The organism is Streptomyces asoensis, from assembly GCF_013085465.1.
GTDB classification, from domain to species: Bacteria; Actinomycetota; Actinomycetes; order Streptomycetales; family Streptomycetaceae; genus Streptomyces; species Streptomyces cacaoi_A.
Genome location: NZ_CP049838.1, coordinates 7,720,198 through 7,777,868 on the forward strand (window position 1 = coordinate 7,720,198; position 57,671 = coordinate 7,777,868).

Annotated in this window: 50 protein-coding genes (2 of these 50 only partly in view); 20 read left to right on the plus strand and 30 right to left on the minus strand. The window is 68.9% G+C overall.

What is annotated here, in order from left to right:
* The 9 genes from cysC to G9272_RS34680 form a co-directional block, all read right to left on the minus strand.
* On the minus strand, nucleotides 1-401 hold the 5' portion of the coding sequence (gene cysC / locus G9272_RS34645; protein ID WP_171400168.1) for an adenylyl-sulfate kinase. 199 nt of this gene lie to the left of the window's left edge; only the first 401 of its 600 coding nucleotides appear in the window; it begins with the start codon at nucleotides 399-401; its stop codon lies off the left edge, out of view.
* Between the two features lie 5 nt (nucleotides 402-406).
* Nucleotides 407-1,117: a phosphoadenylyl-sulfate reductase gene (locus G9272_RS34650; protein WP_171400169.1), complete on the minus strand. Its 711-nt coding sequence runs from the start codon at nucleotides 1,115-1,117 to the stop codon at nucleotides 407-409.
* Complete coding sequence (locus G9272_RS34655; protein ID WP_171400170.1) at nucleotides 1,114-1,293, minus strand: hypothetical protein; 180 nt, start codon at nucleotides 1,291-1,293, stop codon at nucleotides 1,114-1,116. The genes G9272_RS34650 and G9272_RS34655 overlap by 4 nt, the downstream gene beginning before the upstream one ends.
* Complete coding sequence (locus tag G9272_RS34660) at nucleotides 1,290-2,987, minus strand: nitrite/sulfite reductase (RefSeq protein ID WP_171400171.1); 1,698 nt, start codon at nucleotides 2,985-2,987, stop codon at nucleotides 1,290-1,292. Before G9272_RS34660 ends, G9272_RS34655 begins: the two co-directional genes overlap by 4 nt.
* Nucleotides 2,988-3,165: 178 nt before the next feature.
* On the minus strand, nucleotides 3,166-3,249 hold the full coding sequence (locus G9272_RS46250; protein ID WP_309486338.1) for a putative leader peptide: 84 nt from the start codon (nucleotides 3,247-3,249) through the stop codon (nucleotides 3,166-3,168).
* Nucleotides 3,250-3,399: 150 nt separating this feature from the next.
* Complete coding sequence (locus tag G9272_RS34665; protein WP_171400172.1) at nucleotides 3,400-3,972, minus strand: GNAT family N-acetyltransferase; 573 nt, start codon at nucleotides 3,970-3,972, stop codon at nucleotides 3,400-3,402.
* 17 nt (nucleotides 3,973-3,989) lie between these two features.
* On the minus strand, nucleotides 3,990-5,306 hold the full coding sequence (locus tag G9272_RS34670) for a hypothetical protein (RefSeq protein WP_171400173.1): 1,317 nt from the start codon (nucleotides 5,304-5,306) through the stop codon (nucleotides 3,990-3,992).
* 166 nt (nucleotides 5,307-5,472) lie between these two features.
* Nucleotides 5,473-6,750, minus strand: coding sequence for a GAF domain-containing protein (locus G9272_RS34675; protein WP_171400174.1), 1,278 nt, complete (start codon nucleotides 6,748-6,750; stop codon nucleotides 5,473-5,475).
* Nucleotides 6,751-7,062: 312 nt separating this feature from the next.
* Entirely contained in the window at nucleotides 7,063-8,712 is a 1,650-nt protein-coding gene (locus tag G9272_RS34680) for an acyl-CoA dehydrogenase family protein (protein WP_171400175.1), read from the minus strand.
* Nucleotides 8,713-8,836: 124 nt separating this feature from the next.
* Between G9272_RS34680 and G9272_RS34685 the strand changes: the two genes are divergently transcribed.
* Nucleotides 8,837-10,027, plus strand: a complete 1,191-nt coding sequence (locus G9272_RS34685; RefSeq protein WP_171400176.1) for a YihY/virulence factor BrkB family protein — start codon at nucleotides 8,837-8,839, stop codon at nucleotides 10,025-10,027.
* A 60-nt stretch (nucleotides 10,028-10,087) separates the two neighbouring features.
* Here G9272_RS34685 and G9272_RS34690 read toward each other — a convergent pair whose 3' ends face one another.
* Nucleotides 10,088-10,927, minus strand: coding sequence for an NmrA family NAD(P)-binding protein (locus tag G9272_RS34690; RefSeq protein WP_171400177.1), 840 nt, complete (start codon nucleotides 10,925-10,927; stop codon nucleotides 10,088-10,090).
* Nucleotides 10,928-11,031: 104 nt separating this feature from the next.
* On the opposite strand from G9272_RS34690, the gene G9272_RS34695 reads away from it, so the two are divergent.
* Both G9272_RS34695 and G9272_RS34700 read left to right on the plus strand, forming a co-directional pair.
* On the plus strand, nucleotides 11,032-11,979 hold the full coding sequence (locus tag G9272_RS34695; protein WP_171402295.1) for an AraC family transcriptional regulator: 948 nt from the start codon (nucleotides 11,032-11,034) through the stop codon (nucleotides 11,977-11,979).
* A 395-nt stretch (nucleotides 11,980-12,374) separates the two neighbouring features.
* Nucleotides 12,375-13,049 (plus strand): helix-turn-helix domain-containing protein, encoded by a 675-nt coding sequence (locus tag G9272_RS34700; RefSeq protein ID WP_171400178.1) that lies wholly within the window; start codon nucleotides 12,375-12,377, stop codon nucleotides 13,047-13,049.
* A 10-nt stretch (nucleotides 13,050-13,059) separates the two neighbouring features.
* Here G9272_RS34700 and G9272_RS34705 read toward each other — a convergent pair whose 3' ends face one another.
* Together G9272_RS34705 and G9272_RS34710 are read right to left on the minus strand one after the other, a co-directional pair.
* On the minus strand, nucleotides 13,060-13,455 hold the full coding sequence (locus tag G9272_RS34705; RefSeq protein WP_171400179.1) for a VOC family protein: 396 nt from the start codon (nucleotides 13,453-13,455) through the stop codon (nucleotides 13,060-13,062).
* Nucleotides 13,456-13,839: 384 nt separating this feature from the next.
* Entirely contained in the window at nucleotides 13,840-14,472 is a 633-nt protein-coding gene (locus tag G9272_RS34710) for a VOC family protein (RefSeq protein ID WP_171400180.1), read from the minus strand.
* A gap of 434 nt (nucleotides 14,473-14,906) precedes the next feature.
* On the opposite strand from G9272_RS34710, the gene G9272_RS34715 reads away from it, so the two are divergent.
* From G9272_RS34715 to G9272_RS34725, 3 genes are all read left to right on the plus strand, one after another.
* The gene (locus G9272_RS34715) at nucleotides 14,907-15,560 is read left to right on the plus strand and encodes a ThuA domain-containing protein (protein WP_171400181.1); all 654 of its coding nucleotides are present in this window, start codon (nucleotides 14,907-14,909) and stop codon (nucleotides 15,558-15,560) included.
* A 168-nt stretch (nucleotides 15,561-15,728) separates the two neighbouring features.
* Nucleotides 15,729-16,592, plus strand: coding sequence for an isocitrate lyase/PEP mutase family protein (locus G9272_RS34720; protein ID WP_171400182.1), 864 nt, complete (start codon nucleotides 15,729-15,731; stop codon nucleotides 16,590-16,592).
* Nucleotides 16,589-16,846 carry a hypothetical protein gene (locus tag G9272_RS34725; protein ID WP_171400183.1) on the plus strand — a complete coding sequence of 86 codons (258 nt, stop codon included), beginning with the start codon at nucleotides 16,589-16,591 and terminating at the stop codon, nucleotides 16,844-16,846. Before G9272_RS34720 ends, G9272_RS34725 begins: the two co-directional genes overlap by 4 nt.
* 244 nt (nucleotides 16,847-17,090) lie before the next feature.
* Here the strand turns inward: G9272_RS34725 and G9272_RS34730 are convergent, their stop codons facing one another.
* The 8 genes from G9272_RS34730 to G9272_RS34765 form a co-directional block, all read right to left on the minus strand.
* Entirely contained in the window at nucleotides 17,091-17,291 is a 201-nt protein-coding gene (locus G9272_RS34730; RefSeq protein WP_171400184.1) for a hypothetical protein, read from the minus strand.
* Between the two features lie 38 nt (nucleotides 17,292-17,329).
* A complete protein-coding gene (locus G9272_RS34735; protein WP_171400185.1) occupies nucleotides 17,330-18,391 on the minus strand; it encodes a LacI family DNA-binding transcriptional regulator in 1,062 nt (353 codons plus the stop codon).
* 324 nt (nucleotides 18,392-18,715) lie between these two features.
* Nucleotides 18,716-20,308, minus strand: a complete 1,593-nt coding sequence (locus G9272_RS34740; protein WP_171400186.1) for a family 43 glycosylhydrolase — start codon at nucleotides 20,306-20,308, stop codon at nucleotides 18,716-18,718.
* Nucleotides 20,305-21,219, minus strand: a complete 915-nt coding sequence (locus tag G9272_RS34745; RefSeq protein WP_171400187.1) for a carbohydrate ABC transporter permease — start codon at nucleotides 21,217-21,219, stop codon at nucleotides 20,305-20,307. The genes G9272_RS34740 and G9272_RS34745 overlap by 4 nt, the downstream gene beginning before the upstream one ends.
* Nucleotides 21,219-22,103, minus strand: a complete 885-nt coding sequence (locus G9272_RS34750; RefSeq protein WP_171400188.1) for a carbohydrate ABC transporter permease — start codon at nucleotides 22,101-22,103, stop codon at nucleotides 21,219-21,221. The genes G9272_RS34745 and G9272_RS34750 overlap by 1 nt, the downstream gene beginning before the upstream one ends.
* A 10-nt stretch (nucleotides 22,104-22,113) precedes the next feature.
* The gene (locus tag G9272_RS34755) at nucleotides 22,114-23,445 is read right to left on the minus strand and encodes an ABC transporter substrate-binding protein (RefSeq protein ID WP_171400189.1); all 1,332 of its coding nucleotides are present in this window, start codon (nucleotides 23,443-23,445) and stop codon (nucleotides 22,114-22,116) included.
* A 378-nt stretch (nucleotides 23,446-23,823) separates the two neighbouring features.
* A complete protein-coding gene (locus G9272_RS34760; protein WP_171400190.1) occupies nucleotides 23,824-24,918 on the minus strand; it encodes a LacI family DNA-binding transcriptional regulator in 1,095 nt (364 codons plus the stop codon).
* A gap of 210 nt (nucleotides 24,919-25,128) precedes the next feature.
* Nucleotides 25,129-26,142, minus strand: a complete 1,014-nt coding sequence (locus G9272_RS34765) for a hydroxyacid dehydrogenase (protein ID WP_171400191.1) — start codon at nucleotides 26,140-26,142, stop codon at nucleotides 25,129-25,131.
* 637 nt (nucleotides 26,143-26,779) lie between these two features.
* Here G9272_RS34765 and G9272_RS34770 point away from each other — a divergent pair.
* From G9272_RS34770 to G9272_RS34800, 7 genes are all read left to right on the plus strand, one after another.
* Nucleotides 26,780-28,129, plus strand: a complete 1,350-nt coding sequence (locus G9272_RS34770; RefSeq protein ID WP_171400192.1) for an extracellular solute-binding protein — start codon at nucleotides 26,780-26,782, stop codon at nucleotides 28,127-28,129.
* A complete protein-coding gene (locus G9272_RS34775) occupies nucleotides 28,126-29,124 on the plus strand; it encodes a carbohydrate ABC transporter permease (protein ID WP_171400193.1) in 999 nt (332 codons plus the stop codon). Before G9272_RS34770 ends, G9272_RS34775 begins: the two co-directional genes overlap by 4 nt.
* Nucleotides 29,121-30,008, plus strand: a complete 888-nt coding sequence (locus G9272_RS34780) for a carbohydrate ABC transporter permease (protein WP_171400194.1) — start codon at nucleotides 29,121-29,123, stop codon at nucleotides 30,006-30,008. The genes G9272_RS34775 and G9272_RS34780 overlap by 4 nt, the downstream gene beginning before the upstream one ends.
* Before the next feature lie 55 nt (nucleotides 30,009-30,063).
* Nucleotides 30,064-31,587 (plus strand): glycosyl hydrolase family 28 protein, encoded by a 1,524-nt coding sequence (locus G9272_RS34785; RefSeq protein WP_171400195.1) that lies wholly within the window; start codon nucleotides 30,064-30,066, stop codon nucleotides 31,585-31,587.
* Nucleotides 31,584-34,712: an alginate lyase family protein gene (locus tag G9272_RS34790; protein ID WP_171400196.1), complete on the plus strand. Its 3,129-nt coding sequence runs from the start codon at nucleotides 31,584-31,586 to the stop codon at nucleotides 34,710-34,712. The genes G9272_RS34785 and G9272_RS34790 overlap by 4 nt, the downstream gene beginning before the upstream one ends.
* Nucleotides 34,713-34,759: 47 nt before the next feature.
* The gene (locus G9272_RS34795) at nucleotides 34,760-36,007 is read left to right on the plus strand and encodes an alginate lyase family protein (protein ID WP_171400197.1); all 1,248 of its coding nucleotides are present in this window, start codon (nucleotides 34,760-34,762) and stop codon (nucleotides 36,005-36,007) included.
* A 92-nt stretch (nucleotides 36,008-36,099) separates the two neighbouring features.
* Nucleotides 36,100-37,782, plus strand: a complete 1,683-nt coding sequence (locus tag G9272_RS34800; RefSeq protein WP_171400198.1) for a carboxylesterase/lipase family protein — start codon at nucleotides 36,100-36,102, stop codon at nucleotides 37,780-37,782.
* A gap of 138 nt (nucleotides 37,783-37,920) precedes the next feature.
* On the opposite strand, the gene G9272_RS34805 is transcribed toward G9272_RS34800, so the two are convergent.
* The 3 genes from G9272_RS34805 to G9272_RS34815 all read right to left on the minus strand — a co-directional run bounded on the left by G9272_RS34805 (nucleotide 37,921) and on the right by G9272_RS34815 (nucleotide 42,356).
* A complete protein-coding gene (locus G9272_RS34805; protein WP_171400199.1) occupies nucleotides 37,921-38,994 on the minus strand; it encodes a LacI family DNA-binding transcriptional regulator in 1,074 nt (357 codons plus the stop codon).
* Between the two features lie 80 nt (nucleotides 38,995-39,074).
* On the minus strand, nucleotides 39,075-40,016 hold the full coding sequence (gene mmuM / locus G9272_RS34810) for a homocysteine S-methyltransferase (protein WP_171400200.1): 942 nt from the start codon (nucleotides 40,014-40,016) through the stop codon (nucleotides 39,075-39,077).
* A gap of 135 nt (nucleotides 40,017-40,151) precedes the next feature.
* The gene (locus G9272_RS34815; protein ID WP_171400201.1) at nucleotides 40,152-42,356 is read right to left on the minus strand and encodes an autotransporter; all 2,205 of its coding nucleotides are present in this window, start codon (nucleotides 42,354-42,356) and stop codon (nucleotides 40,152-40,154) included.
* Nucleotides 42,357-42,590: 234 nt separating this feature from the next.
* Here G9272_RS34815 and G9272_RS34820 point away from each other — a divergent pair, with 234 nt between their 5' ends.
* Both G9272_RS34820 and G9272_RS34825 read left to right on the plus strand, forming a co-directional pair.
* Nucleotides 42,591-42,743, plus strand: a complete 153-nt coding sequence (locus tag G9272_RS34820) for a hypothetical protein (protein WP_367398567.1) — start codon at nucleotides 42,591-42,593, stop codon at nucleotides 42,741-42,743.
* Between the two features lies 1 nt (nucleotide 42,744).
* Nucleotides 42,745-44,157, plus strand: coding sequence for an RICIN domain-containing protein (locus G9272_RS34825; protein ID WP_171400202.1), 1,413 nt, complete (start codon nucleotides 42,745-42,747; stop codon nucleotides 44,155-44,157).
* 6 nt (nucleotides 44,158-44,163) lie between these two features.
* Here the strand turns inward: G9272_RS34825 and G9272_RS34830 are convergent, their stop codons facing one another.
* Nucleotides 44,164-45,846, minus strand: coding sequence for a rhamnogalacturonan lyase B N-terminal domain-containing protein (locus G9272_RS34830; RefSeq protein WP_171400203.1), 1,683 nt, complete (start codon nucleotides 45,844-45,846; stop codon nucleotides 44,164-44,166).
* A 191-nt stretch (nucleotides 45,847-46,037) separates the two neighbouring features.
* Here G9272_RS34830 and G9272_RS34835 point away from each other — a divergent pair, with 191 nt between their 5' ends.
* A complete protein-coding gene (locus G9272_RS34835) occupies nucleotides 46,038-47,084 on the plus strand; it encodes a GDSL-type esterase/lipase family protein (protein ID WP_171400204.1) in 1,047 nt (348 codons plus the stop codon).
* 90 nt (nucleotides 47,085-47,174) lie between these two features.
* Complete coding sequence (locus tag G9272_RS34840) at nucleotides 47,175-48,926, plus strand: DUF2264 domain-containing protein (protein ID WP_171400205.1); 1,752 nt, start codon at nucleotides 47,175-47,177, stop codon at nucleotides 48,924-48,926.
* Here G9272_RS34840 and G9272_RS34845 read toward each other — a convergent pair.
* Nucleotides 48,871-50,256 (minus strand): hypothetical protein, encoded by a 1,386-nt coding sequence (locus tag G9272_RS34845; RefSeq protein WP_171400206.1) that lies wholly within the window; start codon nucleotides 50,254-50,256, stop codon nucleotides 48,871-48,873. The two genes, G9272_RS34840 and G9272_RS34845, sit on opposite strands and share 56 nt — an antisense overlap.
* Before the next feature lie 214 nt (nucleotides 50,257-50,470).
* Here G9272_RS34845 and G9272_RS34850 point away from each other — a divergent pair, with 214 nt between their 5' ends.
* Nucleotides 50,471-50,842, plus strand: a complete 372-nt coding sequence (locus tag G9272_RS34850; RefSeq protein ID WP_171400207.1) for a VOC family protein — start codon at nucleotides 50,471-50,473, stop codon at nucleotides 50,840-50,842.
* Between the two features lie 180 nt (nucleotides 50,843-51,022).
* A complete protein-coding gene (locus G9272_RS34855; protein ID WP_171400208.1) occupies nucleotides 51,023-51,844 on the plus strand; it encodes an isocitrate lyase/PEP mutase family protein in 822 nt (273 codons plus the stop codon).
* Between the two features lie 5 nt (nucleotides 51,845-51,849).
* Here G9272_RS34855 and G9272_RS34860 read toward each other — a convergent pair whose 3' ends face one another.
* A complete protein-coding gene (locus tag G9272_RS34860; RefSeq protein WP_171400209.1) occupies nucleotides 51,850-52,455 on the minus strand; it encodes a TetR/AcrR family transcriptional regulator in 606 nt (201 codons plus the stop codon).
* Nucleotides 52,456-52,821: 366 nt separating this feature from the next.
* Here G9272_RS34860 and G9272_RS34865 point away from each other — a divergent pair, with 366 nt between their 5' ends.
* Nucleotides 52,822-53,541: a CatB-related O-acetyltransferase gene (locus G9272_RS34865; protein WP_171400210.1), complete on the plus strand. Its 720-nt coding sequence runs from the start codon at nucleotides 52,822-52,824 to the stop codon at nucleotides 53,539-53,541.
* Between the two features lie 79 nt (nucleotides 53,542-53,620).
* Here the strand turns inward: G9272_RS34865 and G9272_RS34870 are convergent, their stop codons facing one another.
* The 4 genes from G9272_RS34870 to G9272_RS34885 all read right to left on the minus strand — a co-directional run.
* Entirely contained in the window at nucleotides 53,621-54,946 is a 1,326-nt protein-coding gene (locus G9272_RS34870) for a jacalin-like lectin (RefSeq protein WP_171400211.1), read from the minus strand.
* Nucleotides 54,947-55,065: 119 nt separating this feature from the next.
* Nucleotides 55,066-55,860, minus strand: coding sequence for a hypothetical protein (locus G9272_RS34875; protein ID WP_253268040.1), 795 nt, complete (start codon nucleotides 55,858-55,860; stop codon nucleotides 55,066-55,068).
* A 208-nt stretch (nucleotides 55,861-56,068) separates the two neighbouring features.
* On the minus strand, nucleotides 56,069-56,875 hold the full coding sequence (locus tag G9272_RS34880; protein WP_171400212.1) for an ABC transporter permease: 807 nt from the start codon (nucleotides 56,873-56,875) through the stop codon (nucleotides 56,069-56,071).
* On the minus strand, nucleotides 56,875-57,671 hold the 3' portion of the coding sequence (locus G9272_RS34885) for an ABC transporter permease (RefSeq protein WP_171400213.1). The gene runs 7 nt beyond the window's last position; only the last 797 of its 804 coding nucleotides appear in the window; its start codon lies beyond the right edge, outside the window; it ends in the stop codon at nucleotides 56,875-56,877. The genes G9272_RS34880 and G9272_RS34885 overlap by 1 nt, the downstream gene beginning before the upstream one ends.

Genomic DNA, 57,671 nt, shown 5'->3' on the forward strand with positions numbered 1-57,671 from the left:
GGAGTCGCCACGTGCACCTCCAGGTAACCGGTTCCGCTCTCCTGATGGCGCTTGCGCACCGCGTCCCGGCTGTCGGCGTAGGGCGCGATCACCGGGACCAGGGCCTTGACGCCGTTACGGGCGAGCAGCTCGGCCAGGAAACCGATGCGCTGCACGTTGATGTGCCGGTCCTCGCGGCTGAAGCCGAGGCCCGCGGAGATGAACTCGCGGATCTCGTCGCCGTCGAGCACCTCGACGCGGTGGCCCTCCTCGCGCAGCCGGCCGGCCAGCTCGTACGCGATGGTGGTCTTGCCGGCGCTCGGCAGACCCGTGAGCCAGACGGTGGCTCCGGTCGTCACGTGGTTCTCCCGGTTCGTAGAAATGGGGGTGGGGGTGGGGGCGTTCGTGGAGGTCGAGGTCATCGCGGTCAGCCGTGCAGCCCGCACTCGGTCTTCGAGCGTCCCGCCCAGCGGCCGGCGCGCGCGTCCTCGCCCGCCAGGACCCGGCGGGTGCACGGGGCGCAGCCGACGGAGGCGTAACCGTCCATCAGCAGGGGGTTGGACAGTACGCCGTGCTCGGTGATGTACGCATCGACGTCGTCCTGGGTCCAGCGGGCGATGGGCGAGATCTTGACCTTCTGCCGCTTCTCGTCCCAGCCGACGACCGGAGTACCCGCCCGGGTCGCGGACTCGTCGCGCCGCAGGCCGGTGGCCCAGGCCCGGTAACCCTTGAGCCCCTCTTCCAACGGCTGCACCTTGCGCAACTTGCAGCACAGGTCCGGGTCGCGGTCGTGCAACTTTGGCCCGTACTCGGCGTCCTGCTCGGCGATCGTCTGGCGCGGGGTGAGCGTGATGACGTTGACGTCCATCACCGCCTCGACCGCGTCCCGGGTGCCGATGGTCTCGGGGAAGTGGTAACCGGTGTCGAGGAACACCACGTCCACGCCCTTCTGGACCCGGGACGCCAGGTGCGCGACCACGGCGTCCTCCATCGAGGACGTCACGCAGAACTGCTTGCCGAAGGTGTCCACCGCCCACTGGAGGATCTCCAGTGCGGAGGCCTCCTCCAGGTCGCGGCCCGCCTCTTCGGCGAGCGCCTTCAACTCGTCGGTCGTACGGCCTTCCTGAAGCGTCGTCATATCCGGTCCCCTCCCGGTTCGGTGCGCTGAACGCCCCGGGCGAGCAGCCCGAGGAACTTCAGCTGGAATGCGCGGTTGCATGCCGCGCATTCCCAGGCGCCGTGGCCCTGCTCGCTCGGACGCAGGTCCTCGTCGCCGCAGTAGGGGCAGTAGAAGGGTGCGGCCCGCTCGCTCATGAGAGGGCCTCCTCGCTGGCACGCGTGGCCCAGACGGCGAACCGCTCGCCGTCCTCGCGCTCGTCCTGGAACCGCTTCAGTACGCGTTCCACGTAGTCCGGCAGCTCCTCCGAGGTGACCTTCAGACCACGGACCTTGCGACCGAAAGCGGCTTCCAGCCCGAGCGCACCGCCGAGGTGCACCTGGAAGCCCTCGACCTGCTCGCCCTGGTCGTTGAGGACCAGCTGGCCCTTGAGACCGATGTCCGCGACCTGGATGCGGGCGCAGGCGTTCGGGCAGCCGTTGATGTTGATGGTGATCGGCTCGTCGAACTCCGGGATGCGGCGCTCGAGTTCGTCGATCAGTGCGGAGCCGCGCTGCTTGGTCTCGACGATGGCGAGCTTGCAGTACTCGATGCCGGTGCAGGCCATGGTGCCGCGCCGGAACGGGGAGGGCTTGGCGGTCAGGTCCAGCGCCTCCAGCGCCTCGACCAGCGACTCGACCTGGTCCTCCTCGACGTCGAGGACGATCATCTTCTGCTCGACGGTGGTACGCACCCGGCCAGATCCGTGCGCCTCGGCGAGCTTCGCGATCTTCGTCAGGGTGGCGCCGTCCACGCGGCCGACACGCGGGGCGAAACCGACGTAGTAACGGCCGTCCTGCTGGCGGTGCACGCCGACGTGGTCGCGCCAGCGCTCGACGGGGGCGGCGGGCGCCGGGCCGTCGACGAGCGTGCGCTTGAGGTACTCGTCCTCCAGGACCTGGCGGAACTTCTCCGGGCCCCAGTCGGAGACCAGGAACTTCAGGCGCGCCCGGGTGCGCAGGCGCCGGTAGCCGTAGTCGCGGAAGATGCCGATCACGCCCGCCCAGACGTCCGGGACCTCGTCCAGCGGGACCCAGGCGCCGAGCCGGACACCGATCTTCGGGTTGGTGGAGAGCCCACCGCCGACCCACAGGTCGAAGCCGGGGCCGTGCTCGGGGTGTTCGACGCCGACGAACGCGATGTCGTTGATCTCGTGGGCGACGTCCAGGAGCGGGGAGCCGGAGATCGCCGTCTTGAACTTGCGCGGCAGGTTGGAGAACTCCTTGCTGCCGATGAACCGCCGGTGGATCTCCTCGACGGCCGGGCTGCCGTCGATGATCTCGTCCTCGGCGATGCCGGCCACCGGCGAGCCGAGGATCGTCCGGGGCGTGTCGCCGCAGGCCTCGGTGGTCGACAGGCCGACCGCCTCGAGACGGTTCCAGATCTCGGGCACGTCCTCGATGCGGATCCAGTGGTACTGCACGTTCTGCCGGTCGGTGAGGTCGGCGGTGCCGCGGGCGAACTCCTGCGAGATCTCGCCGATCACCCTCAGCTGCTCGGTGGTGAGCCGGCCGCCGTCGATGCGGACCCGCAGCATGAAGTACTTGTCGTCCAGCTCCTCCGGCTCGAGGATCGCCGTCTTGCCGCCGTCGATCCCCGGCTTGCGCTGGGTGTACAGCCCCCACCAGCGCATCCGGCCGCGCAGATCGTTGGGGTCGATCGAGTCGAAACCCCGCTTGGAGTAGATCGTCTCAATGCGTGTCCGCACATTGAGACCGTCGTCGTCCTTCTTGAACTGCTCGTTGCCGTTGAGCGGGGTGAAGTGTCCCGCGGCCCACTGGCCCTCACCGCGGTGACGGCTCACCTTGCGGCGGGGAGTCGCGGCGGCAGGGTTCTGCGGGGTGGCGGCCATGGTTGATACGTCCTTCGGGACAGCGGAGGAAGGTGTCGGCGCGTAGCGCCGTCCGGGAGGGGTGCTGGTCGGGTGACGGGCGGGCGGCTCTGACCTGCGCGTACGGGCGCATGAGAGTACATGCGCGTCATTGCGCGAGCGGGAGGCTGTACGGAGATGTCGGCGGTGCTGCGGCTCGTCAGCTCGCCGGACAGATGGCGCTGGACATGCGGCCGAGGTCGACGTGCCGCCGACTCACCAAGGCAATTCCAGTTCCGGACATGACGAAAGCGTGTCACGGCGATCTGGACACAGTCCAGCTTCGTCCGCGATGCGGACACCCTTGTCCCGAAATGTGAGACAGAGGTGTCGTCGATCACATGATCCGCGAGGCCTCTTGTCGGCGCAGGTCACAGCCGGTATGAGCGCAGGGTCAGGCCGGGAGGGCGCCCGGCCAGGGACCCGGCGCGGACACCTCGGGCTGCTCCTCGACCTTGGTGTCGAACAGCTTGAAACCGCGCCGTTGATAGTTGTCCATGGCGTGCTCGCCGTCCAGGCTGCACGTGTGCAGCCACACCCGCTTGGTCTGCGGCAGCCCGGGCCAGCGGTCCGTGAGGTCCCACGCCCGGGCGGCGCCGTACGCCAGCAGGTGCCCGCCGATGCGCCGTCCCCGGAAGGCCGGGATCAGACCGAAGTAAACGATCTCTACGACACCGTCGTCCTGCGGCTCCAGCTCCACGTACCCGGCCGGCGTGCCCCGGTCGTAGGCGACCCAGGTCTCGACACCCGGGCGCGCCAGATGCTCCTGCCACTGCGCGTACGTCCAGCGCAGCCGGTCGATCCAGCGGATGTCCCCGCCGACGGACGCGTACAGGAAACGACTGAACTCGGGAGAGGGGACCTCGGAGCGGACGATCCGGACGTCGCCCTCGGGCGCGGCGGCGGGGAGGACGTCGTTCGGGTCGGTCTGCTCCAGGGACCAGGTGGTCACGGGGATGTTGGTCATGCCCGTCAGGGAATCATCTACCCGGTTGTTCTGTCGATCGAGGCCAGCGGCAGCGCGAAGAGCGCTCGTCCCGACTGGGTCCAGACCTCACCGGTCGCCTCCCAGTAGGAAAGGGATTCGGTCTGGGGGCTCCAGCAGCTGTGCGTTTCCTTGGCGCCGCACACGGCCGCCTCGGACGTGTCCGCCTTGTCGTCGCTCTGGCCGGCGTCCTGCCGCCACAGCGTCCCTTGCTTGTCCCGCGGACCGGCGGCGCGGGTCACGTACCACTCCGCCCCGTACGACAGCACGCCCCGTACGCCCGTCACCTTCGTCTCGTACGCCTCCGAGGCCCGTACCCGGCCGGTGGCGCTCGTGGCGAGCAGCCCCTCGTGGCCGGGAGCGGTGCTGAAGGGGTAGCGCCACAGGCGGGCGTTCCGGTCGCCGTCGTCGAGGGTCCACTCCCCGGCGACCAGACTGTCCGGCGCAGTGCTGCGGTCGAGGGAAACGGTTGCGGGGTGCGGGGCGTCGGAGCCGCCACTCAGCTGGTAGGAGCCGATGGCCGGCAGTACGAAGCGGTAACCGTTTGCGGACCAGCCGCCCGGCACCCGCCCGACCGCGTCCCCGGCGACGGTGGCCCGCTGGACCCGGTTCATGTCGTACACATAGAGCGCGGCCCGGTCCCCGTCGTCGGCGGTGACCAGCAGCTTGTCCTGGTACCAGACCATCCCGGAGACATGCGAGACCAGCCCCCGGTAGTCCCGCCCCTCGTCCACCGGGACGGCGAGCAGTGCCCAGGTGTAGGTGAGGTGGTTCAGGTCGCCCGCGTTCACGAAGCCGACCCGGGCCAGACCGCGGTCGGCGACCGTGCCGCCGCTGCGCGACCAGCCGGAGAGGATCACCCGGTTCGAGCCCCAGACGCCGTCGTCGTCCGCGTCCCCCGAGGTGGTGACCGCGCCCGGCTGCCAGCCCTCGGTGTCGTCGGTGTTCCAGCAGTAGGCGCGCGAGGCCGCGGGGGAGACCGGCAGGGCCCTGCGCTCGGTGGCCGAGCAGTCGATCGCGTCCCGCAGGGTGCGGTCGGCCCCGTCCAGTACCGCGCCGACGCCGACCGGTCGGCCCATTCCCGCGGCGAGTCGGTCCAGGGAGGCCTGCGGTACCCGGTTCTCCGTGAGGCGCAGTTTTCCGGTCTCGGCCGAGGCCGTAAGCGGTTTCAGGTCCCCGGGCCCGTCGTCCGTGACCGTTGCCTGGGAGGCGCTGATCATGGTGGCGGCAGCGGTGAGCGCGAGGGCGGTTCCGGACAGGAATGCGCGCAGTGCCCTGCCTCGTCTGCGCCGGCGGTGTCGGCCGCGTTGCTTCATTTGTCCTCCCGAGGCGGGCCAACTGCGCCTGATGATCCGTACGTTGACCGAGGAGCAGGTGGGGTGACCCGTAGAGGGATGCTACGGCAGTCGGGCGCCGTCGGGGACGAAGACCCCGCAAATATGCGGAAGATGCCACCGGAAGGACCCGGGTGAACCATTGTTGCTACGGTGCCGCCGCCCGGTTTCTCACCACCGCGGGCGCGGTCGAATGCGGTAGCAGACCCTTCGGATCCGCCGGAAGGAGCACCTCGACCTCGGCGTCCTCGCAGAAACGATACGGCCGATGTTCCAGGAAACCTCCGAGATACCGCCGTACCCGGGACATCTCGGCCCGCACCGTCACCGTACGGCCCGAGTCGCCGAACACGTCCTCGGCCAGGCCCGCCGCGCTGCGGCCGCCGCGGTCGGCCGCCAGCAGGTAGAGCAACTCGGCGTGCCGGGGACTGAGTTCGTGGGACCACGACCCCGCGCCCCCCGACACCGTCACCGACCAGCGCCGGGACCGGGTCAGGTCCAGCACGATCCGTGTCGCGCCGCGCGGCGCCGGCTCGGCGCCCTCGTCCACCGACCGCACCAGCCAGCCCCCGGCCAGCGGCTCGATCGAGCACAGCCCGAGCGTCGGGAGCCAGCGGCGTCCCGGGGACGGCGACTTGGGCAGCGCGATACGGCTCGCGTACGGCATCCCGGTCACCGCGGCCGTCCACCCGTCCCCGTCCACCGCCGCCGCCCGGCCGCCCAGCCGGGCCAGCACCGGTGCCGCCACCGCGCGCAACCGCTCCAGCGACCCCAGGTGCCTCTCCCGCAACCTGGACTCGGCGAGCTTGGCCACCGAGTCGACCCAGGCGAGCGTGGCCGGATGCATCGTCTCCAGCGGCCCGCTGACATCGACCACACCGAGCAGCCGGCCGTTGCGCGGGTCGGTGATCGGAGCGCCCGCGCAGGTCCAGGCCGCGTGCGAGCGCACGAAGTGCTCGGCGGCGAACACCTGCACGGGACGGCGCACCACCGCCGGCGTGCCCACGCCGTTGGTGCCGACCACGGCCTCGCCCCAGTCCGCGCCCAGCTCGAAGCCGAGCCCGTCGGCCTTGCGCAGCACGGGTCCGCAGCCCTCACGCCACAGCACCCGGCCCTCCCCGTCGGCGACGACCATGATGTGGTGGGCCACGTCCGCGACCGACAGCAGCCCCTCGCGCAGCACCGGGAGCACCTCCCGCAACGGCGACTCCTCCCGTCTGCGCCGCACCTCGTCGGCGCTGAGCAGCCCCGCTCTGAAATCGTGTTCCGGGTCGACACCGCTGCGCAGCATCCGATCCCAGGACTGCTCGATCACCGGGCGCGGGGCCACGCGCGCCTGCTGACCGGCCAGCCGGGCGTCGCGCACCTCGTTGAGCACCCGCGCCGCCCGCGCGGCGTCGACGGCCGCGAGCTGCGGCACGTTCATCGGTGGCATCACCACTGGGCCTCCCGGGAACACACAGTCGGACAACCGGATGTCAAGTTTCTGCGCCGACTGTTTCCGGTCTTGCTGAAGGCCCCCATCTTGCCGTCCACGGGTGACGGAGGGGCATAGTCCGGTCACAACCACCGACAAGTTGCAACCCCCTGCAACCCTGGTGAACATCCACAGGGTGTTTGAAACTTGAGCCACGCCGTCCCGAGCGGCGATTCTGGCCTCGCAGGGCCATTGCGGCGGGGGTGGTGCCGTGTCGGCGCAGCACCACCCCCGCTTCCTGTTCGCGCAGGCCGGGCGCGGTCAGGAGCGGGGTTCGGCCCGCTCGACGATCGACGCCAGATCCAGGCTGTGGGGCAGTGTCCCGAAGGCCGCGCCCCCGTCCCCGCCCAGCCGCGACGCGCAGAACGCGTCGGCGACCTCCGGCGGCGCGAATCGTACGAGCAGTGCCCCCTGAAGCACCAGAGCGAACCGCTCCGCCAGCCGACGCGCCCGTCCCTCGACGCCGTCCAGATCGGCCAGTTCCGTCAGCAGGCTCTTGATCGCCCTGTCCAGCCGGTGATCGGCCCCGCGCGCCTGCCCCACCTCCTGGAGATAGGCGTTCAGCGCCTGCGGCTCCCGCTGGAGTGCGCGCAGCACGTCCAGCGCCTGGACGTTGCCCGCGCCCTCCCACACCGAGTTCAACGGCGACTCGCGCACCAGCCGGGGCATCCCCGACTCCTCGACGTAACCGTTTCCACCCAGGCATTCCGACGCCTCCACCGCCACCGGCGCACAGCGCTTGGTCACCCAGTACTTGGCCGCCGGAACCGCGATCCTCAGCAGCGCCCGCTCCTGCTCGCCACCGTCGTCGTAGGCCGCCGCGAGCCGGAGCGCGAGCACGGTCGCCGCCTCCGACTCCAGCGCGAGGTCGGCCAGAACGTTGCGCATCAGCGGCTTGTCGACGAGCTTCCCGCCGAACGCCTCACGGTAGGTGCAGTGATGGATCGCCTGCGCCACCGCCTGCCGCATCAGCCCCGCCGAGCCCAGCACACAGTCGAGCCGGGTCGCCGTCACCATGTCGATGATGGTGCGCACCCCGCGCCCCTCCTCACCGACCCGACGGGCCCACGTCCCGTCGAACTCGACCTCGGCGGACGCGTTGGACCTGTTTCCCAGCTTGTCCTTGAGCCGCTGGAGGCGGAAAACGTTACGGGTACCGTCTTCCAGCACGCGCGGCACGAGGAAACAGGTGAGCCCGCCTTCGCCCAGGAAAGGGGCCGCCTGCGCGAGCACCAGGAAACCGTCCGACATGGGCGCCGAACAGAACCACTTGTGACCGGTCAGTTCGTACGTCCCGTCCTCGGCCAGAGCAGTGGCGACCGTCGCGTTCGCCCGAACGTCGCTGCCACCCTGTTTCTCCGTCATTCCCATGCCGAACAGCGCCCCGGCCTTCAGCCGGGCCGGCCGCAGCTCACGGTCGTAGATCGTGGACGTCAGCCGGGGCTCCCACTCGGCGGCCAGCTCCGGATCGGCGCGCAGCGCGGGCACCGCCGCGTGGGTCATCGACAGCGGGCAGCCGTTGCCCGCCTCCACCTGCGTCCACACCAGGAAACCCGCCGCCCGACGCACATGCCCGCCCGGCCGCACCCAGGCATCCGTCAGATGGGCCCCGACCCCCTTGCCGAGCAGCCGGTGCCACGCCGGATGGAAGTCGACCTCGTCGATGCGATGCCCGAAACGGTCGTGCGTACGCAGTTTCGGCGGGTACTCGTTGGCCTGCACCGCCCACTCGTGCAGCTGCTCCGATCCGGCCGCCCGGCCGAGCGCCGACAACTCGCCGTGCGCCTCGTCGAGCAGTTCCGGATCAAGATGCCGTTCCACGGCCGCCACCAGCGCTTGATCGGCGCCGTACACGTCGTACCCGGTCAGGGGCGGGGGCTGGTTGGTCACGGTGTGCGTGGTGCCTGCCATAGCCCGAACCTACCCCCGGGTACGACGGTCATGGCCCCCCGGGAGCCCGCGCGCCGCTCCCCGACCCGGTGAAGTGGCCTTGCCGGAGGTGAGTGCAGCCCCGAACGGCGGATACCTTTAGGGCGTGCAGCCAGGAAGTCAGTCACCCGAGCAACCCGGGAGCCCCACCGGGCGTCTCCACCGGGCGCGTGCCCTTTACCGCAACGTTTCCAAGCGACGGACAGCCTGGCTGCTGTTGAAGGACACCACCAACACCTGCATCGAGTACCGCATCCTCGGTCTCGCCGCCGAAGCCGCTTTCTTCACGTTGCTGTCCGTGCCGCCGCTGCTGCTCAGCCTCATCGGACTGCTCGGCTACGTCGACGACTGGACCGGTACCGACACGATCACCAGCCTGGAGGCCAACCTCCTGGACGCCTCGCGCACGGTCCTCTCGGACAAGGGCGTCAGGCAGATCGCCCAGCCGATCCTCGACGATGTGATGAAGGGCGGCCGCCCCGACGTCATCTCCATCGGCTTCCTGTTCGCGCTCTGGTCGGGCTCGCGTGCGGTGAACGTCTTCATCGACACCATCACCGTGATGTACGGCCTCGACGGCGTGCGCGGGATCGTCAAGACGCGACTGGTGGCCTTCCTGCTGTTCGTCGGGGCCCTGCTGATCGGCTCGATCGCGCTGCCGCTGATGGTCGCCGGGCCGGACGCGGTGGTGCGGATCGTCCCCTGGTCGACCACCGTGGTGCAGGTCCTGTACTGGCCGGTCGTGATCGTCCTGTCCGTCGCGTTTCTGACAACGCTGTACCACGTCTCCGTACCCGTGCGCTCGCCGTGGATCGAGGACGTCCCCGGCGCGCTCGTCGCCCTCGCCATGTGGGTGCTCGGCAGTTTCCTGCTGCGCATCTACCTGACGAACACGATCGAGGGCGCCACCATCTACGGTTCCCTCGCCGCCGCCGTCGCCGTACTGCTGTGGATCGGCGTGTCCGCCTTCGCCGTGCTGGTCGGCGCCGCCGTCAACGCCGCGATCGACCGGGTCTGGCCGGCCGCCGCGACGGCCGCGGCCCGCGCCGCCAACGAACGGCTTCGGGAGGAGGAGGCCGCGGAGTACGTAGCCCGCATGGCGGCGATCCGCTCCCACGAGGACGACGACCCCGACGATCCCGACATGCCGTCCGAGTTTCCCGAGCGGTGGTCCCGGTTTCTACCGCCGGAGGACGTGACGGGACGTTTCCGGACGCATGCGAAGAGTTCTCCGAAAGGCCCCGGGGGAAACGGCGGGAACGGCGGGAACGGGGAAGAACAGCCCCCGGAGAAGTGAGCCCCCGCGGAGCGAACCGAGGAGGAACGAGTCCCCGGAGCGCCCCCGGAAACGCGGAAGCTACGCCTTCCAGACGCCCGCCCCCGCCGACTCGTTCGCGAACTCCGCGAAGTCACGCGGCTCGCGGCCGAGCACCTCTCGGACGCCGTCCGAGAGGTAGGCGTTACGACCGTCCAGCAACGACTCGAACAGCTCCACCAGGAACGCGACTTCCTCCGGCGGTACCCCGAATCCGGCCAACTGCTCGCCGTACTGATGCGCCGGCACGGGCGTGTACGTCAGCTCGCGCCCGGCTGCCCGCCCGATCTCCGCAACCGCTTCCCGGAACGTCAGCAGCCGCGGCCCGGACACCTCGAGTGCCTTGCCCACGTACCGATCGCCCTCGGTAAGCGTTTTCACCACCACGTCGGCGACATCCCGCAGGTCGACGAACGGCTCCTGTACCTCTCCACCCGCGAACACCAGCTCCCCGCTCTGCCGCAGCCCCTCCACGAGCGGCCCCTCACTGAAGTTCTGCGCGAACCACGCTGCTCGTACAACCGTCCAGTCCGCGCCCGACGCCCGCAGCGCCTCCTCGGTCGGCAGCGCCCGCTCCTCACCCCGTGACGACAGCAGCACCAGCCGCCGCACCCCGAGTGCGACCGCCTCACGGGCCAGCCGTCCCACCGCCTCGGCCGCGTCCGGCGCCCCCACGTCCGAGGGATACACCAGGTACGCCGCGTCCGCGCCGCGCAGCACGTCCGCCCACGTCGAGCCGTCGTGCCAGTCGAACCCCTGGGCCCGCGAGGCCGCCCGCACCGTCAGCCCGGCCGCCTCGGCCGCCTGCGCCACCCGGCTGCCCGTACGACCGGACGCGCCGGTCACCACCACCGTCATCCGCTGTGCCGTGTTCTGTGTCATGTGTTCAGTCAACTGCCGTACGCCGCACGGTCCCATCGCTGAACGGCTCATTCCCATAAGCACGCGTCTACGCTGACCGCATGGACGCTCCTCCACGCTCGAACATGCTCACGCGCGGGGACCCCCTTGCAGGCCTGCTGGAGGGGCCACGCGCGCGTGGCGCGCTCATGATCCGCGCGTGCTTCGACCCGCCGTGGGCGGTACGGGTCGAGGACCGCGCCCCGCTGACGGTGATGCTCATGGTGCGCGGCGAGGGCTGGGTCGTACCGGACGAGGGGGAGAACGTCCGCCTGCGGGCCGGCGACCTCGCCATCGCCCGTGGCCCCGCCCCGTACACCTGCGCCGATGCCCCCGGCACGCCTCCGCAGGCGCTGATCCTCCCCGGCGGACAGTGCGCGTACCCCGACGGCCGCCTCCTGAACGGCTCCATGGACCTGGGGGTGCGCACCTGGGGTGACCGCCTCGACGGCTCCACGGTCGTCCTGATCGGCACGTACCTCATGCAGGGCGAGATCAGCGGCCGGCTGCTGGACGCGCTGCCCCCACTGCTGTCCCTCGGCTCCGACGTCTGGCAGTGCCCGCTCACCCCACTGCTCATGGAGGAGATCATCCGCGACGAACCCGGTCAGGAGGTCGTCCTGGACCGCATGCTCGACCTCCTGGTCATCGCCGCGCTGCGGGCCTGGTTCTCCCGCCCGGAAGCGGCGGCCCCGGCCTGGTACCAGGCGCTGGCCGACCCGGTCGTGGGCCGCGTTCTGCGACTGGTCCAGGACGACCCGGCACACCCCTGGACCGTCGCGTCCCTCGCCGCGAAGGCAGGCGTCTCCCGAGCGGCCATGGCCCGCCGCTTCAGCGACCTCGTGGGCGAACCCCCGATGACCTACCTCACCGGTTGGCGCCTCGCTCTCGCCGCCGACCGACTGCGCGACACCCAGGACACGATCGGCGCGATCGCCCGCCAGGTCGGTTACGGAAGCGCTTTCGCCCTTTCCAGTGCCTTCAAGCGGGTGTACGGCGTCAGCCCACAGGAACACCGGACGCGGGCGGCTTAGAGAGAGTCCGGGGGAGTGGGCATCTGGGCGGTTGGGGCAGCCGGGGCGACGATGCGGGCGGTGCCGGCGGTGCGGTGCCCTGCGTGGGTGGGCGCATCGGGGAGGAAGAGGGCCGAGGGCGAGGGCAACGTGTTTCCGGTCGGCGTTTCGGATTCCGGCTGTAGCAACCCTGACGCTGTTAGCTACGACGGTGGCCGGATCGAGGCCGCGGAAACACGTGGTGACCGGTCGTACGCGGTTTCCTCGCCGCGGCGGCGAGCTCCGGTCGCAGAACGGACGCTGCGACACCACGCGTATGGCGGCTCCATCCGCGCAGGAGTCGGTGGTGGAAGCGGGTCAGAAAGCGGTACGGCTCCGTACCGGCGCCCCGGATCCCGGCGGCGTAGCCTGACTACATGTACGAGGAGCGACCCTCCCGGCTGGTCGGGGCGGTGGTATGGACGAACACGCCGTCCGCGGCACCCGGCGCGCTCCCCGTACTCCCCGACGGCTGTATGGACCTGCTGTGGCGCGAGGGCAGACTGCTGGTCGCCGGACCGGACACCCACGCTCATGTACCCGACGGCCCGCCCGTGTCCTGGGTGGGCATTCGCCTGTTCCCCGGCACCGCGCCCGCGCTGCTCGGCGTACCGGCTCATGAACTACGCGATCGTCGGGTCGAGTTGGCCGATCTGTGGTCGGCATCGGAAGTACGTCGCATGACCGACCGGGTTGCCGCGGCCGTGCACCCGGCGGTGGCACTGGAGGAGCTGGCGCTGGAGCGGGCGGCGCCGCCGGACCGGGCCTTGCGCCGACTGGTCGCCGCCCTGGCCGCAGGACGGGCGGTGGCCGAGACGGCCGACGAACTCGGGCTCGGAGCACGGCAGTTGCACCGCCGGTCGCTGTCGGCCTTCGGCTACGGCCCCAAGACGCTGGCCCGGATCCTGCGCCTGCAACGGGCTCTCGTGCTGGCCCGGCAGGGCGTGCCGTACGCGGACACGGCGAACCGGGCCGGTTACGCCGACCAGGCCCATCTCTCCCGGGACGTCAGGGAGTTCACGGGCCTCACCCTGGGCGCCCTGCTGCGTTGAGCGGGCTGCCCTACTGGGGGAGCGGTGCGAACAGGTCGACGCCGTTGCCGTCGGGGTCGAGCACGACGGCGTAGCGCTGGCCCCAGAAGGCGTCCCACGGCTTCAGGTCGCCTTGGTGACCGGCGCCCAGCAGCTCCTCGTACACCGTGTCGACCTCGCCCGGTGTGTCACAGCGCAGCGCGAGTGAGGTCCGTCCACCACCGGACGGCGGCTGCCACCCCGGGTTGAACGAGCGGACGGTGTCCTCGGTGTCCAGCAACAGCCGCAGTCCACCGGGCAGTTCGGCCTCGGTGTGCGGTTCGTGCTCGGCGCCCTCGGGAAAGGCGAAGCCGAGCCGACGGTAGAAGGAGACGGACGCGGCCATGTCGGAGACGACCAGGCCGATGGCATCGAATCGTGGACTCATACGGCAACGGTAGGCAGCGCTGCCGCAGCCGGTCTTGAAAGAAACGGACACGCCCTCGGAAAACCTTTCCGTACACCCGGACGGCACTGGTGGACGGACGCCCGACCGGGCGGACACGGAACCCAGCCCCGGTCCCGACGCCGGGCTGAACGTTGTTACCGATCATCGTCTCGGCCGCTCGCCACGAGAGCGCGCCGACATTCGTCGGCCAGGGACGGGAGGAGCCTGCCGGCGGCTGGAAACCGGTCTCCACGGGGAGTGGACGGCCGCAGTCGCGAGGTTCACCGATGCCGAACCCTCGACCAGACCGCTCCGTTCCCTGGGGTGGCCGAGGGCGAACGGCTGTGCCCGCTGAGGGCGGGCGACGCGAAAAGGCTCCCCAGGTCAGCTGAAGGTCACCGGCCCGTTGGGTGTGTCCACCGTGAACGAGAATCCCGCCAGGCCCTCGGCGAGGGCGAGGTCGGTGCCGAGGGTGGTCAGCAGGGGGCGGATCTCCTCGGGGTCGGGAGCGGTGCCGGTCAGTTCCAGCAGGGGGCTGACCGGCAGGCCTGAGGCGGAGGGGTGGGTGGTGCTGCCCCAGTCGATGAGGAAGGGCACCAGGCCGGACGGATGTGGGGAGCCGCCGTCGGTCAGCCGCCATCGAAGCAGGGTGCCGTCGGGGCGACGCCGGCTCATCTCCCGTACGTCACCGGTGTCGTAGCCCCGCGAGCGGGCGGCCGCGACCGTCGCGTCCAGATCGGGCGGGCTGATGGCCCAGGTGATCGTCCGCGCGGAGGCGAGCGCGTCCACGCCGAAGGGACGCGGGTAGGAAGGCGTGGGCTGTTCCGGATCCGGGCCGATGATCTCCAGATATGCGCGATGGCCCAGGTCGACCAGGTAGTTGCGGGTGCCGAGCCCGACATGCACCCCGCCCGGCGCCGGGGCCACTCCCGTGCGCCGGGTGAACTCGGCGACCGTCGCCGCCAGATCGGGCGTTGCGAGGACGATGTGGTCGAGGCGTGCGGGAATGGTGTTCATCCCGCCCGAGCCTACGCGCCCGTCCTCCGAAACGGCCGCGCCCGGGGAACACCTGTGCGGCAGGCTGGGGTGCGGGTTCTATGCGCTACTCGGTATCCACGCCGTAGGCGCACGGCTGGTGTGGCTGTTGATCCGCGGGCTCGTCGTCGGCGACGGCCGGGGGTGATCGGCGGCGGAAACCATATGAAAGCGGTGGACTCCAGGCAACCGGTTACACCCTTGTTCGGCAGCCCGTCTGAGGTGCAGGTTCTCCGCGGCCGAGCGCGCCGGCCGGACCGTTTCCGACGCAGGCGCGGGGTCTCATCGGCCCGAGCGCCGACGTCCGGTTCAGGGCCGAGCCTGTCCCACCGTTTCCGAAGACAACGCCCACTGCCGAAATTTTCGCCCTGATCATCTCCTGGGACCCGAACCTCCGCCCGCCTAGGCTCGTCCCCATGACCGCCCGCCTGCTCGTGTACACCCGCACAACCGATTACCGCCACGACTCCATCCCGGACGCCGTCGCCGCCGTACGCGGGTTGGGTGAGTTCGCCGTCGACCACACCGAGGACCCGGCAGCCCTGGAGGCTTCGCTGGACGGGTACGCGGCCGTGGTCTTCCTCTCCACCAGCGGCGAGGTGCTGACCCCGGCAGGGCAGGAACGTCTCGCCGGTTACGTCGAGGCGGGCGGCGGTTTCGCCGGTGTGCACGCGGCGTCCTGCACCGAGTACGACTGGCCGTACTACGGCGAACTCCTCGGCGCCCGCTTCGCCCGCCACCCCGAGTACCAGCCGGGCAAGGCGGTGATCGAGGACCACGACCACCCCGCCACCCGCTCACTGCCGACCGTCTGGGACGTCACCGACGAGTGGTACGACTTCCGCGCCAACCCGCGCGGGCGGGTACGCGTTCTCGCCGTCGCCGACGAGTCGTCGTACTCGGGCGGCGGGATGGGAGCCGACCACCCGCTGGTCTGGTGCCGTGAGCAAGGTCAGGGACGCGTTTTCTACACGGCCCTCGGTCATGCCTCCCAGGCCTACGCCGACCCTCACTTCCGTGCCCATCTGGGCGGTGGCATCGCCTGGGCGGCACGGCTGCGGGACCAGTGACGTTTCTCCGGTGAACCGGTTGCGCCATTGGGGTGAGCAAAGCCTTCACATGGAGAAAGCCGCACATCGACATAGAGATCCTTTTGTCTTCGTAAAGGGCCGTTGTGTCGCAACGGCCTTCTTGCACCTGGTGTGTTGACCCCTCGACTCCATTGGAGGAGCCGGACGGTGACTTACGGGAACAAGTTGCGGGAGCGGATCGCCGACCCGGGAACGACCCCGCTGATCGGCGTGTACGACATGTACTCGGCCTCGATCGCGGCGGAGCACTACGACGGGATGTTCGTCTCGGGCTTCGGCTTCGCGGCCTCGCACTACGGGCTGCCGGACATCGGTTTCATCGCCTGGCCGGACATGGTGGCGTTCGTCCAGCGGTTGCGGGGCGCGTTTCCGCAGCAGCATCTGCTGGTGGACATCGACGACGGGTACGTCGATCCGGAGGTCGCCTGTCATGTGGTGGAGGGCCTCGAGCGCATCGGGGCCTCGGGCGTGATCCTGGAGGACCAGAAGCGGCCGCGCCGGTGCGGGCACGCCGACGGCAAGCAGGTGCTGCCCCTGAACGAGTACCTGGCGAAACTGGAGATGGTGCTGGCCACCCGGCGCGACCTGGTCGTGGTGGCCCGTACGGACGCCACCGACGAGCACGACATCCTGCGGCGGGCCAGGACGCTGGCCGCCACCGACGCGGACGTGATCCTGGTCGACGGGGTCCGCACCGTGGAGTGGATCCGCCGGATCCGTGACGTGGTGGGAAACAAGCCGCTGCTGTTCAACCAGATCGCCGGCGGCAAGTCTCCCAGGCTCTCGCTGAGCGAGCTGTCCGACCTGGGCGTGAACGTCGCGATCTACAGCACGCCGTGTCTTTTCGCGGCGCACGCGGCGGTGGACTCCGCGCTCGCCGACCTCAAGCGGGCCGACGGCCGACTCCCCGAGGTGGACGCGGCGAGCGGCATCGGCGTGCGGGCCTCGACCGAGCTGTTGGAGCGGAACATCGCGCGCCTGCGCACCGCGCCCGAGAGCGTGAACGCGTGAGCCTGGTCGCGCCCCGGCTCAGGACGGCGACGGTCCTGGCGGCCGCCCTGCTGGGTGCCGCCACGGCGCCGGCGGTCGCCGAAGGCAGCCTGATCACCGTGATCGACAATTCGCACGCCGACTCGATCCTCGAGGTCGACCGGGCGGCCAACGTCCAGCAGGGCAGCAGCGGCACCGCGGGCAGCGACCACGACGGAAGCGCCGTCGACATGATGGAGGCACTGGTCGGCGCGCCGGACCGGGGGGAGGACTGAGGCGAGGAGATCACCGGCCGGGAGCCACCGTGATGGCGGCGCCCGGCTTTCCGCTGTTTGTTACGAAGATTTTCTCGGCAACCTGAGCGAGCGCTCTGCTGCCAGGTGAGGCACCCCACGGTGAAGAAACGCATCGCAGCGATGGTGATGGTGACGGTCGGGACCCGCTCGCGGTCGTGACGCTCGTGACGTGCCGACGCCTGCGAGCGGCCCGGCCCACGCGAGCGGGTCGCCGAACGGTTCGTCAGCCCTCGTCGGCGTCGGGGCGTCCGGCCTCGTCCAGCTCGACATCTTCGGGCTCGTCACCGGGATCGTCGACGGTGGCGTGGGCGGTGGCGTCCCGGGGGACGGGCCCGAGATTCGCGGCCTGGGCCGTCCCCATGACGGTGATGAGGACGGCGGAGGCAACGACGAACAGGAATGCGGTGCGCGTGCTGAGGTTCATTCCCGGAAAACGATCAGTAACGCCGGGAGGTCACCGTTTCACGTCCTTGCCCGCCGGTGCGGCGGAGCCGTGCTCGCCCGCTCCACAAGCCGTGTCGACAACTCCGTCCGCGTCCCCTCCGGGTGCTCGCCGTCCATCATCCGCAGCAACAACCGCAACCCCGTTGCCGCCATCTCCGCCAGCGGCTGGCGCACGGTGGTGAGAGCGGGGGTGGTCCACCGGGACTCCGGCAGGTCGTCGAAACCGACCACGCTGACGTCATGCGGGATCCTCAACCCCCTTTCCGCCAAGGCCAGATAGGCGCCGAGGGCCATGCTGTCGGAGCAGACGAAGACGGCCGTCGGCGGTTCGGGCAGCTCGAGCAGCTCACGCATGCGCCGGTGCGCGACGGACTCGTCGAAGCCGCCGTTGCGCAGGTACTCGGGGCGGTACGCGATCCCTGCCGACGCCAGGGCCGAGCGGTAGCCGGCGACCCGGGCGCTGCTGCACATCTTTCGGCGTGGGCCGGCGATCACGGCGATTCGTTCGTGGCCGAGCGCCAGCAGGTGCTCGGTCGCCGTCACCCCGCCCTGCCAGTTCGCCGCACCCACCGACACCACCCCGGGCGGCGGCTCGACCACCGGGTCGATCAGCACGAACGGCGTACGGTGCTGCTCCAGCCAGGCGTACTGGGAGCCCGTCAACTCCGTCAGGTTGAACAGCACTCCGGCCGACCCGCGCGCGGTCAGCTTGTCCAACCAGCCGCGCTGCGGGCGGCCGACGCGGGTGCGGGACAGAGCGGCCGAGACGACCACGTCCAGACCCGCGTCGTGTGCCGCCTCCTCGACACCGTGCAGCACCGCGCCCGACCAGGAGCTGTCCAACGAGTGCACCACGAGGTCGATCAGCCGGGGCGGCTTGGTCGCGTCGAAGCGTGGTCTGCGCACGTAGCCCAGCCGGTCCAGCGCCTCCGTCACCCGGCGTCTGGTCTCGGGGGCGACATCCTCCCTGCCGTTGACCACCTTGGAGGCGGTCGGTACCGACACCCCCGCCTCGCGGGCCACGACCGCCAGGGTCGGCCCAGCCGTCACGCTCGCACTCGCACTTGCCGTGCGCACCATCGGGAACCCACCTCTCCGGCCCGCCCGAAGGCCGGCGAAAGTTCGACCAGCGCCCTTTCGGAGCCGTTGCGGAAACAGACAGCTCACAGAAAGCGCTTGCTATCCTAGGTGTGCCTCGGCGTGACGTGAAGACTCCGGAAAACGCGGGATCTTGAACGCCGGACTTTCGAAACTCCGGACGCATGGCGCGGTCCGGATGGCATCGGGCGCGCTGAAGCGGGACGGGCGCCCTGAAGCAGGGAGAGTGCGCCGGACCGGGTCGGGTGCGCCGAGTCGGCATACGTCAACAAGCCGGTGTCGGGGCTCCCGGTCGACACGGTGACTTCATGCCGGCACGCAGGTCAGCCGGAAGTCCCTGAAGTCGGCGGTGAAGGATGCGTCGACCAGGTCCCGGACGTGGATCCCGGCCAGGGTGCCGGTGAAGCGCAGCCGGTCGCCGTGGTCGTCCGACAGCCGTCCGGCGTCCAGTGCCGGACCGACCGGAACGCGTATCCCGTCGCGCACGTACCAGAACCGCGCCTCCGCCCCCGCGACCGTCACGCCCAGTGTGACCGGCGCATTCGCGTCGACGTCCACGACCGCCGCCTGCCGCGCACCTTTCTCGTCGCGCTCCACCAGACTGAGCACCGTCCGTCCCGCACCGCGCCACTGTTGACCGCGCTGCGGTTCGGCCGCGGGCTCCGCCCACGTCAGATCGAGGGAGAGGTACGCCTCCGCGTCATAGCGAACGATGAGCCCCGCGGCCTGGGTGAAGGTCGACGGCGCCGCCTGCACGGTGACTTGGGCGGTGGACCGGTGCTCGGTGAGGCGCTGGGCGAGCAGGCTCTGCGCCCAGCGCGACTCCGGACCGTGCCGCCCGCGCAGCCGGATCCAGCCGGGACGGGAGACGGGATCCGCCCAGGAGGGATCCGGCGGTTCGCGCAGCGTACTCCAGGGCCAGCCCAACACCTCCTGCGTATCGGCTGGTTGTGCGACCTCGCAGGGACTCGCGGGAACTTCGACTTCGACCGCCGGATGCCAACCACCTTGCCGCAGCCGCGGTCTGCCCTCCGTGTCCCAGGTAACCGCCTGGATCGCGGTTTCCCTGCCGAGGGTGCAGCGGAGGCCGTTGCCCGTGTCGAGGGGGCGGGCCGTGAGGTGACTCAGAAACCACTCGCCGTCCGGCGTTTCCACCAGCTCGGCGTGCCCCGCCTTCTGTAGCGGCAGCTGCGGGTCGTCGCGTGACGTGAGCAACGGGCGATCGTCGAGTGCGTAGGGCCCGGTGAGAGTGCGGCTGCGGGCCGTACGGACGCCGTGCTCGAAACCGGTTCCACCCTCGGCGACGACCAGGTGGTACCACCCACCATGGGCGAGCAACTTCGGCCCCTCGACGAGCCGTTCGTGCTGGAGAAGCAGGTGGGTGACGCCGCGCGGGGCGAGCGTGTCGCGGTCCAGTTCCGTCAGGACGATACCCGCGAAGCGCGCTCCGCCGGGGCGGTGGTCGTTCTGGAGGTTGAGCAGCCACAGACGGCCCTCCTCGTGGAAGAGGGCGGGGTCGAAGCCGTGACTCGCGACGCGGTGCGGCGGCGTCCACGGGCCGGCCACGTCCGTGGCTGTGGTGACGTAGGTGTCCTGGTCGAAGTACGGCGTGCCGACGGACCGTACGACCGTGTAGACCACCCAGAAACGCTCGCCGTCCCAGCTCAGCGACGGCGCCCAGATACCGCCCGAGTCGGGGACACCGGCCAACGTCCCGCCCGGAGGAGCACCTTGGACGTGGCCCGCGTACACCCAGTGCGCCAAGTCACGTGATCGGTGGATCGGGATCGTCGGGAACCATTCGAAGGAGCTGGTCGCCACGTAATACCAGTCGCCGACCCGGACCAGGGAAGGATCGGGCGCGAAACCGCGGATCACGGGATTGTGCAGGACGGTCACTTCAGCGCCCCCAGCGTGACCCCGGTCCGCCAGTAGCGACGCATCGCGACCATCATGATCGCCATCGGCACGATGGACAGCAGCGCGCCGGTCAGCACCAGGCTCGTGAGGTCGACACCGGATTCCAGCCGCTTGCCGCTCCAGTTGTAGAGGCCGATGTTGAGCGTCCAGTTCTCCTCACCGCGCAGCACGGTCAACGGCAGGAAGAAGGCGTTCCAGGTGTTGACGAAGGCCAGCAGAAACACGGTCGCGCCGCCCGTGGTCATCATGCGTAGCACGATGCTGACGAAGATGCGCAGTTCGCCCGCGCCGTCGAGGCGGGCCGCCTCGAGGAGTTCGAAGGGGATCGTCGCCTCGGTGTACACCTTGGCGAGATACACACTGAACGGATTGATCAGGCAGGGGATCAGCATCGCCCAGGGAGTGTCGACCAGACCGATCTCCGAGAACAGGAGATACAGCGGCAGTGTGAGCAGGGCGATCGGGATCAGGAACGATCCCACCACACAGGCGAACACCGCGGCGCGACCCGGAAAATCGAAGCGGGCCAGGCCGTAACCGGTTGCGAGCGCGATCAGGGTGCCGCCGAGCGAGCCGACACCTGCGTACAGCAGGGAGTTGGCTGTCCACCGTAGGAAGATGCCGTCCTCGTAGGTGAACAGCTGATGCAGGTTGTTCCACAGATGCATGCCCGAGAACCACAGGCCGTTGCTCTGATAGAGCCCGGTGCGGTCCTTGGTGGCGGCGACGATGAGCCACCACACCGGGAACAAGCTGTAAGCGCTTGCCAGGACCAGTCCCAGGAGGAGGAACCGTTGGCCGCCCTGCGAACGCACGGCGGGGTCGGGGTCCGTACGGCGGCGCACCGACGGCGTCGGGTTCTTCCGCGCGCGGTCTTCGGTGAGCGTCATCAGTCCGCCTCCCTCGAAGTCAGCCGGTAGAAGAGGAAGGAGGCGACGCCCAGGATCAGTGCGAGCAGTACCGACAGGGCCGCGGCGTAGTGGTAGTTGCCGGCGTTGAACGCCTGGTTGTAGATGATCATGATTGGGGTGAAGCTGTCGTTCACGGTCTGCGGAGTGACATTTCGAAACAGCGCGGGCTCATTGAAGATTTGCAGCATCTGGATGACCGAGAGGAGCCCGGTCAGCACCAACGCCCCGCGTACGTACGGCACTTTGATGCTGCGGGCGATCCGCACCTCCGAGGCGCCGTCCAATCGGGCGGCCTCGAACAGTTCACGCGGTACCGCTTGAAGCGCCGAGTAGATGATCACCATGTTGTAGCCGATGCCATGCCAGGTGAGCAGATTGCCGATGGACGGCCAGACCATGGACGGCGAGAAGAAGTTCCAGTCGGCGCCGAACAGCTTGCCCAGCGGCGTGAGCGGACCGACGTCCGGGCTGTAGAGATTGATCCACACGAGGGCGGCAACCACCCCGGGGATCATGTACGGGACCAGCAACAGGATCCGGAACCGGCTCGCCGCACGCGAGCTGAGTGCGTCCAGGAACAGCGCCAGCACCAGACTGACGAAGAGCATCACCGGTATCTGCACACAGGCGAACAGCACCACACGCAGGATGGAGCTGACGAACGCAGAATCCGTAAGGCCCTGTTGGTAGTTGTCCAGGCCGGAGAACCTCTCCGACGCGCCTCCGAGACCGAGCCCGGACTGCTGGGTGCGGAACAGCGACTGGTAGACGGCGTAGCCGATCGGCACCAGATACAGGAACACGAAGCCGAGCTGGAAGGGCAGCGTGAACGCGGCGCCCTTCCAGCGCAGGGAGTGAATCATCGGCTGCGCCTCAGCCCTCGACGCTGATGCCGCGGGACTTGAGGTCATTGACCGTCCACTCCTGCATATGCGCCAGCAGGTCGGTGACTTTCTGGTCCTTGTTCACGACCTTGGCCCAGCCGGCCTGCATCTCGGTGAACATCGCCGTCCAGTCCGGGCCGAAGGTCCAGTCGGTGGTAACCGTGTTCAGGCTGTCTTTCACTATCTGCTGGGCGGGTTCGTAGTTCGTGCCGAGCAGCTTGTCGGAGATCGCCTCGCCGACATAGACGTCGCTGTCGGCCAGCGCCGGCATCACACCGTTGCCCGTGGTCGGGCTCGCCATGGTCTTGACCGCGCCGGTGTCGGTGGACATCCACAACGCCGCCTCGGCTGCCTGTTGCCGGCTCTTGCACTGCTTGGTCACCAGGGTCAGACCGCCGCTCTGGTTGGTACCCGCGGGCGTCTTGGCCGCCCCGCCGGCGAACGTCGGCCAGGGCGAGAGAGCCCACTTGCCGAAGGACTTGCTGAAGTTCTGCACCATGCCGGCCATCTGCCAGGTGGATATCTGGCGGGTCGCGGTGCCGCCGTTGTCGTAGTTGCGCTGGACGGCGGCGTAGTCGGCGAAGGAAAGTGTGGAGTTGAGGTCGTTGTCGACGATTTCCTGGATCACCTTCGCGGCCTTGAGCGTGCCCTCGTCCTGGAAATTCACTTTCCAGGAGTTTCCGTCGATCGCGTACCAGTGGGCGCCGGCCTGCATGGCGAGCACCTCGAGGGTGCTGGGGTCCTCGCCGGCGTAGTTGGTGATCTTGACGCCGTGCTCCTTCAGCGCCTTGCCGACGGCTATGAAGTCGTCCCAGGTGGTGGGCGCCTTCAGGCCGTACTTGGTGAAGACGTCCGTGCGGTAGATGGTGAAGGCGGGCGCCGAACTGGTCGGCACTCCGTAGACCTTGCCCTGCACCTGTCCGGCAGCCCAGGAACCGGCGTTGAACTTGTCCTTGCTCGACTCGACGTACTGCGTGATGTCGGCAAGCGCACCCTGCGACACCCAACTGGTCACGTACTCGGCGGTGTTCTGCACGAGGCAGGGCGCGTTGCCCGCCTTCACCGCGTTGGTCAGCTGCTTCTGCATGGTCAACTGGTCGGTGACCTTGGTGTACTTCAGCTGGATGTCCTTGTGGGAGGCGTTGAACGCCTTGACGACCGCCTCCTGCCCGTTGGCCCAGCCCCAGAAGGGGAGGGTGACCGGGCCGGACGCCGAGGAGTCCCCGTCGCCCGACCCGCCGCAGGCGGAGAGAAGACCTGTCAGCGCGATACCCGCCACGGTGGCGCGGGCGAACCTTATCCGGGGGCTGGTGGAGTTCATCTGACCGTGATCCTTCGGAAGTAGGCGTCTCGGAACGAGAGAACAGCGGCTCGGAACTGGCCGGGAACGGCGGCTGGAAGGCCGGACGACGTCGGCGTAGCGGAAGTTGTAGAAACCGGTTGCTGCGACCGTAGGGCGAGGGATTCGGCTCTATCAAGGGGCGTGCAGGAAATTATTGCGCCGGTACGACGCGGTGGAGCGTCGTACCGCGTGACGGAGAGAGCCCGGGGCGCCTACATAGAAGCAGCTCAGGGGCGGTTGTCGGCGGTGTTCCGAGATCTGTGGCGGAGCCTCCGGAGAGGCCCGCACACCATGGAAGACGCTGGGAAAACGTTTACGAAAACAGATCGATGAGCAGGCCTCTGTCGACGCTGCGGCTCACCGACGCCGCTTCGGCGGCCGCACCGAGTCCCGTACGACGACGTGGGTGCCCAGGACCAGGTGCTCTGCGTCTCCGCTCTTGCGTCGGACGCCGCCCCCGGGACCCTGCCGACGGTCGGCCACCGCGCGCAGGGCGACCCGGCCCATTTCCTCGTAAGGCACGTGCACCGTGGTCAGTTGGGGGGTGAGCTGGGATGCCAGGGGGATGTCGTCGTAGCCGGTGACCGACACGTCGTCCGGCACCCGCAGACCTGCCCCGCGCAGTGCCTGCATGGCTCCCGCGGCGACGATGTCGGTGCCGGCGAGCACGGCAGTGAAGTCCGGCGTCTCGTGCAGAGCCGCCTGCACCGCGGTGTACCCATGCTCGTCGCCGTACGGACCGTGCCGCACCAGCCCCTGGTCGAACGGCACCCCGTATGCCTCGAAGGCCCGTCGGGCGCCCTTCAACCTGCCCTGGGCAGTGGTGAGTTCAGCCGGACCGGGCAGGACCAGGACCCGCCGGTGACCGGCCGAGAGCAGGTGGCTGGCCATGGCGTAGGCGCCGGACTCGTTGTCGTAGTCGATCGTGGTGGCCGGGACGTCCCCCTCCAGCGGTGGCCTGCCGACCAGGACCAGATGCGAGCCGGCCGCGTCCAGGGAACGGGCGAACCGGGCCATACGCAGCTGGTACTCGTCGTAGTCGTAGGCGCCGCCGAGCAGGACGACGGCGTCGACGCCCTGCTGGCGCATCAGATTGACGAGGGCGAGTTCGCGTTCGGGGTCGTCGCCCGTGGTGCCGACGATCGACAGCCAGCCGCGCAGCGTGGCTGCTCCCTCGACGCCCTTCGCCACATGGGCGAACGCGGCGCCGGTGATGTTGTTGATCAGTATCGCCACCGTCGGAGTACCACCACCGGCCAGGGAGCGGGCGTGCGCGTTGGTGACGTAGTCCAGGTCGCGGACGACCTTCATCACGCGGCGCCGCAGCTCCTCGGAGACCGGGTAGTTGCCCGACAATACGCGGGAAACGCTTGCCACGGACACACCCGCGCGTTCCGCCACATCCCGTATGGTCGCCCGGCCGGCGTCACCCGTCGTCCTGCGCTGACTCACGTTGCGGCTCCTTCACTGTTCGTGGGTGCCGACGAGAGCGCCTGGAGGCCACGGTCGCGGACCTCGCCATCGCCTGATCAAGGCACGGCATGGGCCCGGCCCCCCGTCGGTGCGGGAACCGTATCCCAATGGTCTGCCAGGTGGACCAGCCTGTGGATAACCCCGGCCATCGCCGTGGCCAGGGACGTCGGCAATGGGGCGGACCTGCGATCACGCCACCCGGGCCAGGTCGGCGTGGCGTACTTCGTGGGCGAGGGGCAGCCCGTCGGCCAGCCGTTCCAGCTCCTCGACGACGATGCGGCCGAGCCTTTCCAGCTCGTTTCCGAGGGAGCCGGCGATGTGCGGGGTGAGGAACACGTTCGGCAATCGATAGAGAGGAGAGCCCGCCGGCAGCGGTTCGGGTTCGGTGACGTCCAGGACGGCATGGAGTCGACCGGAGACCAGCTCGTCGGTGAGGGCGGAGTGGTCGACGAGGGCGCCCCGAGAGGTGTTGATCAGCACACCGCCGTCACGGACCAGGGCGAGGCGGGCGCGGTCGAGCATGTGGTGGGTCTCGGGGATGTCGGGCGCATGCAGGCTGACGATGTCGCTGTGTCGCAGAAGATCTTCCAGAGAGAACAGCTGCGCGCCGAGCTCGGCGGCCTCCGCCGCGTCCACGTACGGGTCGTGCAGGAGGACCTCGAAGTCGTACGGGCGCAACAGTTCCAGGAGGCGGCGCCCCACCCGCGAAGCGCCGATGACACCGATCCGGCGGCCGAGGTTGCCGGTGGTCGCGGTCTCGGCGGGGGTCGGCTGGGCGTGGGTGCGGCGGAAGCGCTCACGGTGGACGAAGGCGTCCTTCCCGGAGAGCAGGATCATCGCGAGGGTGTACTCGGCGACCGGGACGGCGTTGCCGGTCACCGCGCTGGAGACGGTCACCCCTCGGCCCCACAGGGCCTCTCCGACCAGGGAGCGCACGGAGCCCGCAGCGTGCAGGACCGTACGCAGCCGAGGTGTCGAGTCGAGGATGTCCGTATCGAGGCGGGGACAACCCCAGCCAGTGATCAGGATCTCGGCACCGGCCAGCGCCGACGCCGCGGCGGGATCGGTGAAATCCCTTACGACGAGCGCAGGGTCGATCTCGGCCGTCCGCCGTAGCCGAGCGATGAGCGGCGGGGGAAACAGCAGGGGAAGGTGCACCGGATCCATGGCGAACACGGCCCTGGGCAGCTGGGCGCTGGGCATGACTCTCCTGAGGTGCGTGGGAAACGTTTTCTGAAAACGTCTTCTACCGTAGATCTGGCGCAGAGGCGTGGTCAATCAGTCGGGGGATCGCCGGGCGGAAACCTTTCGGACGGCTACCGATCAACTTGCCCTTTCAGAAGGGTTGTTGAGGTGGCAATGAGGGCTGGTTTCATCGGACATGAGGGCAGGCGAAACCTGTTTCAGACTGGTGAGGTGCGCGGGGCGCGAGAGGTGTGAGGGGTGTGTGGGCTGGCTTGCGGTAGACGGGTGCGCTCACAACCGGTTGTCGCGGTCTCGTCGAAAGTGACGCACCAGGGCCGATCGTGGCAACGGCCTGGTTTGGCCGGCTGTCGTCAGGCCGTGCCTCGGGGCGGTCACTATGATCTGTGCAGGTCAGGAGGGTGATGTCCGCAGCCGACGTCGTAACCGTCCGCAGGCAGGGATGTGTCTGGGCCGTGCACAGAGTTTTCGAAAGTCTGCGGGGCCCCTTGACGGGCTATCGGGAGCGGAAGAAGCTCTGGCCACTCGGTCGTAGCAACCGGTTCCTACCTGTTACTACGACACCTTTCGCGACCGTAACGCTCGCGTCCACCGAGTCCGAAACGCTCACGCCCTCGAAACAGAAGCCGAGGCCCCCATGCGCTCACACGCCGGTACTCCTCCCAGTCGCCGACGCTTCCTCTCCCTGTTGGCCGGCGGCACAGGGGCCGGCGCGGCGGTGCTCAGCGGGTGTGCGTTGCAGGTGTCGAGTGGAGTGAGCGGACCGGGCGAGACCGTCACGTTGATGGTCAAGCCCGACGACATCTCCCCGGAACTGATCAAGCAGGCCCAGAGGGACATCGGTGTCAAGATCGTCGCCGTCAGGTATGACATCACCAAGCTGATCGGGATGATGACCAGCGGCAGTCCGCCCGACCTGGTGCGCGGTGTCGGTGCCGTGGACGCGCCGTACTTCGCGGCGCGGGACGTGATGGAGGAACTGGACCCGTATTTTGCCTCGAGCAGCGTCCTCAAGGTCGACGATCTGGACCCGGTCAACGACCTGTGGCGCTACGACGGCCGCACGCAGGGCATGGGCCCGCGCTATGGCATGGCCAAGGACTTCTCGCAGGATTCCATGTACTGGTACAACACCGCGCTCTTCGACAGGGCGGGCGTCGACCATCCACCGGAGACGGAGCCGGTGACGTACGAGCAGTGGCTGGAGAGCGCCAGGCGGCTCACGCAGCGGAAGAACGGCCAGACAACCGTTTTCGGCGGCAGTTACAACGGCGTCCTCACTCCCAACCTCCTCGCCAGCCTGACCGTGTCCGCCGGCGGCAGCCTTTTCAGTGATGACTTCTCCCGGGTCGACTTCACGACGCCCGAAGCCCGAAAGGCCCTGGGGTGGTACGTCGGCTACTGCGGGGCCAGGGTCGGGCCGAGCATCATCCAGCCGGACCCCAACGGCTGGGACGGTCCCACCTATCAGGCGAACCGTATGGCCATGTCGAACTCGGGCTACTGGCTCGGCGGGGTGATCAACGCCGACAGGAATCTGGCGCCGTTCTCCCGCCTTGCTCCGGCTCCGGTCTTCGAGGGCGGCGCGCGGGTCAGCCCCTGTCAGGCCGGCACCGGCCTGTGGATGCCGAAGAAGGCGCGGAACAAGGAGGCCGCCTGGCGGGTCTTCGAGTGGTTCTTCGGCGAGGCCCCGGCCAAGGAACGTGCCGCCAGTGGCTGGGGTATCCCCACGCTGAGATCTCTGAGACCGCTGATGCCCAGTCAAGAGCCGTACCAAGCAGAGGTATTACGAGTTCAGGAGGCCGAACTGAAGCACTTTTCGGTGATCGCCTTCACGCCGTACGCCACAGCGGACTCGCTCTACGGGCTCTTCAACCAGATCGCCCCGGCCGCGTTGCGCGGCCACATGACCGTCGACGCCCTCGCAGGACGTCTGAACTCGGTGATGAACGAGCAACTCAAGCGCGGTAAGGAGCAAGTGGGATGACGGTCGACCAGGTCTCCGCTGAGATCGACCGGTCGGCCGCACAAGCGGATGCCGACCGGGCCCGAGCCGCGGTTCGCCCGCGGACGTCCATGGCCGCGCGCAGGCACCGGGCGTTCTATCTCTTCACCTCCCCCTGGATCGTCGGGTTTCTGCTGCTGACCATCGTCCCGATGGCGTACGCACTGTGGCTGAGCTTCACCACGTTCGACGGCGTCTCCCCCCATTGGCGCTACGTCGGCCTCGGCAACTACCGCGAGTTGTTCGCCGACTCCCAGACCTGGGACGCGCTGGGCCGCACGGGCCTGTTCGCGGTGACCTCGGTTCCGCTGTCGATCACCGCCGGGCTCGGGCTCGCCGTCCTGGTAAACCGGCCGCTCAGGGCACGCGGACTCTTCCGCGTCCTCCTCTATCTGCCGGCTGTGGTGCCGCCTGTGGGTGCGGGCCTGGCCTTCAAGGCGCTCTTCGATCAGAACTCCGGTGCCGCCAACGGGGTGTTGACCCTGTTCGGCTTTGACGCCCTTGGTTGGCTCAACGATCCCTACGCCCGCTACGTACTGCTGATGACCGTGCTGTGGGGCGCCGGAAACATCATGATCATCTCGCTGGCCGGGCTCCAGGACGTACCCCGCGAACTTCACGAGGCGGCCCGCATCGACGGGGCGAGCGCCTGGCGGAGCTTCCGCAGCATCACCGTGCCGCTTCTTTCACCCGTGCTGCTCTTTCAGACGGTGACCGGTGTGATCGCCTCCGTGCAGACCATCATGCCGCTGCTGCTGTCACCGGACGGCACCACGCAGGGCGTCACCGCGATCTCCCAGTCCAACTACATGTACATGATGCACGTGTTCGCCGAATACTTCGCGCTCGGCCGCTACGGCTACGCCTCCGCACTGCTGTGGGTGCTCTTCGTCCTGATCCTCGGCGCGACCGGACTCATCTTCAAGTTCACGTCCGGCGTGGTCTTCTACAACGTCGACCCGGAGGCGAAGAAGTGACCGTCACCAGCCTGTCCACCGACTCCACCGCCGGGCCGTCGTCCACCTCCGCGCCCCGGGTACGGGTCCGCGCGAACCGCCTCGTTCTCTACACCGTTCTCGTAGCGATTACCGGGCTGTTCACCGGTCCCTTCGGCTGGCTCGTCCTGACCGGACTGAAGACGCCTGCCGAACTGGCCGCCTCGCCGGTCCACTGGCTGCCCGACCACTTTCAGTGGCACAACTTCGCCGACGCGTACCAGCTGATCGACTTCCTCGGCTATGCCCGCAACTCCCTCATCATCGCGACCCTCTACGCGACCCTCGTCACTCTCAGCTCCGCCTGGGTCGGCTTCGGCTTCGCCCGACTGGACGCACCCGGCAAGAAAACGCTGTTCGGCATCCTGGTCGGCTCGATGATGCTGCCCCAGCTCATCACCTTGCTGCCCACCTACCTGATCTTCGCCAAGCTCGGCATGGTCGACACCTACTGGCCCTGGGTGCTGTGGGGACTGGCCGCCACGCCCTACCTGGTCTTCCTCTTCAGGCAGTTCTTCGCCGGTCTGCCGCGTGAGTTGGAGGAGGCCGCGATCGTCGACGGCTGCGGTTACACCGGTGTCTTCTGGCGGATCTTCCTGCCGCAGTCCTGGCCGGTGCTCTCCGCCGGCTTTGTGATCGCCTTCACCTGGACCTGGGGCGACTACATCGCCCCGCAACTCCTGCTCTCCACCGACCGGTCCACGCTCGCCGTGGCCGTCATGTCCACCTACGTCAACGCGGCCGGCATACCCGTCACCAACCTCCAGGCCGCGGGCTCGGTGATGTACGTCGTGCCCATTCTGCTGGTTTTCCTCGTCGCTCAGCGCGGCTTCGTCGCCGGGATGGCGACCTCCGGCCTCAAGTAGTCCGTCCTCCAGCGTCTCGAAGTAACCCCTTACCGACCATTGCAAGGAGTCATGCATGAACGCGCCCCTGTCCCGTCGCACCGCCCTCCAAGCGGCCGGCGCCACCGTGCTCGCGGCCGGCCTGTCCGGCGGTCTCATGGCCACGGAGGCTCACGCGGACGCCCACAACTCCGCTTCCAAACTGCTCACTTACCCCCGCCCGGCCACACTGCCGACCAACACCAGCTTCAAGGCACGTGTGCGCACCGCCCCTGACGGCGAGTGGCAGACCCTCGACATCTACCGGCCTCAGCTGGAGGAGATCAACGCCACCACCGGTTCCGGCAAGGTCTACAACACCTCGATGGTGTACTTCGACTTCCGTGGTTCCGTGGAGCTGGAGGTCACCTACCTCAAGGGCGGCGTCACCAAGGCGAGAGTGCGGCCGGACTCGTTGGCCATCACGCCCGAACTTCTCGGAGACACCCTCCGGTTCACCCTCGACGAGCCGCGCGACATCGTCGTTCAGATCAATGACGAGATCTTCGACTGCCTGCATGTCATCACCAACCACATCGACCCGCACCCGCCCTGCGCCGACGACCCCGACGTGATCTACTTCGGCCCTGGCGTGCATACGGTCGCCGGCAACGTCCTCACCGTGCCCAGCGGCAAAACCGTCTACCTTGCCGGTGGCGCCGTCCTCACCGCCCAGGTCTTCTTCAAGGACGTAGAGAAGGCCGCTCTCACCGGCCACGGCATGCTCTACGCCGGCCCCGGCGGGATCCTCTGCGAGGGCAGCAAGAACATCCGCGTCCAGGACGTCATCATCATGAATCCCAACGGCTACGCGGGTACGTTCGGCGAAAGCGAGAACGTCCACGTCAAGAAGGCCCGTTCGTTCAGCTCGAAAGGCAATGGAGACGGTTTCGACGTCTTCTCCTCAACCGGGATCGTCTTCGACGGCTGCTTCATGCGCAACTCCGACGACTGCTTCGCCATCTACGCCCACCGCTGGGACTACTACGGCGACACCCGCGACATCACCATCCAGAACTGCACCCTGTGGGCCGACGTCGCCCACCCCATCAACGTCGGCACCCACGGCAACACCGATGCCCCCGAGGTGATCGAGAACCTGGTCATCAAGAATCTCGACATCCTCGACCACCGTGAGCCGCAGATGGGTTACCAGGGCTGCATCGCCCTCAACCCCGGTGACTCCAACCTCATCAAGAACGTCCGCATCGAGGACGTACGGATAGAGGACTTCCGCTGGGGTCAGGTCATCCACATGCGGATCATGTACAACACGAAGTACAACACCTCGGTCGGCCGCGGCATCGAAGACGTTTACATCAAGAACCTCAGCTACCGCGGCACCCACGCCAACCCATCGCTGTTCCTCGGCTACGACGCCGAGCACGCCATCAGGAACGTCACCTTCGAGAACCTGGTGATCAACGGGCAGGTCATCGCCGACTCGATGAAGAAGCCCAGTTGGTACTACACCACCGACGCCATGCAGTGGTTCTACAACGAGCATGTGGTGGACCTCAAGTTCCTCACCACCGCAGAGGCGGAGGCGGCCGCGCAGTGAGCGACATCAGCCGCCGCGGCCTGCTGAAGTCGTCCACGGCACTGCTGCTCGCCGCGGGCACGAACACCCTGTGCGCGCCCGCGGCCCGGGCGGCGACCGAGGGGACGGTAGGCGACGGGTCCGCGTTTGCCTTCACCCACCCCGGTTTGCTGCACAGCGCAGCCGACCTCGTGCGCATGAGGTCCGCAGTCGACGGTAGACAGTCGCCGGTCTACGACGGATACCTCGCGCTCGCCGCACACAGTCGATCGCAGACTGCATACATCATTCAGAACACCGGCCAGATCACCTCCTGGGGTCGCGGCCCCACCAACTTCATGAACCAGGCCGTCGCCGACTCGGCCGCCGCCTACCAGAACGCTCTGCTGTGGGCTGTCACCGGAGTACGCGCTCACGCGGACAAGGCCCGCGACATCCTCAACGCGTGGACGGACTCCCTCGCGATGATCACGGGAGCGGACGGACCGCTCGGCGCCGGCCTCCAGGTCTTCAAGTTCGCCAACGCGGCCGAACTGCTGCGCCATACCGGCTATGACGGATGGGCCGACTCGGACATCACCCGCTGCGAGGAGTCCCTTCTGAACGTCTGGTATCCGGCAGTCTCCGGATACATGCTCTACGCCAACGGCAACTGGGACCTGACGGCCATTCAATCCATTCTGGCCATCGGCGTTTTCTGCGAGCAACGCACCCTTTTCGAGGACGCTCTACGCTTCGCCGCAGCCGGTGCCGGAAACGGCAGCGTGGCCCACCGCATCGTCGCGACGACGGGGCAGGGGCAGGAGAGCGGCCGGGACCAGGGCCACGAACAGCTCGCCGTGGGTCTCCTGGGCGACGCCGCCCAGGTCGCGTGGAACCAGGGCGTCGACCTGTGGAGCTATGACGGCAACCGCATTCTCGCCGACGCCGAGTACGCCGCCCGCTACAACCTCGGTGGCGAGGTCCCCTTCACCCCTGACCTCGACCGCACGGGCAAGTACATCAAGAAGACGGTTTCGGCGACCGGGCGAGGCACCCTGCCTCCGATCTACGAGATGTATTACGCGCACTACGCCGGAGTCCGAGGCCTGGAAGCCCCCTACACGCGGGCGGCGGTCTTCCGCGGCACCGGCGGCGCACGAGTCGTCGAGGGCGGCAACGACGATCTGCCCAGCTGGGGAACCTTCGCCTACGCGGGCGCGACCACCCCCACCCCGACCGTCCCAGCATCTCCGGGCGGTGTCACGGCCGTGGGGGAGGAGCAGGCCGTCACGGTGTCCTGGCTGCCGTCCACGTCGGCGACCAGCTATACGGTCCTGCGTGGCACCACCCCCGAAGGTCCCTTTGAGCGGCTCGCTGCCGAGATCCGAAAGCCCACGTACACCGACACCGGTGTACTCGCGGGGCGCACCTACCACTACGTGGTCGCCGCAGCCAACTTGCTCGGGGTCAGTGGTAGTTCGATGGTCGTCTCGGCTGCGGCCGGCCTGCCCGGGCCATGGTCGACGACCGATGTCGGCGCTGTCGCGAGCCCAGGTTCGGCCGCCTTCGACGGTGAGCGGTTCCTGCTGGAGGCTTCCGGCGACGCCGACTCCTATCGCCTCGTGCACCTCCCTCTGCGCGGCGACGGCTCGGTCACCGCCCGGATCGTGTGGCCGCTCAGCTCCCAGTACTCCAAGATCGGCGTCACCGTCCGCGCCTCCCTCGACGCGGACGCGGCGCACGCCTCGATGCTGATCCAGGGGCTGCCGCTGCACACCTGGAGCGGCGTGTGGACCGTACGGCCGAGTGCCGGGCTGCCCGTCTCGGCGACCGGGAGTACACCCGTACCTCCGTCGCAGCAGGAGGCGATCACCGGCAAGGCCTCGTTCCCGATCTCCGACCTCGGTGCACTGCCCGAGTCCGCCACTCCGATCGAGGCCCCCTATGTCGAAGGCGCGGGCGACGGGTACCGCTTGCGGGCGCCGTACTGGGTGCGGGTGACCCGTAAGGGCCGACGCTGCACGGGCTCCGTTTCGGCAGACGGTATGCAGTGGACCGTAGTCGGTACGACGGACGTCGACGGTATGCCGCATATTGCATACGTCGGCCTCGCTCTCACCTCCTCCCTCGGCGTGGAAGAGGAGTACACCGAGACAGGCACCGGCGCCTTCGACAATGTCAGTGTCACCGGGGCAGGCGGGGACGTCTGGTGCACGCCGCGCCCCACCCGCACCGCCGGCGACCTGGGCGCCGCCACCGGCGCCGACGGCGTCCGGCTGACGTGGACCGACTCCGACCTCTCCGCCCGCTACACGGTGCTGCGCGCACCACGCGCGCAGGGCCCCTATCGGGCGATCGCCACCGCAGTCGGTCCGGTCGGCTTCGGCACTCGCATCCGCTACACCGACGCGAGTGGCACCCCCGGGACGACCTACCACTACGTCGTCTCCAAGGCCAACTCCTCCGGTCAGGGCCCCCGTTCGAAGTCGAGCAGCGCTGTCGCCCCGACCCTCTCGGTGACCGCCGGCAGGGCGATACGCGTCGGAGCCAAGCCTCTTCCGTCCCCCTGGACGTACGGTGACCTCGGTGATGTGGTTCTCGATCGGAGGGACTACGGGACTTTCGGCGCCGTGGCCGTCCTCACGCCCGGCGACACGGTGTACGACAACGGGACCTTCGTCGTACGCGGATCGGGTGTTGATCTCAACGTCAACTCACAAGGGATGACCGGTCAGTTCGTCCGGCGCACTATGTCCGGGGACGGTGAGATCACCGCGCGCCTGCTCTCCCGCGAGGGAGCGGTCATCGACCGAGTCGGTCTGCTGATGTCCAAGTCCCTGTCGCCGTTCGACCAGGCGGCCGGTCTGATCGTCACCGGCGGTGCGACCGCGCAGCTCATGCTGCGCCCCACGGTGGCCGGTGCCTCCGCCTTCTCCGGCTCGGTCGACGTTCAACTCCCTCTCCTCTTGGGACTGAAACGCACGGGAACCGCCTTCGCGGCCTCCGTATCCGCCGACGACGGCGTCACCTGGACCGCCCTCGCCGAGGGCTCGATCCCCGGCTTCGGTGACGCCCCCTACCACGTGGGCCTGGTGGTCTGCTCCCGCAGCCCGCTGGCTCTCGGCACCGCACGGTTCGGCGAGGTGATCGTCACCTCGGCATGACCAACCCGGGATCCCCCACGGATCCGTCACGATGGGAGCCGCACCCCATGAGCCGCACATCCCCCCACCATTACGACACTCACCATGTGAGTCGCCGCGGACTGCTGAAGTCCGTCGGCGGTCTCACCGCCGCACTCACCCTGGGCGCGAGCGCCACCGCCGCCACAACGGCGGACGCGGCGCCGGCCACCTTCAGCCACCCCGGCATGCTGCACAACGCCGGTGACATCAATCGCGCGAAGGTCAGGGTCGCCGCAGGCACCGATCCCTGGCTGTCCGGCTGGAACAAACTGACCGCCAACTCCCACTCCCAGTCCAGCTGGACGCCCAGGGCGACAGCGACGATCATCCGTGGCGGCACCGGCGAGAACTACAGCCTGCTCTACAACGACATAGCCGCCGCCTACCAGAACGCCCTGCGCTGGCGGGTCGGCGGCACCGAGGCCAACGCGCAGTGCGCAGCGGGCATTCTCAACGCCTGGGCGACAACGCTCACTTCAGTCACCGGAAACGCCGACCGCTTCCTCGCCGCCGGACTCTACGGCTGGCAGTTCGCCAACGCGGCCGAACTGATGCGGGGGTACGACGGCTTCGACCTCTCCGCCTTCCAGGAGATGATGGTCAACGTTTTCTACCCGCTCAACAACAGTTTCCTGACCAACCACAACGACGCCTGCATCACCAACTACTGGGCCAACTGGGACCTCTGCAACACAGCCTCCATTCTGGCAATCGGCATCCTCAACGAGGACGCTGCCAAGTACGACCAAGCAGTCGCCTACGCCAAGTCCGGCGCCGGAAACGGTTCCATCGCGCACGCCGTGCCGTACCTGTACACCGACGCGGACGGCTACGACCTCGGCCAGTGGCAGGAGTCAGGACGGGATCAGGGGCACACCGTGATGGGCATGGGACAGATGGGCGCGATCTGCGAGATGGCCTGGAACCAGGGCGACGACCTCTACTCCTACGACAGTAAACGGTTCCTGAAAGCCGCCCAGTACGTCGCCACATACAACCTCGGCAACGACGTGCCCTTCACCACCTACACCTGGGGCAGCGGGCAGAACTGTGCGCAGAACTCTCAGTCAGTCATCTCCGCCTCGTCGCGCGGGCAGGTCCGTCCGGTGTGGGCGATGCTCCACTACCACTACAACCGACGCCTGTCGCTGGACGACAAGTACGTCTCGCAGATGTGCTTCTCCGCCGCCCCCGAAGGCGGGGGCGGAGACTACGGGTCCACCAGCGGCGGCTACGACCAGCTCGGCTTCGGCACGCTGATGTACGCCAAATAGCCCCGCCGCAGGCTCGTGCACCGGAATACCGCGCGCTGTTGTGGTGCTCTGGTCATACCGGTGCGCGAGCGCGGCGAAGGGCTGGTGAGCAGATGGCAGCAGACCAGACGGACCCACGGGCCGAGGTCCAGGCGGACCCCGACCCCGATCCCGTCGTCACGACCCCCTACGGGGCCGTACACGGGAGATACGAGAACGGCATCGCCGCATTCCGCGGGATCCCGTACGCGGCACCCCCCTTCGGGGCCCGCAGGTTCCGACCGCCCGTGCCGCCCGAGCCCTGGGACGGGGTACGCGACGCGGGAGCCTTCGGCGCAACGCCGCCGAAACCGCCGTACTCCGAGGCCTTCGCCCAGTACCTGTCCGACCCCGTCGTGGCGGGCGACGACTGCCTCAACCTCAACGTCTGGACGCCCGAGCCCGGCCCGGCCGCCCGGCTTCCCGTCCTCGTCTGGCTGCACGGTGGCGCCCTGACCAGGGGATCCTCGGCAGTGCCGGTGTACGACGGACGCAACTTCGCCCGCGATGGAATCGTTTTCGTCTCAGTCAACTACCGGCTGGGGGTGGAGGGCTACGGACTGTTCCCGGACGCCCCCGCCAATCCCGGTCTGCGTGATCAGCTTGCCGCGCTGGAATGGGTGCATCGCTCGATCAGGGCTTTCGGTGGCGACCCCGACAGGGTCACCCTGGCGGGACAGTCCGCCGGAGCCATCAGCGCCGGAGCCCTGATCGCGGCCCCGCAGGCACAGGGCCTGTTCCGGCGGGCCATCCTCCAGAGCGGAACGCCGGAAGCCTTCGAACGGGACAAGGTCCGGCGCATGGTCCGCCGTATGGCGACCCGGCTGAAGGTCCCCGCCACCGCCGAGGCCTTCGCCGCCGTCGACCGCGATCTGCTCTTGCGTACCCAGGCGGAGGTCGGCAGGCTCAGCAGCCCCGTCCTCGGTGGGCCCGCCTTCGGCATCATCGTCGACGGCGACCTCGTCCCGCGCGACCCTCTTCAGGCACTCGTCGACGGGGACGCGGCCCCCGGCGTCGACCTGCTCCTGGGCTGGACTCGCGACGAATACCGGCTGTGGCTGGTCCCGGGTGGTCTGATGGAGCGCGTCGACCGGCTGGGGCCCGTCGCCCTCGCCGGCGCCATGGCCCGCTGCCACTGCGGCCACGAGGTGCCGCGCGGCTACCGCGCCCTGCACCCCGGGGCCGGCACCGCCGAGATCGTCGGGCAGATGGTCACCGACAGCCTGCTGCGCAGCCCCCTCCAGCAGTTGGCCGAGGCCCGTCCCGGGTCGTCCTACGTGTACGAGTTCGCCTGGCCCTCTCTCAGGCCCGGGCTCGGCGCCTGCCACGCCCTCGAGCTCGGCTTCGTCTTCGACACCGGCGAGACGTCCGAGTCCGCGAAACTCGCCGGGGGCGGTGCGCCGCAGGAACTCGCCGACGCGATGCACGGGGCGTGGACACGGTTCGTGGCCACGGGCGACCCCGGCTGGGAGGCCTGGGGGCCGACGCATCCCGTGCGGATCTTCGGCGAGGCGGACAGCGGGCGGTACGAGGAAGACGGCATTGCGCACGAGGTTGGCGGTATGTCGTATACCGCATACGGTCCGCGGGACCGTGAGCTGGCCCTGTGGACCGCGGAGGCAGCGACTGCTCCACCAGGAGAACCCATCGATGAGACGACGACGCCGGACCCGCTGCTCGGCAAGACCCTGCGTAGCACGGAGCTCAGGTCCGCGGTGCGCCGACTGCGCCGGGCCGGGGGAGTGAGGGGACGCTGACCGCCGGGCCGCTTCGGTGCCGGGGGCCGGTACGTGGTTTCCGCGTTACATCGGAAACCTGAGCCACCCTGCCGCTACCCGTGCCCGTGTCAGGGGCCTGGAGGGGTGACGTGACAGGCCCGCCACGCCGCCCGGCTGTCACCTCGTGGCCGAGGATCCCTTCCCGGCGCCCGCGACCGAGTCCCGTACCACCACATGCGTGCCCAGCAGCAAGTGTTCGCCCGGCGCGTCGGGGGTGCGGCCCAGTACGGTGCGGACGGCGAGGCGGCCCAGTTCCTCGTACGGGACATGGACCGTGGTCAGGGCCGGACGCAGGTCGCGGGCGAACGGTATGTCGTCGTAACCGGCAACCGAAACGTCGCCCGGTACGTCCAGGCCGGCCTCGTGCAGGGCGGTGAGGGCACCGATGGCGACCATGTCGGTGGCGGCCACCACGGCCGTGAAGTGCAGGCCCTGGCCCAAGGCCTGGTGCAACAGGCGATACCCCGAGTCGCGGGTGAAGTCGCCGTGCAGGACCAGCGCCGGATCCACATCGATGCCCCGCGCCCGATGGGCTTCTGTGTAACCGCTTTCGCGTCCCAGCGCCGTCGTGTGGTCCGGCTTGCCCCCGAGGAAGAGCACCCGCCGGTGGCCCTGTGCGAGAACATGCGCGACCAGGGCGAAGGCGCCGCCCTCGTTGTCGTACTCGACGACTGTCACGGGCGCCCCCGGGCCCAATGGCGGCCGTCCGCAGAGGACGAGCCGTGAACCGGCGGAGGCGAGCGAGTCAGCGATACGGCGGGTGCGCTCACGGTATTGCGGAGTGTCGGCGGCCCCGCCCACCAGGATGACGGCGGCGGCCCGCTGGGCCCGCATCGTTTCCACGAAGTCCAGCTCGTGCCGTACGTCGCCCTCCGTGCTGCACACCAGGCACAGGTGTCCGAGCCGGTGCGCCTCGCGTTCCACGCCGTGCGCCATCTGCGCGAACGACGGTCCGGTGATGTCCTCCAGCACGAAGGCCAGGGTCGGCGTCCCGGCCCCCGCGACCGCCTTGGCACGCGCGTCGGCGACGTAGTCCAGCTCGCTCACGGCCCGAATGACCCGTCGGCGGGTCTCCGCGCTGACCGGGTACACGCCGCCGAGCACTCGCGACACGGTCGACGCGGACACCTCCGCCCGGGCCGCCACATCCCGGATCGTGCTGCGCACCGCGTCCGCGGGTTTCCTCGTCATCGCGCCCTCCCCTCGGCGAAATCCGGCAGCAACCGTTTTCCCCGAGCGGAGGCTAGCAGCGGTGGGCGGGGGCCAGAGGTCTACGCGGAGGTCAGTGTCCGAGCGATCGATGCGACCGCCTCCGGACCGACCCGGCAGCATCCGCCGATCAGGCGCGCCCCCGACTCCCGCCATCCCAGGACCTGTTCGGCGGTGAAGGTGGATCGGCCGTTCCAGGCGCGGGCTTCCGCGTCCCACACCTCGCCGCTGTTGGGGTAGACCACGACCGGCTTGCCCGTCACCCGAGCCGCGGTCGTCACAGCGGCTTCGACGTCTTCGGGGGCGCAGCAGTTCACCCCGACCGCGATCACCTCGTCCGCGTCGGCGGCCAGGGCGAACGCCTCGTCCAACGGCTGCCCGGCGCGCGTACGGTCACCGGCGATCGAGTACGACAGCCAGGCCGGCACGCCGAGCCCGCGTACCGCGCGCAGCAGTGCCTCGGCCTCATCGGCGTCGGGAACCGTTTCCAGCGCCAGCACATCGGGCGCGGCGGCGGCCAGGACCTCCAGCCGGGAACGGTGGAAACGTTCCAGTTCCGCGATGCTCAGGCCGTAGCGGCCCCGGTACTCGGAGCCGTCCGCGAGCATCGCCCCGTACGGCCCCACCGACGCGGCCACCCACAACGGGTGAGCGAGGTCCTTGTCCCGGGCCTGCCGGGCGGCCTCCTGAGCCAGTTCCACGCTCAGCGCCAGTAGTCGGGCAGCCTCGTCCTGGTCGATGCCGCGCTTGGCGAAGCCCTCGAACGTGGCCTGGTAGCTGGAGGTGATCGCCACGTTCGCGCCGGCCTCGAAGTAGGCGAGGTGCGCCTGGGTGATCGCCTCTGGCTGCTCGGCGAGCAGCCGTGCCGACCACAGTTCGTCGCTCAGGTCGTGCCCGGCGGACTCCAGCTGGTTGGACATACCGCCGTCAAGGACGACGGCTCCGGCGGCGAGAGCCGTGGTGAGGGAGGTCTCGGCGGGGGGAGCAGGGATGTCGCTGGTCATGTCACGACGCTAGTCGAAGGGACGGCAGACGGCCGGATCTGTCCGGTGAATGAACAGAGTGACCACAAGACGGGATCTGAGACGGCAGTCAGCCCCTCGCCTCACTTCTTCCATGCCGAGGTGACGCGCGTCGGCTCATCGCCCGTGCGCCGAGTGCCGTCCACCACGGCGGCGTCCGCCGCCCCGCGTGCGCTTGGTCGCAGGGACCAATAGCCCGCCGAGCAACCCGGCTGCCAGCACGTACGGCCACCAGCCGAACGCGCCGCCCTCGGCCGCGCTCGCACTGCGCGTCTCGGCTGTCACGGACCCCGACGAGGCTTGTCCGTGCGCGCTCGCCGATGGGCTGACGGCTGTCGCTGTGAGGACGACGTCGTTGCCGTCCCCGCCTTTGTAACTGATCCGGTAAACGGTGTCGGCGAGTTTCACCTCGGCTCCCTCGCGCAGCTTGTCGAAGGTGCCGGTCGTGGAGGTGTCCCCGGTGTGGTTCAGGACGGTGATCTCCCGGGCGGAGGTGTTGCCGGTCGCGGGGGAAACCTTGCTGGAAGCGGTACCAGTTCCGGTCGAGGCGGAGGATTTGCCGTAAGCGGTACCAGCCCTGGGCGTCGCGGTGGCCGTCCCCGCCGCGGACAGGTCGAGCCCGCCGCCCAGCGTGACCTTGCCGCCCACCGTCAGGGGCTTGTCCGCCAGAACCAGTTGCCCTTTGTCGTTCTGCGTGTAGGAACCGGTCACGGTCAGCCCGCCCGTGACCACACCCTCGTTCGTCACTGCGCCGTTCACGGTGCCCTTGCCGCTGAGCGCGCTCGTCACCCGCAGTGCCGAGCCGCCGGTGTCCAGCCGCGCTCCAGCCGACGTCAGCCGGATCGCCCTGCTGTTGGCGAGGGTCGCCCCGTCCTTGAGCGCGAGGGTTCCCTGCTTGACCGTCGTCGTCCCGGTGTACGTCACCGCAGTGCCCGTGAGAGTTGTCGTAGCCGCTCCGGACTGGACGAGCGAGCCGCTGCCGCCGAGCCGGGAAAGGGACGTCGCGGTCGTCGTGTTGCGCACGACGAGAGTGCCGTCGTTCACGATCCGGCGCCGGTCGGTACCGGTGAGCAGGGAGCCGTCTCCCTGTGCCGACCCCAGCCGCAGGACCGCCCCCTCTTGCACGGTCGTTGAACCGTCGTAGTACTGCGCGGCAGCGAAGGTGACGTCGTTGCCTTTGGTCCCGGCGATGACGACGTCACCGGCGCCGGGCACGGCCAGGGTGTCGTGGTATTTGCCGCCGCCGATCGGCGCACCCAAGGTGACCGGCCCGTTGTAGTCGAACGTCAGCAGGGACCGCCGTCCGCCGGCCTCGTGCAGGTTGATGTAAACGGTGTCCTTTGTTCCCGGCATGAAGATCTTGTGCGTGGTGCCGTCGCCCCACTGCACGTCGGCGCCCTCGATGTTGGTGCCGCGTTTGTTCAGTTGGTGCGCGATGGCATGCCAGTTGATGTCCGGGTCGCTGAGCGAGGGGTTGGTGTCGCCGCCCTGGTCGCTGTAGCTGTACTGCCCGGTGAGGACGACCTTGCTGCCGGGCCGCGAGTGGACGTTGACGTCGCTGCCGTACTCCCGCTGGTAGAAGTCCTGCCGCAGCGTGATCGTCTGGTACAGCGGGGTGTCGATGATCCAGGAGCCCTGGTTGAGGATCGCCCGGGCGTTGGGCAGCGACACCGGGTACTCGGGGCGGCCGACCGCCATCCCGGTGCCGTTGTCGATGACCCCGGAGAACGGGTGGGTGCCCGCCAGGTCGAGGGTGCCCCACATGCTGCGGGGCTGGGTGACGAGTCCGGAGCCGCTGATCGTGCCGATGTTGAAAGTGCGGGTCAGCGAGAGCCGGAGCGTGCCGTCGACGCGGACGTTGAGCTGATTGAGCTGGTAACCGGGAGTGTCGTAGGGGAAGTGCCCGATCAGCCCCGTGCCCCCGCCGGTGCCGTACTGGAGTGTCGTCCCACGCTCCACTGTGATCGCGGGCGGGTCGGGGTTGCCGACCGTTGTGTAGGGATGGTTTCCGCCCTGCGTGCGCACCACCTGCCGCCGGCGTGCCTTGGGCAAGGTGAAATCGCTGTCCTTGCTCAGGACCAGCGTTCCGCCGCCGCGCACGGTGAGTGTTCCCTGACCGCGGAAAACGCCGTCGTAGGTTGTCGTCCCGGAGGGCACGGTGACCACGGTGTCGCCGGCGAGCGTCACGTCCGCGTTCGCGAGGACGTCGACGGTGACGTCCCGGGCGTCGGCGGCCACGGCCGGGGGAGCGGTGGCCACGAGGGCGGCGACGGTCGCGAGGGCACCGACGACCGCTGCTGAGGTGTGGAGAGGGCTGCGCACGTATCGGAGACGCGTCGGCGCGACACCGATAACAGAAATTTGCTTCCCCCGGGTGCCCACGGGGACCCCGTCGCACCCGGAAAACCGCCTTCCCGCCGGAAACTTCCGGAAAGGGCTTTCCATCAAGTCCCGTCCGACCCGTTGACCTGCTCGTAACACGCCCTTACCTTTTCGGCGTTCGTCATTCCACATGCCGTTCGCAGTTCCGAACGCCCTCTCTCGAGAGGTAGTCGCGTGTACCCCGATCCGCTCGTCTGCCGCCGCGCCGACCCCCAGGCGCAACCCGACCCCAGCCGCCATGCCCGGATCCAGGCCTTCGGCCCGCACCCGGACGGCATCCCCGACTTCGGCGTCCCCGTCGTCGACACCGTGAAGGAGAGTGCGTGAGATGAGACGTGCGTACACGACCCTGCTCGCCCTCTGTCTCGTGCTGATCGGCGCCCTTGCGACCGCGGGACCCGCCCAGGCGGCGCCTGTGACGATCGTCAACGGCACCCAGTTCACCGACAGTTCCGGCAGCCCCGTACACGCCCATGGTGGCGGGGTTCTCAAAGTCGGCTCCTACTACTACTGGTTCGGCGAGAACCGCAACGCCGACAACACCTTCCGGTACGTGGATGCCTACCGTTCCACCGATCTGGAGAACTGGGAGTTCCGCAACCACGTCCTGACCCAGTCGAGCGACTCCGAGTTGGCCACCGCCAACATCGAACGCCCGAAGGTCATGTACAACGCATCCACCGGCAAGTTCGTGATGTGGATGCACAAGGAGAACGGCACCGACTACAGCGAGGCCCGAGCAGCTGTCGCCGTGTCGGACACCGTCGACGGAAACTACACCTGGCAGGGCAGCTTCCGTCCGCTCGACCAGCACATGTCCCGTGACATCACGGTCTTCGTGGACAGCGACGGCGCCGGATACATGGTCTCGGCCGCACGCGAGAACTACGACCTCCAGATCTACCGGCTCACCGCCGACTACACCGGTATCGCGAGCCTGGTCGCCGACCCCTGGCACGGCGGGCATCGCGAGGCGCCGGCGCTGTTCAAGCGGGGCGGCGTCTACTTCATGCTCACCTCCGGCGCGACCGGCTGGAGCCCCAACCAGCAGCAGTACGCCACGGCGACCTCACTCGCCGGTCCCTGGTCGGCCATGACGAACGTCGGCGACTCGACGGCGTACGGCTCGCAGACCGCGTACGTGCTGCCCGTCCAGGGCACTTCGGGGACCTCGTACCTCTACCTGGGCGACCGCTGGGGCAACTCCTTCGCCGGGACCGTCAACGACTCCCGCTACGTCTGGTTGCCGCTGACCTTCCCCACGACCACCTCGCTGTCGATGTCCTGGTCGCCCGAGGTCACCGTCGACACGGCGGCCGGAACGGTTACCGGAACGAGTGCCACGTACAACACACTCATCGCCCGGCACAGCAGCAAGTGCGCGGATGTCACGAGTCAGTCCCTCTGGGCGGGTGCCCAGATCAAGCAGTACGACTGCAACGGCGGTAACAACCAGAAGTACTGGTTCAAGTCCGTCGGAAGCGGTTACTACCAGTTGGTCGTCAGGAACAGTTCTCTGTGCGTGCAGGAGAACGCGAGCACGGTCAGTCAGGAGAACTGCAACGGGTCGGCCACCGGTCAGCAGTGGTCGCTGACGACTTCCGGCAGCTACGTCAGCATCAAGTCCCGTGCGAGCGGCGAGTGTCTGGACGTGAACGGCGCGTCCACCGCCAACTCCGCCGCGCTCATCACCTACACGTGCAACGGAGGAACCAACCAGCAGTGGACGCGCGGAACCTGACCTACGTCAGGCGAGAAGGTCGATCGCGTCGATCGACGTGCCCGCGCTGAGGTAGGAGGTCGACCCCGAACCGCTCACCACGTTGATCTTCAGCACGTTGTACTGGCTGGTGTCCGTGAGCCATGCGCTCGCCGGAACGCTGTAGGTGAACGTGTAGTTGTTGCCCCGGTAGGACCCGTTGGTCAGGGACCGGGTGCTCGGCTGGGTGGGCGGGGAGGGGATGGCCGAGGTCCAGGTGTCGTTCACGACGACCTGCGGCCGGCCGTTGGCGTAGGCCGTCGTCACGCCGATGCGCAGGGTGTGCGCGGCGGCGGCCTGGGCCGCGGTCAGTTTGAAGTACACGAGCAGACCGCTGTTGACGTCCTTCCAGATGTAGCAGGGGAACGCCGAGGTCTCGCTGCCGCTGCCGATCACCACGTTGCCGGTCCAGGAGGCGGCCCGGACGTCCGACGGATGCGCGTACGTCATCAGGTCGGCGTTCTTGAAGCCGCTCGGCGTGCCGGTCCAGTCGTTGATCCGCCAGATCGCGCTCGCGTTGCCCGGGTCGTTCGAGGACGGGATCGCGATCGAGTTGAGGGTGGTCGTCCCGCCTGCGGATACGGTCACCTGTGTACTGTATACAGTCAGTTCGCTCTTGTGGACGGTCAGTGTGTACGTCCCCGGAAGCACCCCGGTGATCGAGAAGTAGCCGTCCGACGACCGTGCCGAACCCCAGTACTGTGCCGCCGAGTTGGCCAGTCCGACCGTGTACGGGTACGCCGTGTTGCGTCCCGTGATGCCGACCCCCGCGACCCTGCCCCGGCCGCTCGCCGCGACGTAGCCGGAGATACCGAGCGAATCCGCCCACGAGGTGGTCAGGGTGCCCGGAAACAGTGACGAAGAGGGGGCGCCGCCGTCGGTGAAGGCGATGACGTAGGGGCCCTGGAGACCGAAGCGCTGCTCCTCGGTCTGGTTCTGGCCGTAGTACAGGATCTCGTACAGGCCACCGCCGTCGGCGCTCTGGTGGCGAAGGAGGGAGCGGTAGAAGGGGCCGCCCGAGGCCTTCTCGTGGTTGCTGCGCACGATCCAGAGACCGACGCTGCCGGTCGTCCAGCCGACGTAGTTGTAGTCGATGACGCGCAGCTTGGAGTAGTGCTTGGAGCGGGTCTGGCCGTCGGACTTCGCGAAGACGTCGGAGGCCTCGATGGTGCTGGTCGTGTACGTGTAGGAGTCGGGCTCGTCATTGAGGAACAGCCCCGCCTTGACACGCACGATGTAACGGGTTGCCGAAACGGACGTGTCGGCCTTGTTGGTCCACAGGTAGACGTTGTTCTCGCCGCTTCGGGCCGCGTAGTAGTGCTTGAGCGTGCCGTGCGTGACCGAGATCAGGATCGTCGAGCCGGACTGTGCGATCGTCACGGTGGAACTGCCGAGTCCCGACTCGATGTGCGAGTTCATGCCACCGTAGCCCTGATACTCGGTTCCCCTGTAGGTCAGCGAGGTCAGGTCGCCGGTGGATTTGCTGATCTTGAAGACCAGGTTGGCGCCGGTGTCGACGACGTAGTTCGAGCCGTCGTCGGTGTAGCCGAAGGCCGCTGCTGCGGCCGGTGCGGCGAGCGGCCCGGCCAGCGCGGCCGAGCCTGCCGTGGCTGCGGTGCCGAGGACGAAGGTGCGGCGTCGGATCGGCCGGTGGTTCTCGGATCCGGACATGGGGGTGCCTCCTTCGGGAGGTGTGGGGGTGCGGGTGCCTGAGAGAGTGACAGTTGAATCGATTTCGCGAAAGGGCTTTCGCTCGCGGGAGGTTGGCAATCTTGTGAAATCGGTCCCAGGTCTAGAAAGCGCTTGCCAGAGGCGGTACGGTCCAGCCGCCAGCCCCTGTTGCCGTGACGGAGGAGCCGCAAGTGAGACGTTTCAACATCGCCGTGCTGGCGGCGCTGACCCTGACCGTCGGTCTGACGGCGGTACCCGCCGCTCAGGCGCACGGCGGTCGAGCCCCCCTCGGCATCGACAACTGCACCGCAACCGCGTGCCACTTCGACGTCCCGCCCGGCACCTACGACGTCGAGGTCGTCCTCGGGGGCGACGCCGAGTCGAGTACCGGCATCAGCGGAGAGACCCGTCGCGCCCTGCTCCCCGAGACCGTCGCTCCCGCCGGCGAACGTGTTGTCCGCAGTTTCACCGTGGACGTCCGAACCCCTGAGGGTGAGCCGACGGGTGTGGCCGGAACCGCCGGTCTGGATCTGGCGGTAGGCGGCTCGGCGCCGGCCCTGGCCGACATCAGGGTCACCCGGGCCCGGCACGCACGGCAGGTCTTCCTCGTCGGTGACTCCACGGTCTGTGACCAGCCGGCGGACCCGTACACCGGGTGGGGCCAGCAGTTGCCGCAGTATCTGCGCAGGGGAGTCTCGGTCGCCAACTATGCCGATTCCGGCGAGAGTACGGTCACCTATCTGGGGAACCCGCTGCTCTGGGCCACGGTTCAGCCGCTGATCCGTCCCGGCGACCTCGTCCTGGTCCAACTCGCCCACAACGACAAGACGACCGACGAGGCGACCTACCGGGCGAATCTCGAGACACTGGTGGCGGGAGTGAGGGAGAAGGGTGGTCGGCCGGTCCTGGTGACCCCCATCGTGCGCCGCTGGTTCAACGCCGACGGCACGCTGAACAACGGAACCGCCCTGCTGGTCAACGGACTTGGCGTCGACCACCCGGCAGTGATCCGGTCGGTCGCCGCCACGCAGGAGGTTCCGCTGATCGATCTCACCGCCAAGACCAAGGCGCTGGTGGAGTCCCTGGGCGTCGAAGGCTCCAAGGCGCTCTACCTCTACAACGAGAAACGCGACAACACGCACACCTCCGTGCACGGAGCAACGGTTTACGCGGGCCTGGTCCGCGACGAACTCGTCGCCCAGCATCTGGTGCCGAGGGGCACCGTGCGGGTGGGATGAACGCCTGGGGGCGCCCCGACCGGAACCGGGACGCCCCCAGGTCCTGGCCTCACCGGGCTCCGCACCGGCCGCGAAGGAAAGAAACAGCAGATGTACCTGCCCCCGCCCGACCTCGTCCGCAGCCCCCGCACCGGCTACACCCGCGCCCACTGGGAGGCGGCCGCCGACGCGCTGCTCGCCGCCGTGGAGCCGTACGCCACCGAGGATCGCGCTCTCTACCACTTTCCCGGCGACCGGCAGAGCTGGTCGGGCCGCCTCTCCGACGGCCTGGAGGGGTACGCGCGCACGTTGCTGCTGGCGGCCTTCCGTCGTGACGAGACGGCGCTGGAGCGTTACGCAAGCGGTCTCGCGGCCGGTGTCAGCGGCGTCTGGCCCCGCATCGAGGACCGCGGTCAGCCCCTCGTCGAGGCCGCGTCGATCGCCCTCGCGTTGCGACTGACCCGTCCGCTGCTCTGGGACCGCCTCGACGACGGCGTCCGACAGCGCGCCGCGGCCTGGCTCGGAGACGCGCTGACCGCCGAGGCCTGGCCCTGCAACTGGGAGTTGTTCCCGGTGACGGTAGGCGGTTTCCTGGAGTCCGTCGGTCATGAGCCGGAGGCCTCCCGCAAGGCGATCGACCGCGGGTTGGAGCGCATCGAGCAGTGGTACGTCGCCGACGGCTGGTACAGCGACGGCGCAGGCCGCGCCTTCGACTACTACAACGGCTGGGCGATGCACCTCTACCCGGTCCTGCACGCCTGGCTGGCCGACGACCCCGAGCTGCTCACCCTCTACGGCGGCCGGCTCAGGACCCATCTCGACGACTACGCCCGCCTGTTCGGTGGCGACGGTGCCCCCCTGCACCAGGGCCGTTCCCTCACCTATCGCTTCGCCACCACCGCCCCCCTGTGGCTGGGCGCCCTGACCGGCCACACCCCGCTTCCTTCCGGCGAGACCCGCCGCCTGGCCTCGGGCGCGCTGAAGTACTTCCTGGAACGCGGTGCGGTCGACGAACACGGTCTGCTGACCCTCGGCTGGCACGGCCCCGACGAGTCGGTCCTCCAGGGCTACTCGGGACCGGCCTCCCCCTACTGGGCGAGCAAGGGTTTCCTCGGCCTGCTGCTTCCACCGGAACACGAGGTGTGGACGGCGACGGAGGAGGCGGGGCCGGTGGAACGGGAGAACGCGGTTACCCCCGTTGCCGCTCCCAACTGGCTGCTTCAGTCGACGAGTTCGGACGGACTGGTCCGTCTGCACAACCACGGCAGTGAGGACGTCCGCTACGACCCGTACTACACAAGGTTCGCGTACTCCACCGTCACACGGCCGCTGGACGCGCCACCGGACAACGTCGTCATGGTCGGCGGCGACCTGCGTCGCGAGGGCATCGTCCCGCTCGGAGTGGGAGAGGACTGGGCGGCCTCCCGGTATGTGCTGAGCTCCGGCGCCGAAGTCACCAGCCTGGTGGTGGCCGAGGGCGCGGTGGAGGTGCGGGCCCATCTGGTGGCCGGCGCGGAGCCGGGAACGGAAGTGCACATCACGGGTTGGGCACCGGTGGAAGGTGGGGACGAGCGGGCGGAGCTGGTGCCCGTGCACGGGTTGGCGGACACGTCCCCCTTGGCGGGTGTGCTGGGCGAAGGCCCTGCGACTCTCTTCGTCGCGGTGGCCCGCCTCACGGCCGAGCGGGACCCCCTGCCCCTCCGGGAGCTGGTGTCCGTGGAGGTGCAGAGGGTGGATGCCGACACCGCTCACGGCGCGTACGACCTGAGCGTCCGCCGGCCGACGGGTGCGGAACGCCTCTTCCGCTTCACGGCTTCAAACGGGCTATGCGCAACGTCGTCGTGGTCGGTGAAGCCCCGGTGAGCGCCTTGGCGTAGGACGGCGCCACGGGGGCGTACGCCCAGGTCAGCGTCCCGTCCTTGAGGACCGCGAGGTCGCCGGTGATGCGGGTGCTCACCACCTTGTCCGGGCTCTGGAACTTGCCGTTCCAGTCGACGAGACGCAGGTGGGTGCCCGTGAAGGTGCCGGTGCAGGTACCGCTCGCGCACTTGGCGCCCTTGAGGGACTCCCAGGAGACGAGGAGGCGGTCCTTGCCGTACGGGGCGACGTGGACGTTGACGTTCTCCGTGCCGACGGCGCTGGTGAGGTAGACGGCCTTGCCCGGACCGGAGTTGCGGTTCTTCATGAACGCCAACGCGACCTGGTGGGTGCTCGTCTTCGGTTTCACCGTCCAGCCGCGGCCGCTGGCGTCGTCCGGGTTCTTCTTGGCCGAGGCGGCGCCGCGGGAGGCGAAGGCGGTTACGTAACGGCCGGTGGACGACTTCACGAGGTCGCCGGTGCGGCCGGGGAAGGTGCCGCCGCAGTACCCGGCCCAGCACTGCTCGCGCTGCACCACGGGGGCGGTGTCCGGAGCCCCGATCCCGGTCGAGACGAACAGCCCCGAGCGCCAGTCGTCGAAGCACAGGGAGGTGAAGGCGCCGGACGTCTCGGCGTGCAGGGCGATGCCCTCGTTGTGGCTGCAACCCCAGCTCCAGCCCCCGGTGAGCTTCGCCCCCTTGGCACTCAGGTACGCCATCTTGTCCCCGTAGTGGCCGTCGGCGAAGCCGCCGGCTCCGTGCACGACGAAGTAGGCGCCGTACTTCGTGCCGTTCCAGGTGAGTTGCCCGTCGAGCAGCGGCGCGGTGTCGTGGGAAGCGGTTCCGGTGAGTTTCGTGAGGAAGGTCCGCTTGCCACTCGTGTAGCGGACGATCGCGGCCGCCGTCTCCTTCCACTTGTTCGTGTCGGCGACCCGAGTGAGCAGTGCGAAGCCGTCGTTGTGCGCGACCAGGCCGCCGACCTCCTTGACGCCCTTGACGACCGTGTCGGCGCCCGACCGCTTCCCGGCGGCGGTGAGCGGGGTGACGTGGACGCCGTCCGCTGCGGGCCAGGCGACGCGGAGCGTGCCGTTCGGGGCCACCGCGGTCGCCGTCCGCGTCCACTCCCGGGTGTTGTTGTAACCGGCAGACAGGTAAGGGAACTTGGCGGCGAGCGTGACGGCAGTGGTGGTGGGGGCGAGGTTCGGGGAGGTCGTCGCGGCCCCGGCGGTGCCCCACCAGGCGCCGGCGAGCACCCCGGCAGCCGCGAGGGCGCCGATCGCGGGCTTGCGGGCCGCGCGCATACGGCGGTGGCGCGTCGTGCGTCGTGCAGATGTCATGGCCAGTGGTCGCCGCCGGGCAGGAAAAGGTTGCCGTGCCGGGTGGGTACGGAGGGAACTGCTGTGGCGGGTGTGGTCAGGGTGACCTGGAACCGAGTCGGCTCGGTGGACGTGGCTCGGTGGACGTGGCTCGGTCGGCGCGTCTCGGTGAGTGCGTGCTGATGGAGGGGATTCTCCGTTGCACTGCGTGAACGGAGTGCAGAAGAATCCGCGTATGACTTCTGTACTCCGTCACGTGACGATCGACAGCTCCGATGCCTACGCGCTCGGCACCTTCTGGTCCGAGGCGCTCGGCCAGCCTCTCCACGAGGACGACAAGCCGGGCGACGAGGAGGCGTTGATCGAGGGCGCGGGCATGCTCTTCGTCACGGTCCCGGAGGCCAAGAGCAGGAAGAACCGCATTCATTTCGACCTCCAGCCGCAGGACCGTACCCGCGAGGAGGAGGTCGAGCGTCTGCTCGCGCTCGGCGCCACACTGGTCGACGACCGCCGTAGGCCCGACGGCACGGGGTGGGCGGTCCTCGCGGATCCGGAGGGGAACGAGTTCTGCGTGGAGCGCAGCGCGGGAGAGCGGGCCGCAGGCTGAGGCGGCGGCCACAGGGCACGACACGCACGGGCCGGCAGCCACCTGTCCAGCAGGGCGCCGGTGAAGAAGAATCCGCCGGAAACAGTTCGCCGGCAAGGTCGCCGGAAACAGTCTGACGGAAGCAGCTCAGCGGGAACAGTTCGGCGGAGGCCGAAAGGACGCGCCCCTAGCGTGGACCGTATGCGTGCACACAGGGCGACCTCGAACCCCTTCGCCGACCTTCACCGCGCCGATACCCCCCTCCTCCTGCCCAACGCCTGGGACCATGCCTCCGCGATGGCCATGGCGGGAAAAGGCTTCCGGGCGATCGGCACCACGAGTCTCGCGGTGGCGGCGGCCGTGGGGCTGCCGGACGGTGCGTCGGCGACTCGCGACGAAACCCTACGGCTCGCGCTGGTTCTGGGTTCACAACCGTTTCTCCTGTCTGTCGACGCGGAAAGCGGTTTCAGCGACGATCCCGACGAGGTGGGCGAGTTCGCCCGTCAGCTTGTGGCGGTGGGCGCGGTCGGTATCAACCTGGAGGATGCCCTGGGGTCGGCCGACCGGCACGCAGCGAAGATCGCCGCGGTCAAGGCTGCCGCGCCAGGCCTCTTCGTCAACGCCCGTACGGACACGTACTGGCTCGGTGAACACGGCGGCGGACATGGCGAACACGGCGTACGCGGTGGAGCCGAAACGCTGTCCCGCCTCGACGCCTATCAACAGGCGGGCGCGGACGGGGCCTTCGTTCCGGGGCTGACCGATGCGCGCGAGATCGCCGCGCTCGTCGCACGACTGGACGTTCCCCTCAACATCCTCTACTCGCCGACCGGCCCCACGGTCCCCCAACTCGGCGATCTGGGGGTGAGCCGCATCAGCCTCGGCTCGTTTCTGTACCGGCGAGCGATGGGCGCGGCGCTCGACGCGCTGGACGAGGTCCGTGAGGGACGTAAGCCAGGTGGTCGTACGCCGACGTACGAGGACATACAGAAAACGGGCGCTGACGTGGCACGCCACGTCTGACGGCGTCAGCTGTCGGCGCCGCCGGTGTCGGTCTCCCGCGGCCAGTGGGTCAGGGCCATGTGCAGGGCGTCGATCGCCTTGTCCCACGACCGCTGCACGTCCCGGGGCGCACCGAAGCCGCCGGCGGCCTCCAGCGTGCAGTACCCGTGAAAGGTGCTGCGCAACAGACGGACGGCGTCGGTGAGGTCGGGTTCGTCGAGGTCGTAGGCGCGGAGCATCCCGTAGGTGATCTCGGCGGTCCGGCGCGGAGCGGGGGACTCGGCGGCCAGTTCTCGGTCGATCCCCTGGTCGATCTGGATCTGGGTGGCGGCGTACCGGCCCGGGTGCCGGAGGGCGTACTCCCGATACGCCCCGGCGAAGGCGACCAGCGCATCCTTGCCGGCGAGGCCCACGACGGCCACGGCGATCCGGTCGATCATCTCGCCGCCGACCAGCAGCGCGAGCCTTGTCCGTAGTTCCCGGAGGTTCCTGACGTGCGAGTACAGGCTCGCGTCCTTGACTCCGAACCGTCGGGCCAGCGCCGAAATGCTGACGTTGTCGAAACCGACCTCGTCGGCCAGCTCCGCGGCGGCTTCGACGAGGCGGTCGGTGGTCAGGCCGACTCGTGGCATGGGGACCGCCTTGTGTGCGCTCGGACCTGGACGTATCAGGCAGGATCCTAAGGGTTTCGCAGGTGGGACAGCGGACGGCGGGTGGAGACGGCGGGCGGGGGCTCCACCGTGGAGTTGAGCCCGGGGCGCCCTGGAACCACTCGTAAAGGCTTTCCTGCTTCGATCCAACTCATGTTGTCCGGGCCCGGGGCCGGGGCCGAACTCCGCGCACCTGCTGTGCCCGGCCAGGAAATGACGGGCACCGAACGGCATGGGCTGGCAACATGATCGGCACACGGACCCCGGCGCCCACCCCCAGAACCCACCCCCGAAGCCCAGCGTCCCAGACCCGGGTCGTCGGCCCTCGAGCCCACAAGGACACATCGCATGCCTGTGCCCGCCGACCCCACCGTCCTGCACCCCATGCCCGAGCAACCACGGGTCGTGCTGCTCAGGGCGCTGGTGAAGTCCCCGCTGATCGAAGTCGGGGAGTACACGTACTACGACGATCCCGAAGACGCCACCGCGTTCGAGACGCGCAACGTGCTCTACCACTACGGTCCGGAGAAGCTGGTCATCGGCAGGTTCTGCGCGCTGGGAACCGGAGTGCGGTTCCTCATGAACGGCGCCAACCACCGCATGGACGGCCCCTCCACCTTCCCCTTCCCCACCATGGGCGGTTCCTGGTCCGAGCACTTCGACCTGCTCACCGGCCTGCCGAACCGCGGGGACACCGTGGTCGGCAACGACGTGTGGTTCGGTTACGGCACGACGGTGATGCCCGGCGTCCGGATCGGACACGGCGCGATCATCGGCGCCGGGTCCGTGGTCACCGCCGACGTGCCGGACTACGGGATCGTCGGCGGCAACCCGGCCCGTCTCATCCGCACCCGCTACAGCGAAACGGACGTCGCCCGGCTGCTGGCGGTCGCCTGGTGGGACTGGCCCGCCGAGCTCATCACCGACCAGGTACGGACGATCATGTCCGGCAGCGTCGACGACCTGGAAGCCGCCGCGCCGAGCTCCGCAGCCCCGCACACGGCTTCCCCGGAAACCGCTTCCCCGGAAACAGCTTTCCCGGACATATCCACACGAGGGCCTGCCTAGCCCCCGCCGGGCGCCTGCGCGGAAACTCCGGCGCAGGACCCGGCGGAGACGTACTCGCGGACGTGGACGAGGACGAGAATCAGCTGATCGGCGCGTACAGCACGCCCAGCTTGTCCACCTCGTCGCCCGCGCGGCCCGTGAACCCGACGATCTGCCAGCCCGACGGGGCCGTGAAGGTGATGGCGTCGCTCGTCGCCGTGCCCGAGGACAGTGTGCGGCTCTTGTCGGTCGTGAACGCCGCCGAGAAAATCCGGGTACGACCGTCCTGACCCTGTGTCAGCTTCACCGACGTGAGGTGTTCGCCCGTCGCCAGCGTCAGTGATGTCGCCGTGCCGCCCGTGCCGCCGTGGGTGAGGGTCGTACCGCCGTCGTGGGCCAGCGCCACCGCGTCGAGGCGGGTGCCACCCCGCAGGGTCAGCGTGCGAGGGGCCGGGGTGGCGGGCAGGTCGTCCGCGTCGTTGAACGCGGTACCGTGCGGGCCGCCGAAGAAGTCACCGGCCCGCAACGCCGAGTTGAGGGTGTAGGAAAAGTCGACCGTGTGCGGGAAGTGGTCCGACAGGTTGCCGCCGGCGGAGTCCAGGAACGACGCCCACTCGTTGTTGTAACGGGTTGCGTTCAGGCTCAGGAGCCTGCTGCCCCGGTAGAAGACCTTGTCCACGACCTCGCAGTCGTTGGTCGGCGCGGTCGTCGGGCACAGCAGCGCGTCCGTGCCCTGCGTGGGCCGCGTTCCGCCCTTCACCCGCTGTACCCACGCGTCCGTCAGGCCGTTCTCGTCGACGAGGGTGCGGATGTTGTCCCCGGCGCGGGTGTAGCGCGTGTTGGTGTCACCCATCACGAGCACCGCGTTGCCGGACGAGTTCGCCTGGATGAAGTCCGACAGCTGCTCGATGTTGGCGCGGCGGGCGGCCAGTGCGTCGTCCGAGTCGTCCGCGTTGGTGTGCACGTTGTAGAGGTCCACGAAGACGCCCTCGGCCAACCGGACCCGGGACAGCGTGAAACCCTTGGGCGTCAGGCAGTTGGTTCCCGTGCAGTCGCTCCAGCGCACCCGCTCGAAGTCCTCGAAGGCGTAGTCCGAGAGGGTGTTGAGGCCGTCGCCTATGCCCGCGCCGCCACTGGTCGCGGTGCGGTACGGGTGGTTGTCCCCCGCGTAGAGCGCCGCGTGGTAGTTGAAGTCCTCCTGGACGTTGATGATGTCGTACGCCGCCAACCGCGGTGAGATCAGGGGGGTGTTGGTCGCCGGGTGGCCGGAGCTGAGGCCCTCGGGCAGACCCGCGACGTTGTACGTCAGGACGTTGAAGGTGCCGGACGTGGCGGCGGTGGCCGCCTGGGCGGGGGCTGCGGCGGTCGCGGTGAGGCCGGTCAGGGCCAGGACGCCGGCCGCCAGGGTGCCGATGAGTCGTCTCATGTGAGGGTGTCTCCGGTGGGGGAAGAGCGGCGAAGGAGCTGAACAAAGCTCAGATTGGGGCCGTCCGGAGTGACGCACAAGGGCTGTCGAGGAAACAGTGAGTGCGGAAGAGAAAACGCTTACCGCCCCTGGTTCTGCTTGCTCTGCTTGTTCTGTTTGCGTTGCTTGCGGCGCTCCCTCCGTGAGCGGTACGACTCCTCCAGCTTGCCGACCGGCGCCTGTACGTGCCCCGGCTCCCGCTCGTCGTTTCCGCCCGCGCACCTCCACACCGCCTGCCCGTCTTCCTGCCCCGGGTGCATCCCGAGCCGGTGCTCGGTGCAGACGGGCCACACCTGCCACAGGCACTCCAGCACCGTGTCCTGCGCGGCCTCGGCGACAGCGGCGAGCGCGGTGCCGGGCTCGGCACCCGCGGCCGAGGGCAGGTCGTTCCCGTGCCAGCGGCCGTCGGGCAGGGCGACGTACACGTGCTCGGACGCATGCTCGTCGTCGGCCGACTCCTCGGGCCAGGCGGGCAGCGCCACCAGACACAGGGGGCCCCGGCCCGGCAGGAGGGCGCTCAGGTCGTGGTTGACGAGGGCCAGCGCCTCGTCCCATACCGGGTACTCGCCCGGCTCGACCGTGCGGGGGTGGGGCGTGCCGAAGGAGTCGTACATGAGGGCATCGTCGCCCATCAGCCGCTCGGGTGTGACGACCGGGTCCTGGCGCTCGAGGACGGCCGGGCACACGGGGCCGGCGGTTGCGGTGTGTTCGCTCCAGGGCCAGCCCTCGGTCGAACAGGCCGAGATCAATATGCGCAGTCGGCGGGCATCGTTGTCGGATGCGCAGCGCCAGCAGTTGGCGGGCGATCCGGAGCTGTGGAACTTGCGGGTGCGCTCCACCACGAACCCGGTGCAGTTGGCGCTGTGGCACGGCACGGGGCGCCTCGCAGCCCGGTTGACGGCCAGCAGTGAGCCGAACGAGGGACGGCGGGCAGGCGCCGGCGCACCTCGTCACCGCCCCCGACGCCCTACTCCCCAGCCCCCGTCCGGCGGGATCCAGAACTCACCCGGCGGTGGCCGGCCCCCGCCCCGTCGGAGTCCAGCCCCCATCCGGCGTGCCCGGCTCGCACCCGGCGGTGTCCGGTCACCCGTTCACCCCCGTGTAGTGCCCCAGACTCCACCGCCACAGCAGCCGCGAGCCGAGGTACGCCAGCAGGCCCAGCACCGGTGAGGCTGCCGCCAGCCAGTAGGGGACTCCGGTGCTGTGGCCGTGGCCGGTGAGGACGGCGGCCGGGAAGTACGCGACGAACGCGAGGGGGAGGCCGTACGTCAGGAGGCCGCCCACCGCCTTGGGCAGCACGTTGAGCGGGTAGCTGCCGAACGTGCCGAGGAGTTCCTCCAGCCAGCGGCCCCAGTAGTCGGCGGTCGGGAAACGCAGAGCGGCGGAGGCGACCGCCGTGAACAGGGCGGCCTCCAGCAGCATGCCGCCGAGCACGGCCGCGACCAGGTACGAGATCCGGCCCGCGCTCCAGTCGAGGTGACTGCGGCCGAGTGCCGCCACCATCAGTCCCACGGCGACGGTCAGATCGCCGATGGCGTTGGTGGGAAACACGCGCAGCTGGACCTGGAGATGCACCGGCAGGGGCCGCACCAGGCAGACGTCGATCTGGCCTTCCTGGATGAAGTAACCGATTCCGTGCATGCGTCCCAGGAAGAGGACGAACAGACCGTGGGCGAGCATCCGGGTCGCCGGGATGAGCAGTACGTCCGAGCTGTCCCAGCCGCCCATCCCGCTGAAGCGGGTCAGCAGCACGGTCGCGAACACGATCACCGAGACCTGCCAGACGGCGCCGATCGCGACCATCATCAGGAACTCGGAACGGTATTCCAGCTGGGCGCGGAAGTTGAGACGTGTGATGCGCCATGCGAGGCGTACGGCTTTCAAGGGCATCAGCCTCCTTGGGAGATGACCTGGCGGGCGGCGAGTCGCCACACCAGCCGGGTGAACAGGGCCAGCACCGCCACCCAGGCTGCCTGCACCAGCAGCGCGGGAACGGCGTCCGACAGCGGGATGCGACCGACGTAGAGCGACAGCGGAACGCTCAGCGTGGCCTGGAACGGCAGGAAACCGCTCATCGTGACGAACCAGTCGGGGAAGAACCACAGCGGCGCGTACACCCCGGACAGCAGGTTCTGCGCGAAGATCAGAATGAGCATCGCCGCGTTGTTGCGCAGGGTGAAGAAACACAGCTGGTCGATGGCCAGCATGACGTAGTACAGGATCCACTGGCCGAGCAGGAGGCTCAGTGCGAACGCCCCCGCCACGGCGGCCGACCCGGGCGGCTCCACCACTCCGGCAGCGAGGCAGACGGCGAAGCCGGTCAACGCCCAGGCCAGACCGTACAGTTGCTCGCCCAGTGCCCGCAGGGCGTAGTAGCGCTGGGGCGACAACGGGCGCAGGTACCAGTAGACGATGGTGCCGAAGTGCATGTGCTGGATCACGGTGTCCCGGGCCGCGTACTGGTCCAACTCCCGTAGTCGAGAGGCCAGTACGGCGAGCACGGCATAGGTGACCGCCTGGTCGCGGGTCATCCCGGCGGTGGTTCCCGTGTGGGCGTACAGGCCGTGCCACAGCGATGCCACCAGCACCACCTGGACGGCCAGTCGCAGCAGGGCTGCGGTCATCCGGGGCGGGGTGTGCAACTCGCCGAGCGGGGTGACACGGGCCGTGCGCCAGGCGTGCAGGA

Coding starts and splice junctions, on each gene's coding strand:
- G9272_RS34660 (WP_171400171.1), bottom strand. CDS start 2,987: ATGGCCGCCACCCCGCAGAACCCTGCCGCCGCGACTCCCCGCCGCAAG.
- G9272_RS34775 (WP_171400193.1), top strand. CDS start 28,126: ATGACGGTCGACCAGGTCTCCGCTGAGATCGACCGGTCGGCCGCACAA.
- G9272_RS34715 (WP_171400181.1), top strand. CDS start 14,907: ATGACCGCCCGCCTGCTCGTGTACACCCGCACAACCGATTACCGCCAC.
- G9272_RS34795 (WP_171400197.1), top strand. CDS start 34,760: ATGAGCCGCACATCCCCCCACCATTACGACACTCACCATGTGAGTCGC.
- G9272_RS34825 (WP_171400202.1), top strand. CDS start 42,745: ATGAGACGTGCGTACACGACCCTGCTCGCCCTCTGTCTCGTGCTGATC.
- G9272_RS34870 (WP_171400211.1), bottom strand. CDS start 54,946: ATGAGACGACTCATCGGCACCCTGGCGGCCGGCGTCCTGGCCCTGACC.
- G9272_RS34750 (WP_171400188.1), bottom strand. CDS start 22,103: ATGATTCACTCCCTGCGCTGGAAGGGCGCCGCGTTCACGCTGCCCTTC.
- mmuM (WP_171400200.1), bottom strand. CDS start 40,016: ATGACCAGCGACATCCCTGCTCCCCCCGCCGAGACCTCCCTCACCACG.
- G9272_RS34765 (WP_171400191.1), bottom strand. CDS start 26,142: ATGCCCAGCGCCCAGCTGCCCAGGGCCGTGTTCGCCATGGATCCGGTG.
- G9272_RS34805 (WP_171400199.1), bottom strand. CDS start 38,994: ATGACGAGGAAACCCGCGGACGCGGTGCGCAGCACGATCCGGGATGTG.
- G9272_RS34730 (WP_171400184.1), bottom strand. CDS start 17,291: ATGAACCTCAGCACGCGCACCGCATTCCTGTTCGTCGTTGCCTCCGCC.
- G9272_RS34830 (WP_171400203.1), bottom strand. CDS start 45,846: ATGTCCGGATCCGAGAACCACCGGCCGATCCGACGCCGCACCTTCGTC.
- G9272_RS34705 (WP_171400179.1), bottom strand. CDS start 13,455: ATGAGTCCACGATTCGATGCCATCGGCCTGGTCGTCTCCGACATGGCC.
- G9272_RS34680 (WP_171400175.1), bottom strand. CDS start 8,712: ATGGCAGGCACCACGCACACCGTGACCAACCAGCCCCCGCCCCTGACC.
- G9272_RS34840 (WP_171400205.1), top strand. CDS start 47,175: ATGTACCTGCCCCCGCCCGACCTCGTCCGCAGCCCCCGCACCGGCTAC.
- G9272_RS34670 (WP_171400173.1), bottom strand. CDS start 5,306: ATGAAGCAACGCGGCCGACACCGCCGGCGCAGACGAGGCAGGGCACTG.
- G9272_RS34700 (WP_171400178.1), top strand. CDS start 12,375: ATGTACGAGGAGCGACCCTCCCGGCTGGTCGGGGCGGTGGTATGGACG.
- G9272_RS34855 (WP_171400208.1), top strand. CDS start 51,023: ATGCGTGCACACAGGGCGACCTCGAACCCCTTCGCCGACCTTCACCGC.
- G9272_RS34785 (WP_171400195.1), top strand. CDS start 30,064: ATGAACGCGCCCCTGTCCCGTCGCACCGCCCTCCAAGCGGCCGGCGCC.
- G9272_RS34710 (WP_171400180.1), bottom strand. CDS start 14,472: ATGAACACCATTCCCGCACGCCTCGACCACATCGTCCTCGCAACGCCC.
- G9272_RS34800 (WP_171400198.1), top strand. CDS start 36,100: ATGGCAGCAGACCAGACGGACCCACGGGCCGAGGTCCAGGCGGACCCC.
- G9272_RS34880 (WP_171400212.1), bottom strand. CDS start 56,875: ATGCCCTTGAAAGCCGTACGCCTCGCATGGCGCATCACACGTCTCAAC.
- G9272_RS34695 (WP_171402295.1), top strand. CDS start 11,032: ATGCTCACGCGCGGGGACCCCCTTGCAGGCCTGCTGGAGGGGCCACGC.
- G9272_RS34735 (WP_171400185.1), bottom strand. CDS start 18,391: ATGGTGCGCACGGCAAGTGCGAGTGCGAGCGTGACGGCTGGGCCGACC.
- G9272_RS34850 (WP_171400207.1), top strand. CDS start 50,471: ATGACTTCTGTACTCCGTCACGTGACGATCGACAGCTCCGATGCCTAC.
- G9272_RS34745 (WP_171400187.1), bottom strand. CDS start 21,219: ATGACGCTCACCGAAGACCGCGCGCGGAAGAACCCGACGCCGTCGGTG.
- G9272_RS34860 (WP_171400209.1), bottom strand. CDS start 52,455: ATGCCACGAGTCGGCCTGACCACCGACCGCCTCGTCGAAGCCGCCGCG.
- G9272_RS34650 (WP_171400169.1), bottom strand. CDS start 1,117: ATGACGACGCTTCAGGAAGGCCGTACGACCGACGAGTTGAAGGCGCTC.
- G9272_RS34675 (WP_171400174.1), bottom strand. CDS start 6,750: ATGAACGTGCCGCAGCTCGCGGCCGTCGACGCCGCGCGGGCGGCGCGG.
- G9272_RS34690 (WP_171400177.1), bottom strand. CDS start 10,927: ATGACACAGAACACGGCACAGCGGATGACGGTGGTGGTGACCGGCGCG.
- G9272_RS34845 (WP_171400206.1), bottom strand. CDS start 50,256: ATGACATCTGCACGACGCACGACGCGCCACCGCCGTATGCGCGCGGCC.
- G9272_RS46250 (WP_309486338.1), bottom strand. CDS start 3,249: ATGTCCGGAACTGGAATTGCCTTGGTGAGTCGGCGGCACGTCGACCTC.
- G9272_RS34665 (WP_171400172.1), bottom strand. CDS start 3,972: ATGACCAACATCCCCGTGACCACCTGGTCCCTGGAGCAGACCGACCCG.
- G9272_RS34755 (WP_171400189.1), bottom strand. CDS start 23,445: ATGAACTCCACCAGCCCCCGGATAAGGTTCGCCCGCGCCACCGTGGCG.
- G9272_RS34655 (WP_171400170.1), bottom strand. CDS start 1,293: ATGAGCGAGCGGGCCGCACCCTTCTACTGCCCCTACTGCGGCGACGAG.
- G9272_RS34865 (WP_171400210.1), top strand. CDS start 52,822: ATGCCTGTGCCCGCCGACCCCACCGTCCTGCACCCCATGCCCGAGCAA.
- G9272_RS34770 (WP_171400192.1), top strand. CDS start 26,780: ATGCGCTCACACGCCGGTACTCCTCCCAGTCGCCGACGCTTCCTCTCC.